Annotated in this window: 47 protein-coding genes, 1 other RNA gene and 1 riboswitch (2 of these 49 cut by a window edge); of the genes, 13 read left to right on the top strand and 35 right to left on the bottom strand. The window is 54.0% G+C overall.

Annotated features, from left to right (window positions below; all coding sequences use genetic code 11):
• The 5 genes from thiE to thiC all read right to left on the bottom strand — a co-directional run.
• Nucleotides 1-38, bottom strand: partial view of a thiamine phosphate synthase gene (gene thiE / locus NAI64_RS04490; RefSeq protein WP_269298210.1) — the 5' end (the start) only. It extends 574 nt beyond the left edge of the window; only the first 38 of its 612 coding nucleotides appear in the window; its start codon is at nt 36-38; the stop codon falls past the left edge of the window.
• 50 nt (nt 39-88) lie between these two features.
• Nucleotides 89-892: a bifunctional hydroxymethylpyrimidine kinase/phosphomethylpyrimidine kinase gene (gene thiD, locus NAI64_RS04485; protein WP_269298208.1), complete on the bottom strand. Its 804-nt coding sequence runs from the start codon at nt 890-892 to the stop codon at nt 89-91.
• An 88-nt stretch (nt 893-980) separates the two neighbouring features.
• Nucleotides 981-1769, bottom strand: a complete 789-nt coding sequence (locus NAI64_RS04480; RefSeq protein ID WP_269298207.1) for a thiazole synthase — start codon at nt 1767-1769, stop codon at nt 981-983.
• Nucleotides 1770-1846: 77 nt separating this feature from the next.
• Nucleotides 1847-2047: a sulfur carrier protein ThiS gene (thiS, locus tag NAI64_RS04475; protein ID WP_269298205.1), complete on the bottom strand. Its 201-nt coding sequence runs from the start codon at nt 2045-2047 to the stop codon at nt 1847-1849.
• Nucleotides 2048-2061: 14 nt separating this feature from the next.
• Nucleotides 2062-3951, bottom strand: coding sequence for a phosphomethylpyrimidine synthase ThiC (gene thiC, locus NAI64_RS04470; RefSeq protein WP_269298203.1), 1890 nt, complete (start codon nt 3949-3951; stop codon nt 2062-2064).
• Between the two features lie 70 nt (nt 3952-4021).
• Nucleotides 4022-4118, bottom strand: a riboswitch (TPP riboswitch).
• A gap of 109 nt (nt 4119-4227) precedes the next feature.
• On the opposite strand from thiC, the gene NAI64_RS04465 reads away from it, so the two are divergent.
• Nucleotides 4228-7023 (top strand): valine--tRNA ligase, encoded by a 2796-nt coding sequence (locus NAI64_RS04465; protein WP_269298201.1) that lies wholly within the window; start codon nt 4228-4230, stop codon nt 7021-7023.
• Between the two features lie 115 nt (nt 7024-7138).
• Here NAI64_RS04465 and NAI64_RS04460 read toward each other — a convergent pair whose 3' ends face one another.
• From NAI64_RS04460 to secA, 3 genes are read right to left on the bottom strand one after another with little or no spacing between them, the layout of a single operon-like run.
• A complete protein-coding gene (locus tag NAI64_RS04460; protein ID WP_269298183.1) occupies nt 7139-8008 on the bottom strand; it encodes an ATP-binding protein in 870 nt (289 codons plus the stop codon).
• Nucleotides 8008-9246, bottom strand: a complete 1239-nt coding sequence (gene argJ, locus NAI64_RS04455) for a bifunctional glutamate N-acetyltransferase/amino-acid acetyltransferase ArgJ (protein WP_269298181.1) — start codon at nt 9244-9246, stop codon at nt 8008-8010. The genes NAI64_RS04460 and argJ overlap by 1 nt, the downstream gene beginning before the upstream one ends.
• Nucleotides 9247-9298: 52 nt before the next feature.
• Nucleotides 9299-12061 carry a preprotein translocase subunit SecA gene (gene secA, locus NAI64_RS04450; RefSeq protein WP_269298180.1) on the bottom strand — a complete coding sequence of 921 codons (2763 nt, stop codon included), beginning with the start codon at nt 12059-12061 and terminating at the stop codon, nt 9299-9301.
• A 276-nt stretch (nt 12062-12337) separates the two neighbouring features.
• Here secA and NAI64_RS04445 point away from each other — a divergent pair, with 276 nt between their 5' ends.
• Nucleotides 12338-12796, top strand: a complete 459-nt coding sequence (locus tag NAI64_RS04445; protein WP_269298178.1) for a DUF721 domain-containing protein — start codon at nt 12338-12340, stop codon at nt 12794-12796.
• A gap of 24 nt (nt 12797-12820) precedes the next feature.
• Here NAI64_RS04445 and lpxC read toward each other — a convergent pair whose 3' ends face one another.
• The 19 genes from lpxC to NAI64_RS04350 all read right to left on the bottom strand — a co-directional run bounded on the left by lpxC (nt 12821) and on the right by NAI64_RS04350 (nt 33696).
• Nucleotides 12821-13756: a UDP-3-O-acyl-N-acetylglucosamine deacetylase gene (lpxC, locus tag NAI64_RS04440; RefSeq protein WP_269298176.1), complete on the bottom strand. Its 936-nt coding sequence runs from the start codon at nt 13754-13756 to the stop codon at nt 12821-12823.
• A 204-nt stretch (nt 13757-13960) separates the two neighbouring features.
• The gene (gene ftsZ, locus NAI64_RS04435) at nt 13961-15151 is read right to left on the bottom strand and encodes a cell division protein FtsZ (protein ID WP_269298173.1); all 1191 of its coding nucleotides are present in this window, start codon (nt 15149-15151) and stop codon (nt 13961-13963) included.
• 105 nt (nt 15152-15256) lie between these two features.
• On the bottom strand, nt 15257-16489 hold the full coding sequence (gene ftsA, locus NAI64_RS04430) for a cell division protein FtsA (RefSeq protein WP_269298172.1): 1233 nt from the start codon (nt 16487-16489) through the stop codon (nt 15257-15259).
• Nucleotides 16486-17265 carry a cell division protein FtsQ/DivIB gene (locus NAI64_RS04425; RefSeq protein WP_269298171.1) on the bottom strand — a complete coding sequence of 260 codons (780 nt, stop codon included), beginning with the start codon at nt 17263-17265 and terminating at the stop codon, nt 16486-16488. The genes ftsA and NAI64_RS04425 overlap by 4 nt, the downstream gene beginning before the upstream one ends.
• 7 nt (nt 17266-17272) lie before the next feature.
• Nucleotides 17273-18235, bottom strand: coding sequence for a D-alanine--D-alanine ligase (locus NAI64_RS04420; RefSeq protein ID WP_407946912.1), 963 nt, complete (start codon nt 18233-18235; stop codon nt 17273-17275).
• 15 nt (nt 18236-18250) lie between these two features.
• Nucleotides 18251-19657, bottom strand: coding sequence for a UDP-N-acetylmuramate--L-alanine ligase (gene murC / locus NAI64_RS04415; RefSeq protein WP_269298167.1), 1407 nt, complete (start codon nt 19655-19657; stop codon nt 18251-18253).
• 9 nt (nt 19658-19666) lie between these two features.
• Entirely contained in the window at nt 19667-20752 is a 1086-nt protein-coding gene (murG, locus tag NAI64_RS04410) for an undecaprenyldiphospho-muramoylpentapeptide beta-N-acetylglucosaminyltransferase (RefSeq protein WP_269298165.1), read from the bottom strand.
• Nucleotides 20749-21966 carry a putative lipid II flippase FtsW gene (ftsW, locus tag NAI64_RS04405; RefSeq protein ID WP_407946911.1) on the bottom strand — a complete coding sequence of 406 codons (1218 nt, stop codon included), beginning with the start codon at nt 21964-21966 and terminating at the stop codon, nt 20749-20751. Before ftsW ends, murG begins: the two co-directional genes overlap by 4 nt.
• Nucleotides 21963-23459: a UDP-N-acetylmuramoyl-L-alanine--D-glutamate ligase gene (murD, locus tag NAI64_RS04400; protein WP_269298164.1), complete on the bottom strand. Its 1497-nt coding sequence runs from the start codon at nt 23457-23459 to the stop codon at nt 21963-21965. Before murD ends, ftsW begins: the two co-directional genes overlap by 4 nt.
• A gap of 1 nt (nt 23460) precedes the next feature.
• Entirely contained in the window at nt 23461-24630 is a 1170-nt protein-coding gene (gene mraY, locus NAI64_RS04395) for a phospho-N-acetylmuramoyl-pentapeptide-transferase (RefSeq protein ID WP_269298162.1), read from the bottom strand.
• Nucleotide 24631: 1 nt separating this feature from the next.
• Nucleotides 24632-25993 (bottom strand): UDP-N-acetylmuramoyl-tripeptide--D-alanyl-D-alanine ligase, encoded by a 1362-nt coding sequence (locus NAI64_RS04390; RefSeq protein WP_269298160.1) that lies wholly within the window; start codon nt 25991-25993, stop codon nt 24632-24634.
• Nucleotides 25990-27510, bottom strand: coding sequence for a UDP-N-acetylmuramoyl-L-alanyl-D-glutamate--2,6-diaminopimelate ligase (locus NAI64_RS04385; protein ID WP_269298159.1), 1521 nt, complete (start codon nt 27508-27510; stop codon nt 25990-25992). Before NAI64_RS04385 ends, NAI64_RS04390 begins: the two co-directional genes overlap by 4 nt.
• Nucleotides 27510-29276 (bottom strand): peptidoglycan D,D-transpeptidase FtsI family protein, encoded by a 1767-nt coding sequence (locus NAI64_RS04380; RefSeq protein WP_407946910.1) that lies wholly within the window; start codon nt 29274-29276, stop codon nt 27510-27512. The genes NAI64_RS04385 and NAI64_RS04380 overlap by 1 nt, the downstream gene beginning before the upstream one ends.
• Nucleotides 29276-29548, bottom strand: coding sequence for a cell division protein FtsL (ftsL, locus tag NAI64_RS04375; RefSeq protein WP_269298153.1), 273 nt, complete (start codon nt 29546-29548; stop codon nt 29276-29278). Before ftsL ends, NAI64_RS04380 begins: the two co-directional genes overlap by 1 nt.
• A 2-nt stretch (nt 29549-29550) precedes the next feature.
• The gene (gene rsmH / locus NAI64_RS04370) at nt 29551-30498 is read right to left on the bottom strand and encodes a 16S rRNA (cytosine(1402)-N(4))-methyltransferase RsmH (RefSeq protein ID WP_269298152.1); all 948 of its coding nucleotides are present in this window, start codon (nt 30496-30498) and stop codon (nt 29551-29553) included.
• Between the two features lie 19 nt (nt 30499-30517).
• Nucleotides 30518-30946: a division/cell wall cluster transcriptional repressor MraZ gene (gene mraZ, locus NAI64_RS04365; RefSeq protein ID WP_269298151.1), complete on the bottom strand. Its 429-nt coding sequence runs from the start codon at nt 30944-30946 to the stop codon at nt 30518-30520.
• Nucleotides 30947-31350: 404 nt separating this feature from the next.
• Nucleotides 31351-31679, bottom strand: an RNA gene (gene rnpB, locus NAI64_RS04360) — RNase P RNA component class A.
• A 52-nt stretch (nt 31680-31731) separates the two neighbouring features.
• Complete coding sequence (gene clsB / locus NAI64_RS04355; RefSeq protein WP_269298149.1) at nt 31732-32898, bottom strand: cardiolipin synthase ClsB; 1167 nt, start codon at nt 32896-32898, stop codon at nt 31732-31734.
• 3 nt (nt 32899-32901) lie between these two features.
• On the bottom strand, nt 32902-33696 hold the full coding sequence (locus NAI64_RS04350) for an endonuclease/exonuclease/phosphatase family protein (protein WP_269298147.1): 795 nt from the start codon (nt 33694-33696) through the stop codon (nt 32902-32904).
• A 243-nt stretch (nt 33697-33939) separates the two neighbouring features.
• Between NAI64_RS04350 and waaA the strand changes: the two genes are divergently transcribed.
• Nucleotides 33940-35229, top strand: a complete 1290-nt coding sequence (gene waaA, locus NAI64_RS04345; RefSeq protein ID WP_269298145.1) for a lipid IV(A) 3-deoxy-D-manno-octulosonic acid transferase — start codon at nt 33940-33942, stop codon at nt 35227-35229.
• A 4-nt stretch (nt 35230-35233) separates the two neighbouring features.
• On the opposite strand, the gene NAI64_RS04340 is transcribed toward waaA, so the two are convergent.
• Together NAI64_RS04340 and orn are read right to left on the bottom strand one after the other, a co-directional pair.
• On the bottom strand, nt 35234-35941 hold the full coding sequence (locus NAI64_RS04340) for a sensor histidine kinase (RefSeq protein ID WP_269298143.1): 708 nt from the start codon (nt 35939-35941) through the stop codon (nt 35234-35236).
• An 8-nt stretch (nt 35942-35949) separates the two neighbouring features.
• Nucleotides 35950-36549: an oligoribonuclease gene (gene orn / locus NAI64_RS04335; protein WP_269298141.1), complete on the bottom strand. Its 600-nt coding sequence runs from the start codon at nt 36547-36549 to the stop codon at nt 35950-35952.
• A gap of 47 nt (nt 36550-36596) precedes the next feature.
• Between orn and NAI64_RS04330 the strand changes: the two genes are divergently transcribed.
• The 8 genes from NAI64_RS04330 to mtnA all read left to right on the top strand — a co-directional run bounded on the left by NAI64_RS04330 (nt 36597) and on the right by mtnA (nt 44519).
• Nucleotides 36597-37850: a M48 family metallopeptidase gene (locus NAI64_RS04330; protein WP_269298139.1), complete on the top strand. Its 1254-nt coding sequence runs from the start codon at nt 36597-36599 to the stop codon at nt 37848-37850.
• The gene (gene rsgA / locus NAI64_RS04325) at nt 37847-38743 is read left to right on the top strand and encodes a ribosome small subunit-dependent GTPase A (RefSeq protein ID WP_269298138.1); all 897 of its coding nucleotides are present in this window, start codon (nt 37847-37849) and stop codon (nt 38741-38743) included. The genes NAI64_RS04330 and rsgA overlap by 4 nt, the downstream gene beginning before the upstream one ends.
• 125 nt (nt 38744-38868) lie before the next feature.
• The gene (gene argF / locus NAI64_RS04320) at nt 38869-39780 is read left to right on the top strand and encodes an ornithine carbamoyltransferase (protein ID WP_269298137.1); all 912 of its coding nucleotides are present in this window, start codon (nt 38869-38871) and stop codon (nt 39778-39780) included.
• A gap of 180 nt (nt 39781-39960) precedes the next feature.
• Nucleotides 39961-41187: an argininosuccinate synthase gene (locus tag NAI64_RS04315; RefSeq protein ID WP_269298135.1), complete on the top strand. Its 1227-nt coding sequence runs from the start codon at nt 39961-39963 to the stop codon at nt 41185-41187.
• A gap of 150 nt (nt 41188-41337) precedes the next feature.
• Complete coding sequence (locus NAI64_RS04310) at nt 41338-42204, top strand: S-methyl-5'-thioadenosine phosphorylase (protein WP_269298133.1); 867 nt, start codon at nt 41338-41340, stop codon at nt 42202-42204.
• A 3-nt stretch (nt 42205-42207) separates the two neighbouring features.
• A complete protein-coding gene (locus tag NAI64_RS04305) occupies nt 42208-42891 on the top strand; it encodes a class II aldolase/adducin family protein (RefSeq protein ID WP_269298131.1) in 684 nt (227 codons plus the stop codon).
• Between the two features lie 24 nt (nt 42892-42915).
• Entirely contained in the window at nt 42916-43443 is a 528-nt protein-coding gene (locus NAI64_RS04300) for an adenine phosphoribosyltransferase (protein WP_269298129.1), read from the top strand.
• Complete coding sequence (gene mtnA / locus NAI64_RS04295) at nt 43440-44519, top strand: S-methyl-5-thioribose-1-phosphate isomerase (RefSeq protein WP_407946909.1); 1080 nt, start codon at nt 43440-43442, stop codon at nt 44517-44519. The genes NAI64_RS04300 and mtnA overlap by 4 nt, the downstream gene beginning before the upstream one ends.
• 3 nt (nt 44520-44522) lie before the next feature.
• On the opposite strand, the gene murB is transcribed toward mtnA, so the two are convergent.
• Entirely contained in the window at nt 44523-45551 is a 1029-nt protein-coding gene (gene murB, locus NAI64_RS04290; RefSeq protein ID WP_269298125.1) for a UDP-N-acetylmuramate dehydrogenase, read from the bottom strand.
• A 121-nt stretch (nt 45552-45672) separates the two neighbouring features.
• Here murB and NAI64_RS04285 point away from each other — a divergent pair, with 121 nt between their 5' ends.
• Nucleotides 45673-46158 (top strand): YajQ family cyclic di-GMP-binding protein, encoded by a 486-nt coding sequence (locus NAI64_RS04285; protein ID WP_269298123.1) that lies wholly within the window; start codon nt 45673-45675, stop codon nt 46156-46158.
• Nucleotides 46159-46189: 31 nt separating this feature from the next.
• Here NAI64_RS04285 and aroG read toward each other — a convergent pair whose 3' ends face one another.
• The 4 genes from aroG to NAI64_RS04265 form a co-directional block, all read right to left on the bottom strand.
• Nucleotides 46190-47251, bottom strand: coding sequence for a 3-deoxy-7-phosphoheptulonate synthase AroG (aroG, locus tag NAI64_RS04280; protein WP_269298121.1), 1062 nt, complete (start codon nt 47249-47251; stop codon nt 46190-46192).
• Between the two features lie 233 nt (nt 47252-47484).
• Nucleotides 47485-48945: a metalloprotease TldD gene (gene tldD / locus NAI64_RS04275; RefSeq protein WP_269298119.1), complete on the bottom strand. Its 1461-nt coding sequence runs from the start codon at nt 48943-48945 to the stop codon at nt 47485-47487.
• 164 nt (nt 48946-49109) lie between these two features.
• Nucleotides 49110-49907 (bottom strand): carbon-nitrogen hydrolase family protein, encoded by a 798-nt coding sequence (locus NAI64_RS04270; RefSeq protein WP_269298117.1) that lies wholly within the window; start codon nt 49905-49907, stop codon nt 49110-49112.
• A gap of 26 nt (nt 49908-49933) precedes the next feature.
• Nucleotides 49934-54034, bottom strand: a complete 4101-nt coding sequence (locus tag NAI64_RS04265) for a YhdP family protein (RefSeq protein WP_269298115.1) — start codon at nt 54032-54034, stop codon at nt 49934-49936.
• Between the two features lie 121 nt (nt 54035-54155).
• On the opposite strand from NAI64_RS04265, the gene glnE reads away from it, so the two are divergent.
• On the top strand, nt 54156-56882 hold the full coding sequence (gene glnE, locus NAI64_RS04260) for a bifunctional [glutamate--ammonia ligase]-adenylyl-L-tyrosine phosphorylase/[glutamate--ammonia-ligase] adenylyltransferase (protein WP_269298113.1): 2727 nt from the start codon (nt 54156-54158) through the stop codon (nt 56880-56882).
• A 43-nt stretch (nt 56883-56925) separates the two neighbouring features.
• Here glnE and NAI64_RS04255 read toward each other — a convergent pair whose 3' ends face one another.
• Nucleotides 56926-57671, bottom strand: the 3' portion of a protein-coding gene (locus NAI64_RS04255) for an NAD(P)H-dependent glycerol-3-phosphate dehydrogenase (RefSeq protein WP_269298111.1). Its footprint extends 286 nt past the window's final position; 746 of the gene's 1032 nt are visible here — the last part of the coding sequence; its start codon lies beyond the right edge, outside the window; the stop codon is at nt 56926-56928.

The raw sequence follows: 57671 nt of genomic DNA, 5'->3' as shown, positions 1-57671 counted from the left end.
TCGTCCCAATCGGGAGTCACTATATAAAGACCTTTCATCGATTTCCCTATTTTTTGTCTTCCTGTATTCCGTTTGACCTGAAAAGCGGTCACTTTCCCTGATCCATACCGACACGGCCGGGTATTCGCTGCCCTTTCGCAATAGAAAACGCATTCGCCAATGTCTGCTGGCACCATATCTGTCCATGCAGTATCGCTTCTTCCATCGAACGACCTTGTGCCAGATAACCGGCGATCGCCGAAGCGAGCGTACAGCCCGTACCATGAAACTCGCCTTCAAGCCGTGGCCATTGCCACTGTTTCACACCGTCCGCGCCATACCAGTCATTGAATACCAGATGCTCATCATCGCCATGACCGCCTTTTACCAGCACATTGGCCGCTCCCTGTTTCATCAGATTCGCGGCTTGCTTGCCGATATCATCGGAGAGCGGATAAAGGCGGCGCGCTTCCGGCAGATTGGGGGTGACCAGCGTCGCGATCCCGATCAACGGAGAAAGCGCATATTCCGGCACACCGTCGGCCAGCGAAAAACCATGCCCGCTTCCCAGCACCGTATCGAGAACCACCGGAAGATCAGGCTGTTTCCGACGCAACGTCATGATGGCATCGCGAATCGCCAGCGCATTTTCGCGATTTCCGACAATCCCGATCTTGACTGCGGCGACCGGAATCTTCTCGATCAGCACCTGCGCCTGATGCGCCAGTATGGAGGCATCCACGGGATTGACGGCATAGACACGATCGTTGTCTTGCACCGTCAGCGCGGTAATGACCGGAAGCGCGTGTGCACCGACTGCACCGATCGCCTCGATATCTGCCATGACACCGGCACCGCCACTGGGATCCAGCCCGGAAAAAACCATTACGCAGGGTTTGGTTCTCGTATTCATGTCTTACATCCATTCAGGCACGGAAACGATCCATTCCAGTCATGCGATGCATACGCTATCGTACCGACAGCGTATGCATGCGTTCCGTTCAGGCTACACGACCCGCCATCGGAGAAGAAGGCGAAGCGGCGAACTTCCTCGGAATACGTCCCGCCAGGAAAGCTTCGCGTCCTGCTTCGACCGCCAGCTTCATGGCGCGCGCCATACGAATCGGATCCTGAGCACCTGCAATCGCCGTATTCATCAGAATACCGTCGCAACCCAGCTCCATGGCAATGGCTGCATCCGAAGCCGTACCCACGCCTGCATCCACGATGACCGGCACTTTCGACTGTTCGATGATCAGCGACAGGTTCCACGGATTGAGAATCCCCATGCCGGAACCGATCAGTGATGCCAGAGGCATGATCGCGGCACAACCGATATCTTCCAGCATCTTGGCCTGCACCGGATCATCACTGCAATAGACCATGACATCAAAACCGTCTTTCACGAGAATTTCGGCGGCTTTCAGCGTTTCCGGCATATTCGGGAACAGGGTTTTTTCATTGCCCAGCACCTCGAGTTTGACCAGCTTGTGACCGTTCAACAATTCACGTGCCAGCTGAAGGGTATAAACAGCATCTTCCGCGTTATAACATCCGGCCGTATTCGGCAAAATGGTGTACTTCGTCGGCGGAACGACATCCAGCAGACTCGGTGCATTCGGGTCCTGTCCGATATTGACACGCCGAATGGCTACCGTAATGATTTCAGCACCACTGGCCTCCGTCGCTTCACGGGTCTGCTCCAGATCGCGGTATTTGCCGCTACCGACCAGCAAACGTGAACGATACGTCTTTCCTGCAATCGTCAGACCCTGTTCCTGCTTGTTCATTGTTTTTCCTTTTCTCCGGTTTCAACAATCCGGCAGGGTTCGCCCGAACCCTGCTATCCCTTTTCAGCGCAATACCATCAGCCGCCGCCGATCGCACGCACCAGTTCCACCCGATCACCGGGCTGCAGAACGACTTCCGGCCATTTCGCACGCGTGATCACCTTCCTGTTGACCGCGATGGCCAAGGCGCGATCCGGCAACTGCAACGTACCGACCAGGCCCTGCAACGTCGTCCCGTCCTCGACCAGGCGGGGTTCTCCATTCAAACTGATTTCCATAGGCACCGTCCGAATCAGCTGTCTGCACCGTTCTTGACGAAAGTGACGGGCTGTTCACCGGCCGTTCCGTCAATCGCAATACCTTCACGAGCCGCGTACTCCCGAACTTCCTGCGAAATCTTCATGGAGCAGAATTTCGGACCGCACATGGAACAGAAATGAGCGACCTTGGCCGAATCTTTCGGCAAGGTTTCGTCGTGATAGGCACGTGCCCGATCAGGGTCCAGACCGATATTGAACTGGTCTTCCCAGCGGAATTCGAAACGGGCCTTGGACATGGCATTGTCGCGGATCTGTGCGCCCGGATGTCCCTTGGCCAGATCGGCAGCATGGGCTGCCAGCTTGTACACGATAATACCTTCTTTCACATCGTTCTTGTCCGGCAAGCCCAGATGTTCTTTCGGCGTGACGTAACACAGCATCGACGTTCCATACCAGCCGATCATGGCGGCACCCATCGCCGACGTGATATGGTCATATCCCGGCGCGATATCGGTTACCAACGGCCCAAGGGTATAGAAAGGCGCTTCATGGCACTGTTCCAGCTCGACATCCATATTCCGCTTGATCATATGCATCGGAACATGTCCCGGTCCTTCGATCAGCACCTGTACGCCGTGCTTCCATGCCACTTCGGTCAGTTCGCCGAGCACTTTCAGTTCACCCAGCTGTGCATCGTCATTGGCATCATAAATCGAACCCGGACGCAACCCGTCACCCAGCGATACCGCAACGTCATACTGTGCCAGAATTTCGCAAATTTCATCGAAATGGGTATACAGGAAGTTTTCCGTATTGTGCGTCATGCACCATTTGGCGATGATGGAACCGCCACGGGATACGATACCCGTCATGCGTTCGGCCGTCATCGGGATATGGCGCAACAACAATCCCGCATGAATCGTGAAGTAATCGACACCCTGCTCGGCCTGCTCGATCAGGGTATCGCGATATACTTCCCAGGTCAGGTTTTCAGCGATACCGTCGACTTTTTCCAGCGCCTGGTACATCGGCACCGTACCGATCGGCACCGGTGAATTGCGGACAATCCATTCGCGTGTTTCATGGATATGCTTGCCGGTGGAAAGGTCCATGACGTTGTCGCCGCCCCAACGGATCGCCCATGTCATTTTTTCGACTTCTTCCGCAATACCCGACGTAATGGCCGAATTGCCGATATTGGCATTGATCTTGACCAGGAAATTGCGTCCGATGATCATCGGTTCGACTTCCGGGTGGTTGATGTTGGCAGGAATAATCGCCCTGCCGCGTGCGATTTCGTCACGTACGAATTCCGGCGTGATTTCTTCGGGAATGCTGGCGCCGAAGGCCTGTCCCGGATGCTGGCGCATCATCATTTTCGCCATCTTCTCGCCGGTCGGACCGGACGCTTTCAGGCTTTCCAGATATTCCTTTCTGCGCATGTTTTCGCGGATGGCGACGAATTCCATTTCAGGTGTGATGATGCCGCGACGTGCATATTCCATCTGGGTGATTTTCGCGCCCTTTTTGGCACGACGGGGTTTGCGGGTCAGATTGAAACGCAATTCGTCCAGACTTTTGTCGTTCAGGCGTGCACGGCCGTATTCGGAAGTCGGACCATCCAGTTCTTCCGTATCGTCACGTTCCAGAATCCAGTTCGCACGAATGGCCGGCAAACCGGAACGGATATCGATTTTCGCATCCGGATCGGTATAGGGGCCCGACGTATCGTAAACGTAAATCGGCGGATTTTTTTCATTGCCGAACAGGATCGAGGTGTCGGACAACGTGATTTCACGCATCGGGACACGAATATCAGGACGCGAACCCTGAACATAGACTTTTCGTGAATTCGGAAATGGCTGGACAGCTGCCTCATCGACCTTGGCGGTCGCGGACAGGAATTTTGGATTGGCGTTCATTTATCGGTTCCTCAAGCATTTACTTCATAAATCCAGCTCAAGGAACCTCAAGACAGTTCTGCGGCTATCGCATGCATTCTTTTCGCTTCCCTTCGCTGGCATTACCCAGATCAGGTTCAGAGGGTGTATCTCGCCCGGCCAATCGGCCAGAACCCCTAGCTTTCTGATGAAATTTACTACATTCGGGCCATTATAACGTCATCTTTCGAGTTCGTCCCCGTTATCGTCCATTATAATAGACGCTTTATTGGATTTTAGCAAAACTGACATCAGATCATGGAATTAGCCAAGTCTTTCGACCCAGCCGAAACTGAAAAACACTGGCGCGAAGAATGGGAAAAACGTGGATATTTCCGCGCTTCGCTCGACGAAAACAAACCCTCTTTCGCCATCCAGCTCCCGCCGCCCAATGTCACAGGCACCCTGCACATGGGACATGCTTTCAACCAGACCATCATGGACGGGCTGGTACGTTACCACCGCATGCGCGGGTTCAATACGGCCTGGATTCCCGGAACCGACCATGCAGGTATCGCCACCCAGATCGTCGTCGAACGCCAGCTTGATGCGCAGAAAATATCCCGGCACGATCTCGGCCGCGAAAAATTTCTGGAAAAAGTCTGGGAATGGAAAGAAAAATCCGGTTCGACCATCACGGGCCAGATGCGACGCATGGGTACCTCTCCGGACTGGGATCGCGAATACTTCACCATGGACGCGACCCGTTCGAAAACGGTCACCGAAGTTTTCGTCCGTCTGTATGAAGAAGGCCTGATCTACCGCGGCAAACGACTGGTCAACTGGGACCCTGTTTTGGGTACCGCCGTATCCGACCTGGAAGTCATTTCGGAAGAAGAAAACGGTTCGATGTGGCATATCCGCTACCCGTTCGCCGATGGTACAGGTTCACTGACAGTCGCCACCACACGACCGGAAACCATGCTCGGCGACGTGGCCGTTGCCGTCAATCCGCAAGATGAACGCTATGCGGCTCTTATCGGCAAAATGCTGCGTCTGCCACTGACCGACCGTCTGATTCCGGTCATCGCCGATGATTATGTCGATCGTGAATTCGGAACCGGTTGCGTCAAGATCACACCCGCACACGACTTCAATGACTATGCAGTCGGCAGCCGTCACCGTCTGGAACCGATCAATATTTTCACGCTCGACGCAAAAATCAATGACAACGCACCGGAAAAATACCGTGGCATGGACCGTTTCGTTGCCCGCAAAGCGATTGTCGCAGACCTTCAGGAACAAGGACTGCTCGAATCCATCCAGCCGCACAAGCTGATGGTACCGCGCGGCGACAGAACCGGCGTCGTGATCGAACCGATGCTCACCGACCAATGGTTCGTCGCCATGAGCAAACCGGCGCCGGAAAATACATTCTTCCCCGGCAAGTCACTGGCCGAAGTGGCGCTCGAAAAAGTCGCCAACGGTGAAATCCGTTTCATGCCGGAAAACTGGACCAATACCTACAACCAGTGGCTGAACAACATTCAGGACTGGTGTATTTCCCGGCAACTCTGGTGGGGCCACCAGATTCCGGCATGGTACGACGAGGACGGCAATATCTATGTCGCCCGTACGGAGGACGAGGCACGTGCCAAGGCCGGTGGCAAACCCATCCACCGCGACCCTGACGTACTCGACACCTGGTTCTCGTCGGCGCTCGTTCCTTTCTCGACCGTCGGCTGGCCTGAAAACACACCGGAATACCGGATGTTCCTGCCATCGTCCGTACTGGTCACCGGTTTCGATATCATTTTCTTCTGGGTCGCCAGAATGGTGATGATGACCCTGCACTTCACCGGCAAGGTTCCCTTCAGAACCGTCTATGTGCATGGTCTGGTCCGCGATGCCAACGGCCAGAAAATGTCCAAATCAAAAGGCAACACCCTGAACCCGATCGACCTGATCGACGGCATCGACGTGGATTCGCTCGTCAAACAGCGCACGTTCGGACTGATGAATCCGAAACAGGCCGACTCCATCGCCAAGGCGACCCGCAAGGAATTCGGGAAAGGCATTCCGGCCTTCGGTACCGACGCCCTCCGCTTCACCATGGCCAGCTATGCTTCGCTGGGCAGAAACATCAATTTCGATCTGAACCGTTGCGAAGGTTACCGCAATTTCTGCAACAAACTCTGGAACGCCACCCGTTTCGTCCTGATGAACACGGAAGGCTCGGATTGCGGATTTTCCGGCGGCGACATGAACTTCTCGCTGGCCGATCGCTGGATCGAATCCGAATTCCAGCGCGCTGCCGCCGAAGTGGAAAAAGGCTTTGCCGAATACCGTTTCGACAATATCGCCTCGGCCATTTACCGGTTTGTCTGGGACGAATATTGCGACTGGTATGTCGAAATGGCCAAAGTCCAGATTCAGGAAGGCGATGCCGCACAACAGCGTGCGACACGCCATACCCTTTTGTCCATTCTGGAAAAGACCTTGCGACTTGCTCATCCGGTCATCCCGTTCATTACCGAAGAGCTCTGGCAAAAAGTCGCACCGCTGGCAGGAATCGCCGTATCCGACGGCGATACCCTGATGTTGCAATCCTATCCTGTACCCGATACCGCGAAAATGGATGAAACAGCCGACCGGTGGATGGCGCAATGCAAGGCACTGGTCGATGCCTGTCGCAATCTGCGTGGCGAAATGCAACTGTCTCCCGCAAAACGGGTTCCACTTTTCATGGAATCAGCCAAACAGCATGCTGGCGAACTGGGCGCTTTCATCCCGCATCTGAAAGCGCTGGGCAAACTGTCGGAAGTTTCGATCGAAGACACATTGCCGAAATCACCTGCACCGGTATCCATCGTCGGTGACGTCCGCCTCATGCTGAAAGTCGAAATCGACGTGGCGGCGGAACGTGAACGACTCTCGAAAGAAATCGCCAAGGTCGAAAACGATATCGCCAAAATCAACGCCAAACTGTCCAATGAAAATTTCGTTGCGAAGGCACCTGAAAAGGTCGTTGCGACAGAACGCGAACGGCTTGCCGGTTTCTCGTCCGTTCTGGACAAACTCAAAGACCAGTTATCCAAACTGGATTCGCTTTGATCCGCACGACAAAAAACCCCTTGTCCCACAAAAGACAAGGGGTTTTTTGGTGATAGGAACCCGTTTTCAATCGAAGGCAAACGTTTCTGCCGTTTGCGAATTTCAACGATCCTTCCTACAACACCCGTCCGGCATAATCACGCGCGAACTGCCATGCCGTCCGCCCGGAACGCGAACCGCGATGCAGCGCCCATTGCAAAGCTTCCGGTTCGGCCTGCACGATCTGTTGTTCCGAACAACCGAAAGCACGCAACCAGTGCGCGGTGATGAACAGATATTCATCCTGACTGTACGGATAAAACGACAACCAGAGGCCGAACCGGTCGGAAAACGAGATTTTTTCCTCGACTGTTTCACTCGGATGCAAATCACCATCGTCATTGCGGCTGTACCCGTCATTGTCGGACATTTTTTCCGGCAGCAAATGCCGTCTGTTCGATGTAGCATAAATCAGGATATTGTCAGGCTGCGCCGCCACACTGCCATCGAGCGCCACTTTCAAAGCCTTGTAACTGCTGTCGCCTTCGTCGAACGACAAATCGTCGCAATACAGAATGAAATGCTCCGGACGTGACGCGATCAGATCGGAAATTTCATCCAGATCAATCAAATCGTTCTTGTCCACCTCGATCAGCCTCAGCCCCTGTTCCGAAAATTCATTCAGACATGCCTTGACCAGCGAAGATTTGCCCGTTCCTCTTGCGCCGGTCAACAAGACATTGTTGGCCGGTTTCCCTTGCAGGAACTGGCGGGTATTCTGTTCCAGCAATGCTTTCTGGCGTTCGACGAAAAACAGGTCGGGCAATGAAATGGGCGAAATATGGGCGATCGGCGTCAGCATGCCACGACCGTTCTTGCGACGCCAGCGGAAAGCGGCTGTCGGAGATTGCCAGTCGATCGCTGTCGTTCCTTGTGCGGGCAACAACTGCTCAATACGTGCCAGAAGCGATTCCGCACGTGTCAGAAATTGTTCGAGTGATGTCATCAGGATCGGTAATCGGCGTTGATGGAAACATAATCATGCGACAAATCGCACGTCCAGACGGTCGCGGAAGCATTGCCTCTTGCCAGCGTGATCCTGACCAGAATCTCTTTCTGCTTCATGACACGCTGCCCGTCTTCTTCCAGATAATCCGGATTTCTTCCACCGTTTCTGGCGACCCAGACATCATCCAGATACAGATTCAGCTTGCCGACATCCAGATCCTCAACACCGGCATAGCCGATAGCCGCGAGAATTCTGCCCAGATTCGGATCGGATGCGAAAAAGGCGGTTTTGACCAGTGGTGAATGGGCGACGGAATAAGCAATTTGCCGGCATTCTTCTTCCGTCTTGCCTTCCTCGACGGTAATCGTGATGAACTTGGAAGCGCCTTCGCCGTCACGGATGATCTTCTGCGACAATTCCTGCGCCAGATCGGTCACGGCTTCCAGCAGCGCGCCATAGGCAGCGGAATGCGTATCCGTAATACCGACATCCACCTGAGCTGTCGCCATCAGAATCAGCGAGTCGTTCGTCGAAGTATCGCCATCGACTGTAATGCAGTTGAACGACTTGTCAACCGCCGATTTGAGCATGGCTTCCAGAACATCCTGCGGAACGGCTGCATCGGTCGCCATAAATCCAAGCATCGTCGCCATATTCGGATGAATCATGCCGGCCCCCTTGCAAATACCGGTCAGTGTCACCCTCTTGCCGCCGATTTCGACGACACGAGACGCTGCTTTCGGAATCGTATCTGTCGTCATGATCGCTTCGGCGGCATTGAGCCAGTTATCCGATTTCAGGTCTTTCACTGCGGCAGGCAAACCTGCCAGAATCCGGTCCACGGGCAATGGCTCGAGAATGACACCGGTCGAAAACGGCAATACCTGTTCGGCATCGCACCCCATCAGTTCCGCCAGAGCGGCACTGGTTTGCAATGCATCGCGATAACCGGTTTCACCGGTACCGGCATTGGCATTACCCGTATTGACCATCAACGCACGGATTTTCTTGCCGGTTTTCCGCACGTTTTCCAGATTGGACTGGCAAATCCGGACAGGCGCGGCACAAAAACGGTTCTTGGTAAATACACCGGCCACCGTCGCCGAGTCGCACAACCGCATGACCAGCAGATCCTTGCGGTTTTCTTTCTTGATATTGGCACAGGTATAACCCAGTTCCAGTCCGGCAACAGGTTTCAGTTCCGAGGCGACCGGAACAGACAGATTGACAGCCATATTATCCTACCCACTTCAGGTTAACGATCCACTTTTCTTTCGCATGTTCCGTCTAGTCCAGACGGCCATGACAATGTTTGTATTTCTTGCCGCTACCGCACGGACAAGGCTCGTTACGGCCCACCTTGGGCACCGCATTGACCACTGTTTTCGGTGCCGCCGTATTGCCCGCACCGCTTTCATCATTCTCTTCGGAAGCCATGCCACCATCCGGTTCAGGACGATGATAATCCATATCCGTTACTTGCGATTCGGCCTGCTGCGCAGCGGCCATTTCCACTTCCTCACGAGTACGAATCCGCACCAGCACCAGCACCCTCGTCACGTCATTGCGGATCATGTCCAGCATCTGGCTGAACAACTGGAAAGCTTCACGCTTGTATTCCTGCTTCGGATTCTTCTGTGCGTAGCCACGCAAATGGATGCCCTGACGCAGATAATCCAGTGCCGCCAGATGTTCACGCCAGTAGGTATCCATGCTTTGCAACACGACACTGCGCTCGTATTCGGTAAACGCTTCCTTGCCGACCAGATCGATTTTCGCCTGATACATCGCATCGACCGTTTCGAGAATATGCGCCAGCATATCTTCGTCTGTGAGCGTCTTCGATTCTTCCAGCATCTGTTTCAGCGGAATATCCAGCTTCCACTGATTCTGCAATTCCTTTTCAAGTCCGTCGATATCCCATTGTTCCTCGACCGACTCTTCCGGAACATACGCCCTGAACAGATCGGTAAACGTACCATGACGCAACGACGTAATCAGTTCGGTCAAATCCTTCTGCTCCAGCAATTCGTTACGTTGCTGGTAAATCACCTTGCGCTGGTCGTTGGCGACATCGTCATATTCCAGAAGCTGTTTGCGCATATCGAAGTTGCGGCCCTCGACCTTGCGTTGCGCCGATTCGATGGAACGGGTCACGATACCGGATTCGATCGGTTCGCCTTCCGGCATTTTCAGACGTTCCATGATCGATCGCATCTTGTCGCCCGCGAAAATACGCAACAGCGGATCATCCAGCGACAAATAAAAGCGTGAAGAACCCGGATCGCCCTGACGTGCGGCACGACCACGCAACTGGTTATCGACACGACGGGATTCATGCCGTTCGGTACCGATAATATGCAAGCCGCCCTGTGCCACCACGAAGTCATGCAATGACTGCCATTCATTGCGCAATTTCGTGATCTGCGCCGTTTTCTGTTCTTCCGGCAATGATTCATCCGCCTCGATGAACTCGATCTGTTTCTCGACATTGCCACCCAGAACGATATCGGTACCGCGACCTGCCATATTGGTAGCGATGGTGATCATCTTCGGACGCCCGGCCTGCGCCACGATTTCCGCTTCACGTGCATGCTGCTTGGCGTTCAGGACATTGTGCGGCAAACCGGCCTTGGTCAGAATACCCGAGAGCAATTCCGAATTTTCGATGGAAGTCGTACCGACAAGCACCGGCTGGCCACGTTCATAACACTCCTTGATATCCTTGAGCATGGCGGCATATTTTTCGTTGGCCGTCTTGTACACCTGATCCTGCCTGTCCTGCCGCTGGTTCGGTTTGTTCGGTGGAATGACGACCGTTTCCAGGCCATAAATTTCCTGGAATTCGTAAGCTTCCGTATCTGCGGTACCTGTCATGCCGGACAGTTTTTCGTACATGCGGAAGTAGTTCTGGAAAGTAATCGACGCCAGCGTCTGGTTTTCATTCTGGATCTTGACGCCTTCCTTGGCTTCGACAGCCTGATGCAGACCATCCGACCAGCGGCGGCCTTCCATCAGCCGGCCAGTGAACTCGTCCACGATAATGACTTGTCCATCCTGCACCACGTAATGCTGATCGCGATGGAACAGGACATTGGCCCGCAATGCGGCATACAGATGATGCACCAGAATGATGTTGCCCGCGTCATAAAGCGATGCGCCTTCCGGCAACAGTCCCATGCTGGTCAGGATTTTTTCGGCTTTTTCGTACCCGGCATCCGTCAGATAAACCTGATTGGTTTTCTCATCCTTGGTATAGTCGCCGGGAACCTCGATCTTGCCTTTGCCGTCCCGCGTTTCCTCACCGATCTGCAGGGTCAGCATCTTCGGAATGGCATTGAGCTTGTAATACAGGTCGTTATTGTTTTCCGACTGGCCTGAAATGATCAGCGGTGTTCTGGCTTCGTCGATCAGAATGGAGTCCACTTCGTCCACGATGGCATATACCAGACCACGCTGCACACGATCCGCCACATCGTAAACCATATTGTCACGCAGATAATCGAAGCCGAATTCGTTATTGGTACCGTAGGTAATATCCGCAGCATAGGCAGCCTGCTTGGCGGCATGATCCATCGTCGCCAGATTGACCCCTGTGCTCAAACCCAGCCATCCATAAAGACGGGACATCCATTCCGCGTCACGTTGTGCCAGATAATCATTGACCGTCACGACATGCACGCCCTTGCCGGTCAGACCGTTCAGATAGGCCGGCAGCGTCGCGACCAGTGTCTTACCCTCACCGGTCGCCATTTCGGCGATCTTGCCGTAATGCAGCGCCATACCGCCGATCAGCTGCACATCATATGGCCGCATCCTGAGTACACGCTTGCTGGCCTCGCGGCAAACCGCAAATGCCTCCGGCAAAATGCTGTCGAGAGACTCGCCGCCTGCAAGGCGTTCCTTGAACTCCGGGGTTTTCGCTTTCAGTTCGGCATCGGTCATTTTTTCCAGAACCGGCTCGAACGCATTGATTTTGGCTACGGTTTTACCGTATTGCTTCAGCAGCCGCGAATTGCGGCTGCCAAAAAGAGTCGTCAATATGGACATGTTACATTCTTGAAATTAGGCAGTATCATCGACTGCATTGGCATAGGCCCTGATAATATATCAGCGCACACTTGGTTACGGCACATTTTAGCACGCCATTTTCCGTCAATCGCGGAACTTGCGTATCTTGGCCCCGTTTTGGACAAAGCCTGTCCGGATTGGCCGTCGCCGTCATTCACACTGTTGTTTTGCCATGCCTATTCAGGCTGCACGGTCTGTACGATCCGTTATACTGGCAACTGAAATACGTCGTACAGCCCCTTTCGATCAGACCGCATGAAAACAAAAAAACAGCCTGCGACTGCAATGGACTATCTCGGTTCGCACGGCAAAATAGCATCATTGATGCAAACGGCACAGGAACTTTCCGCCATACAGAAAGACTGTGCACGCATCCTTCCTGCTTTCTTTTACGGATGCCAGGTCATGCGGCTGGAAAACGGTACATTGCATATCGGAGTGCCCAATCAGGCTATCGCCGCCAGATTGCGGCAACAGATACCCGTACTGAAAAACGGACTCGGCGCAAAAAATTGGCCAGTCAGCGCCATCCGCCTGAAAATCCTGTTGCCTCACCACACGCCTGCCGCTCCGCAATCTTTCCGGAAGAACGACATGCCGGAAACAGCCTATTCTTCTTTTCTTGAACTGTATGGCAAACTGGAAGCCGACGGCGACCGCTCGCCGCTGTACCAGTCGTTAAGACAACTGCTTGAACGTCACCGCCCGGCATAGCGTGAAATACCTGCCGCCATTCCCTCAGGCGGGCATCCACTCCAGTGTCGACTGTTCGAACAATGAATTCGGCGCTTCTTCCTGTGTGGTAAAAGTCACGATCTCATAGGCATCGGGTTGTGCCAGCAAAGCGCGTATCAGCTGGTTGTTCAGTGCATGTCCCGATTTGTGCGCCGTATAGGAAGCCAGCAGCGGATAACCGATGTTGTACAAATCGCCGATGGCATCGAGAATCTTGTGCCTTACGAATTCATCATCGTAACGGAGCGCCTGTGCATTCAGAATCCGGTATTCATCCATAACGATCGCGTTCTCGAGCGATCCGCCTCTGGCCAACCCCATTCCGCGCAACGTTTCGACATCCCTGACGAAACCGAATGTACGGGCACGCGAGACATCGCGCACATAGGAAACGCGACTGAGATCCACCACAGCATGCTGGTGTGTCGAATCGATGGCAGGGTGATTGAATTCAATGAAAAAATCCAGCTTGAAACCGTTATAAGGTTCGAGCCGCGCCCATTTCAGGGCAGCGCCTTCTCCTTCCCGGATTTCCACTTTTTTCTTGACACGGATATATTTTTTGGGTGCTTCCTGTTCCTGCAATCCTGCCTGTTGCAGCAAAAAAACGAACGAAGAGGCAGAACCGTCCATGATGGGAATTTCTTCCGCATTCACTTCGACATGCAAATTGTCGATACCCAGTCCCGCGCACGCCGACATCAGGTGTTCGATCGTGGAAATACGTACCCCGTCTTTCACCAGCGTGGAGGCCAGCATGGTTTCGCCGATCGCCTGCGCACTGACCGGAATCGACACTTCAGGATTCAGGTCGGTACGATGGAATACGATACCCGTATCCGGTGCTGCGGGGCGCAACACCAGTTCGACCTTGTATCCCGAATGCAGTCCGATTCCGACGGTACGAGTCGGACGTTGAATGGTACGTTGTTTCAGCATGATTTACACTACCTGCTTGTCAATGGTCGTCTGCCAGTCCGGATTATTGTAACCCGACATGAAAATTCGTGTCGGCACAGGAAAATTTATACATCCTGTTGCTAGGATATCCACTTTCAGAATCGCGCCACAGTCTTTTTACATTTGTAACAATTCGGAAAAGCAGGCGCAGCCCGTCACAGGGTGCACCTGCTTTTTTACGAATCAGTCGGCCTGACGACGCAAAAAGGCCGGAATGTCGTATGTTTCCATTCCGTTCTTTTCAAGTGCCTTGACCGTATCGCTGGCCGATTCACGGCCGTGGCGCCATACGGCAGGCGTCTGCAGGGTTTCGAAAGACTGCGATACATCCTGTCCTCCGACGGCATCGCCGCCTGCCTGCATCACCACTTCGTTATTGGTACCGGTTCTCAGCTGCGGCGGCTGTACCAGACGAACCGGCCGTTTGTTTCTGCCCAGACCGGTTGCAACAACCGTCACACGGATATCTTCGCCCATGGCATCGTCATAGGCGATACCCAGTGCAATCGTGGCATCCGGTGCAGCGAATGCACGAACGGCCGCCATCACTTCCTTGGTTTCCTTGCCCTTGAGCGAACGGCTTGCCGTTACATTGACCAGAACACCACGGGCACCGGACAGGTCGATACCGTCAAGCAACGGAGAAGCAACCGCCTGTTCAGCAGCGATTCTTGCGCGATCCACACCAGACGCGACAGCGGTACCCATCATGGCCTTGCCCTGTTCGCCCATGATCGTTTTCACGTCATTGAAGTCGACGTTGATATGGCCGCTGACATTGATGATTTCCGCAATACCGGCAACGGCATTGTTCAGCACATCGTCGGCATGCTGCAACCATTCGACCATGCTGTCGTCTTCATAAATTTCTTCCAGTTTTTCATTCAGAATGACGATCAGGGAATCGACGTGTTCGGACAATGCTTCCAGCCCCTCTTCCGCGATTTCCATACACTTCTGGCCTTCATAGGAAAACGGCTTGGATACAACGGCAACGGTCAATGCACCGAGCGATTTGGCGATTTCCGCCACAATCGGAGCGGCTCCCGTTCCCGTACCGCCCCCCATGCCGGCCGCGATAAACACCATATGCGCACCGCGCAGGGCATCCTCGATCCGGTCGCGCGACTGTTCTGCCAGCTGACGCCCGATATCCGGACGCATACCCGCTCCCAGACCGGAGTCACCGATCTGGATGATATTGTCCGCATCCGAACGTGCCAGCGCCTGCGCATCCGTATTGGCTGCAATGAATTCAACACCGGTTACGCCATTGTTGATCATATGCTGAACGGCATTACCGCCTGCCCCACCTACACCGACTACCTTGATAATCGTACCCGGCGTAGCTTTGTCGACCATATCAAATTCCATTTTCCACTCCTGTCAAAATGCCGTTCTTATCTGTCCACTCCCACACCATGTGTGACAGCTCCACCTAAAAACTGCTTGCAATCAAACCATCAATTTCTGTAACGATCAGAAATTCCCCATAAACCATTCTTTCATCCGCTGCAGGATCGCCTTGGTCGATCCCTGCTGGCGATTCACCACATTACCTCGCAGATACTGCTTTTTGGCCTCCGCCAGAAGACCGTGTGCCGTCGAATACCGCGGACTTTTCACCACATCGGCCAGTTGACCGTTATATTGCGGCACCCCTATCCTGACCGGTTTCAGGAAAATCTCCTCGGCCAGTTCTGCAATACCCGGCATCAGTGCGGTACCGCCAGTCAATACGACACCCGAAGACAGCACTTCCTCGAATTCGGATTCGCGCACGACCTGCAAGGCCAGTGCAAACAATTCTTCCACACGCGGCTCGATCACGGCCGCCAGCATCTGGCGCGACAGGGTGCGCGGACCACGATCGCCCAGCCCGGGCACCTCGATCGTTTCCGACGAATCGACCAATATCTGTTTGGCCACACCATGACGTATCTTGATTTCTTCCGCTTCCAGCGTCGGCGTGCGCAAGGCCATGGCAATATCGTTGGTGATCTGGTCGCCGGCAATCGGAATCACTGCCGTATGCCGTATCGCCCCTTCGGTGAATACGGCGATATCCGTCGTACCACCTCCGATATCGATCAAAACGACACCGAGTTCTTTTTCATCCTCGGTCAGAACCGCATCGGCCGATGCCAGCGGCTGCAATATCAGATCGGACACTTCAAGACCGCATCGCCGGATACACTTGACGATATTCTGGACAGCGGAAACCGCACCGGTCACGATATGTACCTTGACTTCCAGCCGGATACCGCTCATACCGATCGGTTCACGAACCCCTTCCTGGTTGTCCACCACAAATTCCTGCGAAACCGTATGCAGGAATTGCTGATCCGTCGGGATATTGACTGCACGTGCCGTTTCAATGACGCGCGCCACATCGGCAGCGGTTACTTCCTTGTCCTTGATCGCCACCATACCGCGTGAATTGAAACTGCGGATATGACTTCCTGCGATACCGGTATAGACCGTGCGTATCTTGCAATCGGCCATCAGTTCGGCTTCTTCCAGCGCGGCCTGAATCGATGCGATAGTCGCTTCGATATTGACCACCACCCCTTTTTTCAGACCTTTCGATTCATGCTGTCCCAGTCCGATCACCTCATGTCTTCCGTCAGGCAATACCTCGGCAACGACAGCGACCACTTTCGAGGTCCCGATATCCAGTCCGACAATCAAATTTTTCAAATCTTTCGTCATAGCGCCACACTACTTCTTTGAGTATTCGATGCAGGAAGTGCATTCCTGACTTTCAATGCCAAACCATTCGGATAACGCATATCGATATTCTCGATATGATCATCCGTCATATCCGCCAGTTGCGGATACACATGCAACAGCCGGTCCATCAACACATCCATCGTGTCCTGTCCTTCTTCACGGCCGAATTCGACCCGCATACCATTATCCAGTCTGACCGACCATGCATAACGATCCGAAAGCCTGACCTCCTTGGGCGACAGATCGATAGCGGCGAACCGCTGGCAAAATTCCATATAATGCGCCAGCACTTCCTTTTCACTGCCTTCCGGTCCGGAAAACTGCAGCAGGTCGTAATCTTCTTCCGCTTCGGCCATATTGACGGTAAACAGATCTCCTTTCGTCGAAAGCAGCCTGCCTTCGCTTCCCCAGACGCCGAGCGGCTGGTATTCCTCCAGTGACACGACCAGCTTGTCCGGCCATTCCCTCCGGACACTGGCCTTTCTTACCCATGGCACCGCCTCGAAGGCACCACGGACCTCATCGAGATCGACCGTAAAGAAATTGCCCCGTATATTGGGTAACGCGATATTTCTGACCGTAAGCGCATTGACATGCCGCAATGTCTCGCCACCGGCAGACTGAACCCTGATCGTCTGAAGCGCATAGACCGGCTTTTGTATCAGCCAGCCGATCGCCCCCGTGACCACCGCCAATATGAAGATGGCCATACAGGTATTCGATATCGCATTCAATATCCGGACGTTATGCCACATAGCGTGTTCAATTTCCCTCGTGTTCTCTATGGTCCAGCGTCGCCGAACGCAGCAGCGTCAGACACAAATCCTCATATCCCAGTCCGGCCTGACGTGCCGCCATCGGTACCAGCGAATGTCCTGTCATGCCGGGCGACGAATTCAGTTCCAGCAAAAACGGGGCATTGTCACCATTCCGCAAAATCACATCGATACGCCCCCATCCGCGACAGCCCAGCGCCTTGTAACTTTGCAAGGCATATTGCTGTATTTGCCGCTCGATCTTTTCATCCAGTCCGCACGGACACAGATACTGTGTTTCGTCACTGAAATACTTGTTGTGATAGTCGTAATTGGCACCGGGTGCGACGATCCGGATCAGCGGCAGCGCTTCGGCCTTGCCATCCAGTTCCAGAACCGTGCATGTCAGTTCCATACCACTGATAAATTCCTCGGCCAGTACCGAACGATCATATTTCGCTGCCTGCGCGTAGGCATCCGCCATTTGTGCCGCATCGGTGACTTTCGTCAGTCCCAGTGTCGATCCTTCGTGTGCCGGTTTGACGATCAGCGGCAATCCCAGATAACTGACTACCGCATCGAAATCGGTATCGGCATCCAGTACCCTGTAACGTGGCGTCGGCAATCCCTGCGCCAGCCACAACCGCTTCGTCATGATCTTGTCCATGGCAATGGCGGACGCCATCACACCGGAACCGGTGTACGGAATCCGCATTTCTTCCAGCATGCCTTGCATGCACCCATCTTCGCCATAACGGCCATGCAGCGCGATGAACACACGGTCGAAATTTTCCTTTTGCAATTCGGCCGGACTGCGGACCCCCGTGTCGAAAAGATGGGCGTCAACACCACGGCTTGCCAGTGCCTCGCAAACCGCTTTGCCGGAAACCAGCGAAACATCCCTTTCGGCCGACTTTCCGCCATACAAAACTCCCACTTTGCCCAATTGCTCCGGTGCCTCTGTTTTCATCACTTTATCCATACGTCAAATCTGAACCTTTTCCACAAGTTTTCCCGGAACGCCACTGATCGAACCGGCGCCCATCGTCATCACGACATCCCCCTCCTCGACGACATTGAGAATAACGGCCGGCATATCGGCGATATCCGCCACGAATACCGGATCGACCTTGCCGGCGACCCGGATCGTACGTGCCAGTGTCCTGCCGTCGGCAGCCACAATCGGCTGTTCGCCGGCCGGATACACCTCGGCCAGCAACAACACATCGACACTGGAAAGCACTTTCACGAAATCCTCGAACAAATCCCGCGTTCTGGTATAGCGGTGCGGCTGAAAAGCCAGCACCAGCCGTCTCCCGGGATAGGCGGCTCTGGCCGCCGCGATCGTAGCCGCCATCTCGGCCGGATGATGCCCGTAATCATCGACCAGTTCCACTTCGACCGTCGCGCCCGTATTCTTCTTGGGCAACCTGACTTTTCCCAGTCGGGTAAAGCGCCGGTTGACCCCGGTAAACTGTTCCATCGCACGCTGCGTGGCGGCATCGTCGATACCCAGTTCACGTGCGATGGCGATCACGGCACATGCATTCTGGACATTGTGCATACCCGGCTGGTTCAGTCTGATGGCGACAGGCGGGTGTCCTTGCTGGAGTGCGGTAAACGTCATCATGGTACCTTCGGCACGCGCGTCGATCGCACGCACATCCGCCTCTTCATGAAACCCGTATGTCGTCACCGGTTTGGAAATGAACGGCCTGATCTCGCGTACATTCTTGTCATCGATGCACAACATGACACGCCCGTAAAACGGCAGGCGCTGCGTAAACGCGATGAAAGCCTGCTTGAGCTTGGCGAAATCATGATCATAGGTATCCATATGATCGGCATCGATATTGGTAATCACCTCGATCACCGGATTCAGATTCAGGAACGACGCATCCGATTCGTCCGCTTCCGCGACAATATAGTCACCCGCTCCCAGCCCTGCATTGGCACCGGCACTGTTCAAACGTCCGCCGATCACGAACGTCGGATCGAAACCACCTTCGGCCAGCACGCTGGCCACCAGACTGGTCGTCGTGGTTTTTCCGTGCGTTCCGGCAATGGCGATACCTCGCTTGAGTCTCATCAGTTCGGCGAGCATAACCGCTCTCGGAACGATCGGAATATTCCGCTTGCGTGCCGCCAGCACTTCCGGATTGTCATCCTTGATCGCACTGGAAACGACAACGGCATCGGCATTTTCGATATTTTCCGCAGCGTGCCCCTGCATGACACGCGCCCCCAATGCAGCCAGATGCCGCGTCGATGCATTGCTTGCCAGATCGGAACCGGTAATTTCGTACCCCAGATTGAGCAGTACCTCGGCAATTCCGCTCATGCCACTGCCGCCGATTCCGATGAAATGTATCCGTTTGACTTTATGTTTCATACCATCCGTCTATTTACCGTTAGCTGTCCTGACCAGCACATCCGCAATCCGTTCGTTGGCGTCCCGTTTGCCCAGTGCATACGCTTTTTTCGCCATTTCCAGACATTTTTCCCGCGTCATTTCACCGATAATCCGCGCCAGCGATTCTGGCGTCATATCCGCCTGCGGAAGATGGATCGCCGCACCTTCACCACTCATGAACAAGGCATTGTCCCGCTGGTGCGACGTCGTCGAAGCAATCAGGGGAACCAGAACGCTTGCCACACCGGCCGCCGTCAGTTCCGTTACCGTAATCGCTCCCGCACGGCAGATCACCAGATCGGCATCGGCATACCGCGCCGCCATATCATCGATAAAATCGACCACTTCCGCATGTACCTGTGCCTTTCGATACTGTTGCCTGACCGAAGCCACATGCTGTCTGCCCGTCTGGTGAACCAGCTGCGGCCGTGATTCAAACGGCAACAAGGCCATGGCCGCGGGAATACAATCGTTCAACGCCTTCGCTCCCAGACTGCCCCCCACAACCAGTATTTTCAGTGCACCTTCACGCTGTCCGTAACGATGTTCCGGCGCAGGCAATGTCTTGATCTCCTGACGAACCGGATTGCCGGTGCATACCGACTTCGAAGCCAGTTCCCCATAATTCCCTGGAAAACCGAAAAGAATCCGTTTCGCCGAAGACGCCAGTGTCTTGTTGGACAACAGCAATCTGGCATCCGCATTGACCAGCACGACGGGAATCCCCAGCATTCTGGCCGCCATTCCGCCCGGCACGGTGACATATCCCCCCATACCGACCACCAGATCCGGCTTGCGCTGTTTCATGATGCCAAGACATGCCAGAAAACCCGTCATCAGATGTACACCACCCTTGAGCATGTGCATCAGTCCCTTGCCCCTCAATCCGGCAAAATCGATACGATCCATCTCGATACCATGTGCCGGTACGATATTGCCTTCCATCCCGTGCAGCGTTCCAAGCCATGTCACATCCCAGCCTTGTGCCTGCATGGTTTGCGCAATCGCCAGTCCCGGAAAAATATGCCCTCCGGTACCGGCCGCCATAATCATGAGTTTGCGGCGCTCGCTCATATCCTGCCCCCTCTCATGATCTTTCTGTTTTCATAATCGACACGCAACAGAATCGCCATCGCCATACAGTTGATGACAACCCCGGAGCCGCCATAACTCATCAACGGCAAGGTCAACCCTTTCGTCGGCAACAAACCGAGATTGACGCCCATATTGATAAACGTCTGCACACCGATCCAGATACCGATACCCTGTGCCAGCAATCCCGCGAAAATCCTGTCCATGGCGATAGACTGGCGTCCGATTTCAAAGGCACGTTTGACAATCCAGTAAAAGATGGCGACAACAACAACCACACCGACGAATCCCAGTTCCTCGCCCACGACCGCCATCAAAAAGTCGGTATGCGCTTCCGGCAGGTAATGCAGTTTTTCCACGCTTCCGCCCAGACCGACACCGAAAATCTCCCCACGACCGAAAGCGATCAGCGAATGGGAAAGCTGGTACCCCTTGCCCAGTGCATTGGCTTCATCCCATGGGTTGAGATACGCGAAAATACGTTCCCTTCGCCATGGCGACATCACGATGACCATACTGAATATCCCCACCAGTGTCGCGGCGATGCCTCCGAACCAGATACCGTTGAACCCACCCAGAAACAAAATACCCATCGCAATGCAGATAATGACGCCAAGCGCCCCCAGATCGGGTTCCAGCAGCAACAGCAAGCCGATCAGCCCCAAAGCAAGCGCCATCGGGAAAAAACCCTTGGTCAGCTTGTGCATGAAATTCTGTTTTCTGACCGTATAATCCGCCGCATACATGACGATAAACAGCTTCATCAACTCGGAAGGCTGCAAATTGAACACACGGAAAGACAACCAGCGTCTTGCACCGTTGACGCCCTTGCCGATACCGGGTATCAGCACCAGCACCAGCAATACCAGTGTGATCAAAAACAGTATCGGCGCATATTTCTGCCAGGTATCTATCCGGACGCGGAACACCATCAATCCGGCAAACAGTCCCAGTGCAATGAAAATCGACTGCCGTATAAAGAAATGCTCATTCAGGTAATTGGCATATTTCGGCGAATCCGGCAGCGCGATGGACGCTGAATACACCATGGTCAGCCCGAGAAACAACAACGCCAGCACCGCGAAAATGAGATACTGGTCGATCTTCATCATACGGGCGCTCTTGGCTTCACCCGCACGATTTTCCTGCGGCCGTATCACGCCATCGAAAAAACGTTTCACCGACTGGAAGTTCATGACCGTACCTCCCCGGCGGCGTCACGCAATCTGTACACTTCCGAGACAAACACCTCGGAACGGTGTGCATAATCACGAAACATATCCATGCTGGCGCAAGCCGGCGACAACAGGACGATATCCCCGTTTCCGGCATGTTCGGCACCACGTGAAACCGCCTGTTCCAGCGAATCGCAATCAATGAGTTCCACACCGGTACCGGCCAGTGCCTCGCGTATATGCGAGGCGTCCTTGCCGATCAGCATGACGGCACCGACATAACGGCTAACGACCGGTGCCAGCGGAGAAAAATCCTGATCCTTGCCGAGACCGCCCGCAATCAGGATGATTTTCCGGCCATCGGAAATATTGCTTTCGCCCAATCCTTTCACGGCCGCCACCGTCGCACCGACATTGGTTCCCTTGCTGTCGTCGATATAGGTCACCCCTTTTACCGTGGCCACCGTTTCGACACGGTGCGGTTCGCCAGGATAATCGCGCAACGCCTGCAGCAGAGGCGCGAACGGCAAATGGATCGCGCGACACAAGGCCAGCGCAGCCAGCGCATTGCTTGCATTGTGTTGTCCGCGAATCAGCAAATCATCGACCGGCATCAGATGCTGGATGACATATTCGGGCGACACCGCTTTTTTCCTGCCTTTGCCGGCGATGTTTTCATCAAGCGCCGTTTTCACTGACAGCCACTGTATACCGCGATCCGTATGCAAACCGAAAGCGCCCGGCTCCGTCGGCTCGTCGGTTCCGAAAGTCACGACCGGCGCTGACGGCGCCGTCATACCCATGACCGCTTCATCCTGGCGATTAAGCACACGAACGGTTTTTCGACCGAAAATCCGTTCCTTGGCCGCACCATATGCTTGCATACTGCCATGCCAGTCCAGATGATCCTGCGTCAAATTCAGCACCGTTGCCGCATCCGGCTCCAGACTGTATGTCGTAAACAGCTGGAAACTCGACAACTCAAGCACCCATACATCCGGCAACTGGTCTTTTAAGATCACTTCCAGCAATACATCCAGTGCAGCCGGACTGATATTGCCTGCCAGACGTACCGTTTTTCCGGCACGGCGGCACATATGTCCCGTCAGGCTCGTCACCGTCGTTTTTCCGTTCGTTCCGGTCACAGCGATCAGCGCAGGCCTGTATTGACGTTCCTTTTCCAGTCCACGCAAAGCCTGCGCGAACATCTCGATTTCGCTCCACACCGGAATGCCGTGCTCGCGTGCAAAAGGCAATATTTCCTTCAGTTCGACATCCGGACGCAAACCCGGACTGACGGCAATGATATCGAATGTATCGACACCGGCAGTGCCGAACGGGCCGGCCACAAATCGCGCATCGGGAACATCCCGACGCAGACTGGCCAGTCTGCCGGGATTTTCGCGTGTATCGGCAACGCAAACACCCGCCCCGCAATACGCGCTCCAGCGCGCCATCGCCAGACCGGACTCACCCAGTCCCAAAACGAGTATTTTTTTACCTTCCCAGTTCATATCATCTAATCTTCAATGTCGACAAACCGATCAAAACCAGAATCATGGTGATGATCCAGAAACGGACCACGACCTGTGTTTCCTTCCACCCTTTTTGTTCAAAATGATGGTGCAACGGCGCCATCAGAAATATGCGCTTGCCGACCCCGTATTTCTTTTTGGTATATTTGAAATACGTGACCTGCAACATGACCGAAATGGTTTCGGCCACAAAAATACCCCCCATCACGAACAAAACGATTTCCTGCCGCACGATCACGGCAATGGTTCCGAGTGCGCCACCCAACGCAAGTGCACCGACATCGCCCATGAACATCTGGGCCGGGTAGGCGTTGAACCACAAAAACGCCAGCCCCGCTCCCGCCATCGCACCGCAGAAAACCAGCAATTCTCCCGTACCCGGAATATAGGGAATGAACAAGTAACGCGAATACACGGTATGCCCGGTCAGATAAGCGAACACGCCGAGGGCCGTCCCGACCATGATCGTCGGCATGATCGTCAGACCATCCAGACCGTCCGTCAGATTGACGGCATTGCTCGTACCGACTATGACGAAATACGTCAACGCAATAAATCCCCAGACACCCAGCGGATAGCTGATCGTCTTGAAAAACGGAATGATGAAATCCGCTTTCGGCGGAAGATCCATACTGAAGCCTGATGAAACCCATTCAATGAACAAATGCCAGACTTCATAGTTGGATTGTCCCGATACGGCAAACGCCAGATAAACGGCAGCCGACATCCCGATCATCGATTGCCAGAAATATTTTTCACGCGAAGACATGCCGTTCGGATTCTTGTACACCACCTTCCGGTAATCATCGACCCAGCCGATGACCCCGAACCCCATCGTCACCACCATCACGATCCAGACGAACCGGTTGGAAAGATCGCACCACAACAGCATCGCGATCGCAATCGCGATCAGAATCAGCAAACCGCCCATGGTCGGCGTACCCGACTTGACCAGATGCGTCTGTGGGCCATCCGTACGGACAGCTTGCCCGACCTTCAGACGGGTCAGCAGACGAATTACCGATGGACCGGCAGCCAGACCGATCGCAAGCGCTGTCAGGGTCGCTGCGACGGCACGAAAAGAGATATAGCTGACGATTCGCAGCCATCCTGCATCCTGTTGAAAAAATTGTGCCAGCCAAAGCAGCATGTCAACGACCTTCCTTTTCCATCAACTGTTCCACCACTCTTTCCATTTTCATGAAACGCGACCCCTTGACCAGCACAGTCATTTCCGGAGCGAGCATCTCTCTCAGCACATGATTCATCGCATCGATCTCCGTAAAGTGCCGTGCGGCTTTTCCGTATGCTTCGGCAGCCGAACGTGCCATATTCCCGAACGTGAAAAAATGCCCGATACCGCGCGTCCTGGCATACTCCCCGATTTCGGCATGAAACCGCGTGCCGTTATCTCCGACCTCACCCATGTCGCCCAGCACGAGAACACTTTTGCCTGACATATCCGAAAGCACATCGATAGCCGCACGCACCGAATCCGGATTGGCGTTGTATGTATCGTCGATCAGCTGCGCGCCATTGAACGCCGTTTTCCTTTCAAGCCGGCCATGCACCGGAACAAATGCTTCCAGCCCACGTACGATCGCTGATCTGTCGATACCTGCCGCCAGACAGCAGGCCGCGGCAGCTGTGGCATTCAAGACATTGTGCCGCCCGCTTGTCGCCAGCTTCACATCCACGGTTTCGCCGGCAAGCTGCATCGCCACCCGAGTCTTGTCACATGTTGCGACGACTCGCGCCGATACATCGGCACCATCACCGAACCCGAACGTGATGATGGCGCGCTCTCCGGCCAGCGAAGTCCACAATGCCGAATAAGTATCGCCCACCGGGAAAACCGCCACACCTTCAGGCGGCAACGTTTGTATCACCGTTCCGTTTTCCCGCGCCACCGCTTCGACACTTTGCATGAATTCCTGATGTTCACGCTGTGCGTTATTGACCAGGCCGACGGTCGGCTGCGCGATAGCCGCCAGCACAGCGATCTCGCCGACATGATTCATGCCCAGTTCGATCACTGCGGCACGATGCGAACGTGCCAGCCGGAAAACCGTCAGCGGCACGCCGATATCGTTGTTGAAATTGCCAGCCGTCGCCAGATAGCCATCTTCTCCGAAAGCACTGCGCAAAATGGACGCGATCATTTCCTTGACCGTCGTTTTGCCATTGCTTCCAGTCACCCCGATCACGGGAATATCGAACTGCCGTCTCCAGCAAGCGGCCATCTCGCCCATGGCTTGCCGGGTATCGTGCACGACCAGCGCAGGCAACGGATAACCTTCCGGTACCTGTTCAACCATCACAGCCGCAACCTTGCCTGCCGCCGCAACATCGCCAAGAAAACGGTGCGCATCAAAACGCTCCCCTTTCAGGGCGACGAAAAGACTTCCTGGCGCCACCTGGCGGCTGTCCGTCGATACACCATCGATCACGGCATCAGCCGTGATATGGCTGTCCGATATCCACTGTCCGATTTGCGACAACGTCGCTTTCATACCGCCACCTTCATGTTCTGAATCCGTGAAGCCAGCGCCAGCGCCACATGATCGGCATCTGCAAAAGGCAATTTCACTCCCCTGATTTCCTGATAGGCTTCATGCCCTTTGCCGGCGAGAAAGATCACATCGTTTTTCGATGCCTGTCGTACCGCCTGCAAAATGGCTGTCGCCCTGTCTTCATAAATTTGCGGCCTTTTTTTCATGCCGGCCACAATCTCTTCGATAATCCGTCCGGGCTCCTCGCTCCGCGGATTGTCACTGGTCACGATGACGAAATCCGCCGATTCGGACACACTGCCCATTTGCGGACGTTTGCCATGATCCCTGTCACCGCCGCAACCGAACACACACCACAGTTTTCCGTGACGATCGTCTGCGACCCGACGCAAAGTTTCCAGTCCCTTGGCCATGGCGTCCGGTGTATGCGCAAAATCGATCACAACCAGCGGTCTTTCCTTTCCGCCCATCTGTTGCATTCTTCCGGGAGGCGGCAACAACTGGCCGAGAGCGCGTATTGCCGTATCCCATGGAATATCCGCAGCCAGCAAAACGCCGAGTACACCCAGCACATTGCTGACATTGAACAGCCCGATCAACTGTGTTTTGACCCGTGCCGATCCCATCGGAGACTCCACCCTGAACTCGGTTCCCTGCGCACGGTTTCTGATATCGGTCGCCACGATCAAGGGGACTTCTGCACCAGTATCACGTACGCGTGAATAGGCGGTCACCGCCATCTTCCCTTTGAGCGAATCCGCCAGTTCCGCCCCCATCGGGTCATCCAGGTTCACGACGGCATGACGCAATCCCGGCCAGTCGAACAACCTGCGTTTGGCGGCCTTGTACGATGCCATATCATGGTGATAATCAAGATGGTCACGCGTGAAATTCGTAAACAGCGCAATATCGATACCCAATCCGTTGAGCCGCCCCTGATCAATACCGATGGAAGACGCTTCCATGGCGACACAGGCAACCCCCTGATCACGGAGCACGGCCAGATTGCGCTGCAACTGTACCTGATCCGGTGTCGTATACCCCGTAGCCCTGGGCTGACCGCCGTTGCCGTTTTCAAAAACCGTAATCCCCAATGTACCGACCACAGCCGTTTTCTTTCCAGTTGCAGAAATGGACTGTCCGATCCACTGGGTACAGGACGTTTTTCCATTCGTACCGGTTGCCGCGATCACCAGCATGGACTTCGCCGGAAAACCGTAATAAGCCGCAGCGATCGGCCCTGCATTGTCCTTGAGACCGGCAACCGCCAGATGCGGTACCTGCCATTGGGAATTCCATTCAAAACCGGATTGTTCGTACACGACGGCCGACGCACCCTTTTCAATAGCGGATGCGATGTAATGGCGACCGTCTGCCGAATCACCTTCATAAGCGAAAAACACGGCACTGCCGGCATCACGCCCGATCTCGCGTGAATCGGAATAGAGCTGGCCATCCGGACATGTCGTACGGAGCCATTCCACAATATGCATCATTTCCGGCGATGTATTTTTCATCAGTCAACCCTCGCCACTTTATCCGTCGACAACAGTGCATCCACCTGCGCATCGGGTGAAATATTCATCGCACGCAATACATCTGCCGCCACCGACGAAAAAACCGGCGCGGCTGCGGAACCGCCGTAATGACCCACAGTCGGTTCATCGATCATGACGGCGATGATGACGCGCGGATCAGAAGCCGGCGCAAATCCGACAAACGAACCGACATACTTGCGGACATACCGTCCGTTTTCGATCTTGTAGGCCGTGCCGGTTTTACCTGCCACGCGATACCCTGCAACCTGTGCACGGCGTGCAGTTCCTTCGTTTCCCGTCACCATTTCCAGCATCTGGCGCATTTCACGCGCCGTTTTTTCCGAAATGATCTGACGGCCGGCCGGCATATCGTCTCGCTTGAAGAACGTGAGCGGAATCATGTCGCCGTCCCGTGCGAAAATCATGTAGGACTGCGCCATCTGGAAAAGCGAAACCGAAATACCGTGCCCGTAACTCATGGTCGCCTGTTCGATCGGACGCCACGACTTGTAAGGACGTACCCGACCGGCCACCGCCCCCGGGAAACCGTATCTCGGCTGCTGTCCGAAACCGACGGAAGTGAACATCTCCCACATTTCCTGCGGCTGCATCTGCAAGGCGATCTTGGCCGTACCGATATTGGATGACTTTTCGATAACCTGCGCGACGGAAATCGTCCCGTTGGAATGTGTATCCCCGATCGTCGCCGTCCCGATCGTCATTCGTCCCGTCCCCGTCGGAATCATCGTCGTCGGTCTGACTTTTCCTTTTTCCAGCGCCAGTGCGACCGTAAACGGTTTCATGATGGAACCCGGTTCGAATGTATCCGTCATGACACGATTTCTGAGCTGCGACCCTGTCAGGTGCCGACGATCGTTCGGATTGAAACTGGGCATGTTGACCATCGCCAGCACCTCCCCTGTCCGGGTATCGAGCACCAGCACGCTACCGGCCTTTGCCTTGTGTTTTTCGATCGCTTCGCTCAGGTATTTGTATGCGATATATTGCAATTTGCTGTCGATGGACAGCACCAGATCCTTGCCGTCGACAGGTTCGCGTACCGCACGAATGTCTTCCACGATATGGCCCAGGCGATCCTTGATGACCCGTCGACTGCCATTGACCCCGGCCAGTACGTTCTGGGAAGCCAGCTCGATACCTTCCTGACCGGCATCCTCGACATTGGTAAAACCGACGACGTGAGCCATCACTTCGCCCTCAGGGTAAAAGCGCTTGTATTCTTTCCTTGTCTGGATACCTGTGATTCCGAGTTTGATGATTTCATCGGCCACTTCGTTGTCCACCTGACGTTTCAGGTAAACGAAACTGCGGTCGGAATCCAGTCTGGCATACAAGGCCTTCTCACTCATGCCCAGCAACGACGCCAGTCTGGAAATCTTTTCTTTCGGCTGTGTCAGCACATCTTCCGGAATGGCCCATATCGCCTTGACCGGTACGCTGGAAGCCAGCACATGACCGTTCCTGTCCAGAATTTTCCCGCGGGTGGCCGGCAATTCCAGTGTTCGCGCATATCTTGATTCACCCTGACGCTGCAGAAAATCGGTCGATATCCCCTGCAACCACAAGGCACGGGCGATCAGACCGACAAACGCCAGAAACAGCAGAAAAAGAACCAGACGAGAACGGAAAGGCGACAGACTGACCTTCAATTCCGGATTCGCGGAAAACGATACCCCCTTGGCAGCGGCCACACGCGGATTTTTCAGAAATTTCATCTTGCTCATCATGGCGCCGTCACCTTCAGAAAATGCGTGTTGGCCGGCGTAACCCGGGTCATGTTCAATTCGTTGACAGCCTTTTCCTCGATTCTTGCATGCTTGCTCAGGGTGGACTGTTTCAGCTGCAATTGCGACCATTCGATTTCCAGCTGGCGTGTCTGCATCTGCGCGAATTCCAGCTCGATAAAGAGCTTGCGTGCCTGATACTGTGAATTGACCAGTGCCAGCGCGGACAATCCCAGCAACAACGCCAGTACAAAGGGCAGCCTAATACGCATGTTCATTCCCCCCTTGCCCGTGCAATACGCGATGCGATACGCAAAATGGCGGAACGCGCCCTGGCATTGTCATGTATCTCTGCCACGGAAGGCTTCACCTTGCCGAGCCGTTTCATTTCCGGCTGTGGCAATTCACTGGCACGCACCGGCACACGCCGATCCGGCATCTGCACCACCGACTTCTCCGCGAAAAATCTTTTGACGATCCTGTCTTCCAGCGAATGGAAACTGATCACCGCCATTCTTCCGCCCGTCGCCAGATGCTGCCAAGCCTTTTCCAGTCCTATTTCCAGCTCCTCAAGCTCTCGGTTGATGTAAATCCGTATAGCCTGAAAGGTACGGGTTGCCGGATTTTTGCCCTTTTCAAAAGTCTTGACTGCCCTTGCCACGATCTCTGCAAGTTGCTTCGTACGATCAATGGGCTGCCTGGCCCGGCCAGCAACAATCTCCTTTGCAATCTGAAAAGCAAACCGTTCTTCCCCATACTGATGAATCACCTCCGCAATTTTTTCCTCACGCTCGACAGCGAGCCATTCCCGCGCCGACATGCCTCGTGACGGATCCATTCGCATATCCAGCGGACCGTCATGCAAAAAGCTGAACCCTCGCCCGGCATCTTCAACCTGAGGCGACGAAATACCCAGATCCAGCAAGACACCGTCTATCGTGTCGATTCCCTTTTCCGCCAGGACGATATCCAGTCCGGCAAAGCTGCCGTGTACGATCTCGAACCTCGGGTCATCGATACGCCTTGCAACGGCAACGGCTTCCGGATCCTTGTCGAATGCGATCAGTTTTCCTTTTCGTCCCAGTTTTTCCAGAATCAGCCTGCTGTGTCCGCCTCTTCCGAATGTACCGTCCAGATAAATGCCATCCGCACGATTTCCGCGAATATCGAGTGCATCGACAGCCTCGTTGAGCAATACCGGATCATGAGTCAGTTCAGGCAATTCCGTTCACTCCGACATATCAAAACGAAAAATCCTGCAAGGCTTCCGGCATACCGGCCGCAATCGCCTCGGCTTCGTTTTCCTGCAACTTCACGGCATCCCATACCTCAAAATGGCTGCCCATTCCCAGCAACATCACATCGCGGGACAAACCGGCCGCTTTTCGCAATTCCGGCGGAATCAGAATACGTCCGGCGGAATCCATTTCCACGTCCGATGCACTGCCAAGGAAAATACGCTGCCACACACGTGCCGACATCGGCCATGCCGCGATTTTTTCACGATGACTTTCCCAAACCGGCCGGGGAAACAGCAACAGGCAGCCATGAGGATGGCGCGTCAGCGTCATCCGTCCCTCGCACTGAAGTGCGAGTACGTCACGATGCTTTACCGGGACAACCATCCTTCCCTTGGCATCCAGACTGACAGATGAAGACCCCTGAAACACTGCAATATCCTTCTTGCCGGTTTGAAATATTTATCGGAAATTCGAAAATTTATCCCACAAACAAACACAATTCCACACTTTTACCCACTTTATTAGATGCTCCATGCATGGTCAAGTGATTTTTTGTTAACAAATCCCGGTTTTTTCAATGAAGTCAACGACTTAGAGAAGCGAACAAATCACGCAACACAAATAAATTTTCAAATAAATTAACGACTTATCGCGCATATTGAATGCGCAACATGATACAAATACATGTATTTATACAAAATCAAACGCTTTGCACTTGCACATCGACAGATACAACGCAAAAGCGTTTTGCACTTTACAGGGGATAAAAACAGGAAAATCATGAAAAACGGTCAGATGGCATTCTGACCATTTTGAAAGGAAGAAAAAGAAATGGAAAAAGCAGGCCGATAGGCCGGATTCTGTTACGGTGCCGAGGCACTATGACAGTCATTCATCTAGGCGCCGGATTACTCCGGCGCTCAAGCTTCCTACCCACACGCTCCGCGGACCACATCAATGCGTGCCTATTTGGAATTGCACCAGGTGGAGGTTGCCGCGTTTCACCGTAACCTAATACGCTCGTCTCTGTGGCCCTGTTCCTCGTCTTATGCCTTGCGGTTTTCGACGGACGGCCGTTAACCGTCACCCTGTCCTGTGGTGTCCGGACCTTCCTCCCGTTCCCGGCATGAATCCGGAAACCGGCGACTGTCTGGCCTGCTTCTTCACGGCGCATTTTACAGGGAACATCCGAAACAGGATAGCCTTTGTCCGGATCAGTTGTAATCTCCCCAGGTAATCACCCGCATGACAAAACGATAAATCAGAAAGGCTGTCCCGTACCAGAAGCGCCGGTACCATGGACGATTCATGAAGCTGCGCTCGCCCACAGGTTCGGCTTCCATAATTGCTGTCTCTATCCGTCTTTTCAGTTCGCCGGCAAACTCCTCGTCACGAACGACGATATTGGCTTCATGATTGAGAAACAGACTCAGGCCGTCACAGTTGCTCGATCCTACGGTAGCCCACCGGTCATCAATGACCGCCACCTTGCCATGCAACTGGGTTTTCCTGTACTCATACACCTTGACTCCGCTGGAAAGCAGCTTTGGATAAAAAGCCTGCGCCACCGAATCCTGCACCCAGAATTCCCCGCTTCCGATCAACAGAATCACTTCCACACCACGCGATGCCGCGGAAGCCAGCGCATTCCTGAAACGCCGCCCGGGTGCGAAATAGGGCGTAACCAGCAAAATCTGCCGTCGGGCCATTCCCATGGCCTTGAGATAGGCTTTCTGGATGGTTCGTCTGTTTCTGAAATTGTCCCGTACGATAAAGCTGGACAACACCATGCGCGTGCGGACATGCCTGTGCCGCCGGTAAAACGTGCGATACCGGTCGAAACGCTCCCACAAGGTCAGTTTTCCGGTTTGCTCCCACAACCGGATCGCTTCCTGGTAAATCAGCATCGACAGCATACCGTCCACCCGTACAGCAAAGTCCTGTCTTGGCGACGATAACATCTGTTTCCGGTTATAGTCGTAACGCCAGTCGCTCAGAATATTGATGCCACCGACAAATGCGATGTCCCGATCGACAACACACAGTTTCCGGTGCAACCGGACGAACCCGCGCCTGAACCAGCTGTTGAAGATGTGATACTGGATACCGGACTGACTGAACTCCCTTGTCAGCAGCCGGCACACTCGCGGCCCTGTACCCAGCCAGTCGATGATGACATGTACCTGAACACCTCTGGATACCGCACGTTTCATGGCGTCGATGACGCGCCTGCCGACTTCATCGGGAAAAAAGATGTACGTTTCAAGATAAATTTCGGAAACCGCATCATTGATCGCACCGACCAGTGACGGGAAAAAATCATCCCCGTTCTGCAACAGAACCAGATGATTGCGTGATGTATTGTAATGGACGCCGTCCATCCTTCATTCTGTCCGCAAAGACGCGACCAGCGGCGCATGATCCGACAGTGCCGTCCATGGCGCGCCCTGCATGACACGTGCCGAATCGACCCTGAATCCACGGACATAAATCCTGTCCAGACGAAAAAAGGGAAACAATGCCGGAAAGGTTCTTGCCGGCAACGGTTTGGGTACCTTGCCGGTGAGACGCGGAAAAAACGTTTTCTTCCCTTCTTCCTGCTCGCCCATTTCGTCGAAGACTTCCTTGACACGCAAGGCTTTTCGCAACAAGTCGGACAAATTGTTGTTCCAGTCGTTGAAATCACCGGCGATGATGACCGGTGCATCTTCCGGTGCGGAACGCCGAACCGTGTCGATCAGCGCATGTGTCTGTCTGATCCGGCTGCCGTTAAACAATCCCAGATGAATGACATAGCAATATACTTTCGTCTCCGGCGTCTGCAAAACGCAATGCAGAATACCCCTCGACTCCAGTGCGTGATCCGATACATCGGTATTGAACTGCGAGACGATCGGATAGGCGCTCAACAATGCATTGCCATGATGCCCATGCTCATAGACGGCATTCTTGCCATAGGCGCAATACAGGGAGTTGCCCGCCAGATACGCATGTTGCCCCCGATCCTGCCATAACAGGGCATAGCGGTTTGTCATCAGATCGTGGCGTCCCTGTACCTCTTGCAGGAAAATGACATCCGCGCTCAACGAGCGGATGGACCGTTTCAGTTCCTGAATGATTGGCCGGTGATCGATCGATGCCCCTTTGTGAATATTGTAAGTTGCAATACGAAGTTCCATAGCGACCCCGATAAACTTGCCCGTCGTCAGGTATGCAGACAGCCGCCTTCCGGCGTTCTGTCCGGCCAGCCCCGTACGATATCCGGCCGCCTGTTTCCCGCCGGATACCGACCATAGCCATATTGTACTTTGTAAAAATCAATCGGGTAACCGGTGAAAATTTTTTGTATGCCATCCTCGCCGCATACCATACCTTCTCCGATTTCAAGGATAATACTGCCTGTCCAATTCCGAAATGATGCCATGAGACTTCTGTATTCCATCCTGTGGTGGCTGATCCTGCCGCTTGCCCTGTTCAGGCTTTACTGGCGCGGGCGCAAGGAACCGGGTTACCGGCATCATATCGCCGAGCGTCTCGGTTTCTATCCACCGGTACCTGCCGCGTCACAACGGATCTGGGTACATGCTGTATCGGTCGGCGAAACACGTGCGGCCGAACCGCTCGTCAAGGCACTGATGACCCGTTTTCCGGCATCGGATATCCTGTTGACGCACATGACACCGGCAGGCCGTGCCACCGGAGAAGAACTGTTTTGCGCCGAAAAACAGGCAGGCCGTCTGATTCAGGCATATCTGCCTTACGATACCAACACCATGATGCGTCGTATCATCGAGCATTACCGTCCATGCATGTGTATTTTGCTTGAAACCGAAATATGGCCCAATCTCATCCGGCAATGTGTCAGGCATCATGTCCCGCTGGCACTGGTCAATGCCAGATTGTCGGAACGTTCCCTGAAAAAGGGCATGAAACTCCGTTCCATCATGCAGGAAGCGGCAAACGGATTTTCCGTTGTCGCCGCACAGACACAAACCGACGCTAACCGGCTGGCCCAATTCGGCAGCACGCATATCGCAGTGACCGGCAGCGTCAAGTTCGACATCACACCACCTCCCGGCACACTGGAAAAAGGACTCCGCCTGCGTCGTTCGATCGGCAACCGGCCCGTACTGATGTGCGCCAGTACACGTGACGGAGAAGAAATACAGATTCTCGACGCAATCGAAGAACTGGCCGGAAATGCCCTACTGCTGCTGGTTCCGCGACATCCACAGCGTTTCGACGATGTCGCGCGCATGATCGAAAACCGCGGCATCGCCATGACCAGACGATCGGCACTGGGCAATATGTCGCAATGCACCGTTTCTTCGGACGTGCGTATCCTGCTGGGCGATTCCATGGGAGAAATGTTCATGTACTATGCAGCTTGCGATCTCGCCTTCATCGGAGGAAGTCTCGAAAAACTGGGAGGTCAAAACCTGATCGAAGCCTGCGCTGTCGGCAAACCGGTACTGGTTGGCCCGCACACCTTCAATTTCGAGGCGATAACGGCCGATGCCATCACAGACAACGCAGCCATCCGCATCCATTCGGCACATGAAATGATGCAACAAGCCAATGCATTACTCCTGGACGACATCCGACGGCAAGACATGGGAGAATGCGCACGCGCATTCGCACAAAGACAGCATGGTGCAACAAGACGTACTCTCGAATTGCTGGCACCGCTGATCGACGATACCGGACCATGAAACACTACGTCGTCCTGACGTTTTTATCCCGGTATGGAATGACGAACACCAGTGTCGTACCGGTATCGCCGGTCCTGATCCTGAATTCGCCGCCCAGCATGCCGATCCGTTCCCGGATACCGGCCAATCCGTAAGACTTGACCTTGCGATTGCGCACCTTCGGCATGCCGACTCCATTGTCAGCAACCGTCAGTTCCAGATTGTCACCGACACGTCGCAATCCGATTTCCACCCTGTCGGCTCTGGCATGTTTGACGATATTGGTCAACGCTTCCTGCAACACCCTGAACAATACAGTGGCATGTCTGTCATCCAGCTCAAGCTTGTCATCATCCGTATGAAAAATGCAGGTCACTCCGTTGGCACGTGAAAAATCCCGTGCCTGCCACTCCAGTGAAGCGACCAGTCCCAGATCCAGTACAGCAGGTCGCAAATCGTTGATCAGCGTCCGGACACTTTTGACCGTCAAGTCGATATGCGCCAGTATCTCATCTATGCGTTTTGCGCGTTCTCCGGCATCGTTGAAAACATCCTGTTTCAGCAAGGATACCTCGATACGCAGGGCCAGCAAATGCTGTCCCAGTTCATCATGAATTTCGCGTGCGATACGTTTTCGTTCGTTTTCGCGTATCTTTTCCTGATGACTGATCAGCTCACGCAATTCATCCCCATCAACAGGGGACACACCAGTTTTTTCAGTCAAACAGTTCATGATACGTATCAAATCCGGATAAAGTGTTCCCGGTAATAACGCAATTCCTCAATGGATTCCAGAATATCGGCCAAAGCGGTATGTTTCTGCATTTTTTTGAAGCCGTCCACCAGTTCGGGTTTCCAGCGCCTTGCGATTTCTTTCAGTGTGGAGACATCCAGATTGCGATAGTGGAAATAAGATTCCAGTTTCGGCATTGTCTTTGCCATGAAACGGCGATCCTGACAAATCGTGTTACCGCACATCGGAGACTTTCCTTTCGGCACGTATTGCCTCAGAAATTCGATCAACGCATCTTCGGCCATGGCTTCCGTCACATTCGACGCCCTGACGCGATCGATCAGTCCGGAACGGCCATGCGTTCCCTTGTTCCACGCGTCCATCCCGTTGAGGATTTCGTCAGACTGGTGAATGGCGAATACAGGCGCTTCTCCCAGCACATTCAAATCGGGATCCGTCACAACCATCGCGACTTCGATAATCCGGTCCGTCTCCGGGTCAAGTCCGGTCATTTCAAGATCGACCCAAATCAGATTCAGTTCATCCGGCCGTCTTTTCATGCCGTTATTTTGAGACCGTTCCGGTTGCGTTTCCTGAGCTTGTGACATAATTCCTTCCTTATCGACATAATCGGTCATTTTCTCACAAGGACAAAATGTCAGCACTCGCGTTTTCGCAATTATTTCTTTTTTTCCTGTTTTCGACCCTGCTCACCCGTTTCTGGCTCGCTGCCAGACAATGGCGCAGCGTCAGCAAACACCGCGACAAGGTCCCCGAACAATTCGCCGGCAACATCACTCCGGACGCACACCGCAAGGCAGCTGACTATACCCTCGCAAAAATCCGCTTCAGTCTGACGGCACTCGTCGTCGATACAATCGTTCTGACCGGTTTTACGTTCGGTGGTGGACTGCAGTATCTTGCCAGCCACATTTTCCCCGTCACCGGCAACACCATGACGGGACAAATCGCACTGATTGCCGCTACCATCGTCATTTCCGGTGCGATCGATCTGCCTTTCGATTATTATCGCCAGTTCGTCATCGAGCAAAAATTCGGTTTCAATCACATGACCCGATCGCTTTATCTGGGCGATCTCGCCCGACAAACAGCGCTCGGCGTCGCCATCGGCCTGCCTGTACTGTGGATCTTGCTCACCGTCATGAAAAAAACGGGGACATGGTGGTGGTTCTATGCCTGGATTCTCTGGTGCCTTTTCCAGTTCCTGATGCTTTTTCTTTACCCGACATGGATCGCCCCGTTGTTCAACCGGTTCACACCATTGACCGATGAAACCCTGAAAATCCGTATCGAGCGGCTGATGCAGCGGACGGGATTCCGTTCCAGCGGGTTATTCGTCATGGATGGTTCAAAACGCAGTGCACACGGAAACGCCTACTTTACCGGAATGGGCTCTGCCAAACGGGTCGTTTTCTTCGATACGTTGCTGGCACGTCTGACACCCGACGAAATCGAGGCGGTACTCGCCCACGAGCTGGGGCACTTTCACCTGAAACATGTATTCAAACGCATTGTATTCTCTTGTTTGTCTTCACTGGTTCTGCTGGCGCTTCTGGGGTTTTTGCGTCATGAGGCATGGTTTTATGCAGGACTTGGCATCGATCCGTCACTGGCATCGGATGCACTCGCACTGATTCTGTTTGCGTTGATCCTGCCCGTTTTCACCTTTTTCCTCTTCCCGCTCATCTCGGGAAACGCCAGAAAACATGAATTCGAGGCAGACGCTTTCTCGGCAAAATATACGCAGGCACGCCATCTGGTCAGTGCGCTGGTCAAACTCTATGAGGACAATGCGGCGACCCTGACACCCGATCCGTTGCATTCCGCTTTTTACGATTCACACCCGCCGGCCAGTATCCGGATCCAACATTTGCTGGGGCATTCATGACAAAAGAACTATTCACCGCACAAATCGTTGCCGCACATGGGCGGCATTACCTGGCCGATGCCGGTGGCAAAATGCTGCATTGTTTCACCCGTGGCAAAAAAAGCGACGTCGCTGTTGGCGATTGCGTTCATATCTTGTCCACGGCAAAAGGACAAGCCGTTATCGAATCCGTCGATGAACGCCGTTCGTTGCTTTACCGTTCCGACCAGTACAAATCGAAACTGCTCGCGGCCAATATCGACAGATTGTTCATCGTAGTCGCGACCGAACCGGGATTTTCCGACGATCTGGTTTCCCGCGCGCTCGTCGCGGCAGAAGCGGCGGAAATCGAGGCCCATCTTATCCTGAACAAAACCGACATCACCGACCGTCTGGAAACGGCGCGCAAACGGGCCGGTTTCTATGCAGCACTGGGATATCCGGTTCACGAAGTCTCGGCAATCGCCTGTCCCGACGAAACGCTCGCGACTCTGATGCCGCTCGTCAGGGGACGGACATCCATCCTGATCGGCCAGTCCGGCATGGGAAAATCCTCGCTGATCAATCTGCTGGTACCCGGGGCCGACATCGCGACCCGTGAAATTTCGACCGTTCTCAATTCCGGCAAACATACGACCACCTACACACGCATGTACCGAATCGACGACAGTACTGCCCTGATCGATTCTCCGGGATTTCAGGAGTTCGGCCTGTATCATCTGTCAGAGGGCATGCTCGAACGCGCGTTCCGTGAATTCAGACCCTATCTCGGTCACTGCCGTTTCTACAATTGCCATCATCTGAGTGAACCGGGATGCGCCATTCTGGAAGCGGTTTCCGAAGGACATATTTCCGTTATGCGACACGATCTCTACCGCCAGCTGGTCCATGAATCGGAACAGAAAGTCTATTGAAAAACGCCCTGTTTTCATCGCACACCATACCGACAGAACACGCCGCTTTTTTAAAATTTTCAAAAATCCTCTATAATCAAATATTAAACTGTTTCAGCTGCGCCTCATGAGCGCCCCGCTAGTCTATGACAATCAAACACTATCTCCAATTTTCCGACCTGACCCTGTCCGAGTACGAATATCTGATCGAACGTGCCCGCATCATCAAACAAAAATTCAAGAACTATGAGCCGTACCATCCCCTGCTGGACCGTACGCTGGTCATGGTTTTCGAAAAAAGTTCCACACGCACCCGCCTCTCTTTCGAGGCCGGTATGCATCAGCTGGGCGGCACCGCCATCTATCTCAACACCCGCGACAGCCAGCTCGGTCGCGGCGAACCGATCGAGGACGCCGCACAAGTCATGTCGCGCATGTCCGACATCATCATGGTTCGAACTTTCGGCCATGACATCATCGAACGGTTCGCAGCCTATTCGCGCGTTCCGGTCATCAACGGCCTGACCAACGAACACCACCCTTGTCAGGTATTCGCGGACGTATTCACCTTTATCGAACACCGCGGTTCGATAAAGGGCAAAACCGTCACCTGGATCGGCGACGCCAACAACATGCTGTATTCCTGGTTGCAGGCCGCAGAAGTATTCGGCTTCCATGTTAATGTCTCCACGCCGAAGGGTTATGACATCGACCTGCGTCTGGTATCGCCGGATCACAGCCACTTTACCCGTTTCGATAACCCTGCCGACGCCTGTGAAGGCGCACATCTGGTCACCACTGATGTCTGGACCAGTATGGGTTTCGAACAGGAAAACGCAGCCCGCAAGAAAGCATTCGCCAACTGGAACGTGGATACCGACAAGATGCGCCGTGCCGCACCGGATGCCTTGTTCATGCACTGTCTGCCGGCACACCGCGGAGAAGAAGTCACCGCCGAAGTGATCGACGGCCCGCAATCGGTCGTCTGGGACGAAGCGGAAAACCGCCTGCACGTCCAGAAAGCATTGCTTGAATATCTGGTCAAGGGTACCGTTTGATACGATCGGGCATTTCCGCGTCATCCGGCATGATGGGGAAATGCCTTGCAGCGGCCTGCATGCCGGTTTCCGTTTCACGAGAAACGGCATAAAATGTGCCTGTTGACAACAGGGGTATCGTCTCCGTAAACACATTCCACCCCATCTTTGCATTCCAACTGAAACAAACGAAAGACACTTATGAGCGACGTAAAAAAAGTTGTTCTCGCCTATTCCGGCGGTCTGGACACCTCGGTCATCCTGAAATGGCTGCAAGACACCTACCAGTGTGAAGTCGTCACCTTTACTGCCGATCTCGGCCAGGGTGAAGAACTGGAACCGGCACGCCAGAAAGCACTGAAATTCGGTATCAAACCGGAAAACATTTTCATCGACGACCTGCGTGAAGAATTCGTCCGTGACTTCGTATTCCCGATGTTCAGGGCCAATACCATTTATGAAGGCGAATACCTGCTCGGCACCAGTATCGCACGCCCGCTGATCGCCAAACGCCTGATCGAAATCGCACGCCAGACCGGCGCCGATGCCATCGCACACGGCGCTACCGGCAAAGGCAACGATCAGGTCCGTTTCGAACTGGGTGCCTATGCCCTGATGCCGAACATCAAGATCATCGCTCCGTGGCGTGAATGGGATCTGCTTTCCCGTGAAAAACTGCTGAAATATGCCGAAGATGCCGGTATCGAAATCGAAATGAAACACAGACAGGGCGGCGCTCCCTATTCCATGGACGCCAACCTGCTGCATATCAGCTACGAAGGCCGCCATCTCGAAGACCCGAATGCAGAACCGGAAGCCACCATGTGGCGCTGGACCGTCAGCCCGGAAGAAGCACCGGATCAGGCCGAATACCTGGATGTTGCATTCGAAAAAGGCGATATTGTCGCTCTCAACGGCAAACGGATGACACCGGCCGCCGTTCTGACCGAACTGAACCGTCTGGGCAGCAAGCATGGCATCGGCCGTCTGGATCTGGTCGAAAACCGTTATGTCGGCATGAAATCCCGCGGCTGCTATGAAACGCCGGGAGGCACCATCATGCTCAAGGCACACCGCGCCATGGAATCGCTGACGCTCGACCGTGAAGTCGCCCATCTGAAAGACGACCTCATGCCGCGTTATGCTTCCATGATCTACAACGGTTACTGGTGGGCCCCGGAACGCATCGCGCTCCAGCAACTGATTGACCATACACAGGAACACGTCAACGGTACGGTTCGCCTCAAGCTGTACAAAGGCAACGTCATCGTCGTCGGTCGCGAATCCCGCAACGATTCCCTGTTCGACACCAATATCGCCACTTTCGAAGACGATGCCGGTGCTTACGACCAGAAAGACGCAAACGGTTTCATCAAACTGAACGCCCTGCGTCTGCGTATCGCTGCCAATGCACGCAACCGCAAATAAAACGCCATGCAGTCCTTCCGGGCGGTTTGCCTCATGGGCAAACCGCCCTTTTCTTTTGTGTGCCCCCCATTTCTTTCCGTCGCAGTTGCATAATCACGCATGTCCATCAATAATGTGTGCTGGAATTGCCATGAGGAAAGGAAGACTTGCATGATCGGCATTATCGGCGGAAGCGGCGTTTACCACCTGGACGGACTGACCGATACACACTGGGAAAAGGTGTCATCCCCTTTCGGATCGCCGTCGGATGATTTGCTCTTCGGCCGCTTCAATGGACATCCCATCGTTTTTTTGCCACGGCATGGACGCGATCATCGTCTTTCACCGGACAGTATCAATTACCGCGCCAATATCGACGCACTCAAAAGAGCGGGTGTCACCGATATCCTGTCGATCAGTGCAGTCGGCTCGCTCAACGAACGGCTCGCTCCCGGCACTTTTGTCCTGATCGATCAATACATCGACCGTACCGTTACACGGGACCGTTCTTTCTTCGGAAAGGGACTGGTCGCACATGTCTCGATGGCACATCCCACTTGCCGCCGCTTGTCCGGCATCATCCATCGTGCCGCCGGCGAAGCGGGGATCCAGACGGTGCTGGGAGGCACCTATCTGGCGATGGAAGGTCCGCAATTTTCGACACTGGCGGAATCCGAACTGTACCGGAGCTGGCATTGCGATGTTATCGGCATGACCAATATGCCGGAAGCGAAACTGGCACGTGAAGCCGAGATGTGTTACGCCAGCATCGCGATGGTCACCGACTACGACTGCTGGCATCCCGATCATGAACAGGTCACGATCGAACAAGTCATCAAAACGGTTCAGGCGAACGCAGAAACGGCACGCCAACTGGTCAAGGCGATTATCCCGCATATCCAGAATGACGCATCCGCTTCAGCTTGCTCATGCCGTTTCGCACTGGAAAACGCCATCATCACCCCACCGGAACACCGTGATCCGGAAATCATCCGGCAACTCGACGCGGTCGCGGGACGCATTTTCGGAAAGCGCTGAATCATGTCCTGTAACGAGCACCGCATTGATGGTACAGCGGAAGAAACAACGGCCGAACGGATCGTCATCGCCGCACGGCAACTTGTCGCCAACGGCATGAACCGTGGTTCTTCCGGCAATATCAGTATCCGCCGTGAAAGAACCGACGACATACCGGATGGTTTTTTCATCACACCCAGCGGCATCGATCCGGACCGTATGGCACCGGACGCCATTTGTACGATGCGCATGACCGGTGAAAATGAAAACGACGGAAAACCCAGCAGCGAATGGCGTATCCACCGTGATATTTATGCCGCCAGACCTGATGTCCACGCTATCGTGCACACCCACTCGCCGTTTGCCACGACGCTGGCATGCATGCAACTGGAAGTCCCGCCTTTTCACTACATGATCGCCGTCACCGGCGACAACACGATTCCTTGTGCGCCGTATGCCTTGTTCGGCAGCCAGGAATTGTCGGATACGGTGCTGGCGACGCTGGGAGAACGGTACGCTTGCCTGATGGCGCATCACGGCATGATCGCGCTGGGTCACAGTCTTGAACATGCCATGGCGATCGCCATCGAAGTCGAATCGCTGTGCGAGCAATATTGGCGCATTCTGCAAACCGGACATATCAAACTGCTTTCCGTCGAACAAATGACACAAGTACACGAAAAGTTCAAAGACTATTTCAGAAAATAACGTTCTTTTTACCACCATCAGCCTATGTCACTCACTTCATACATCCGCACCATTCCGGACTATCCCCAAAAAGGCGTGCAATTCAGGGACATCACCACGCTGTTGCATAACCCCGATGGTCTGAAACTGGCTATTGACCAACTGGTCGACCATTACCACGATATACCGATCGACCGCATTGCCGTCATCGAATCGCGCGGTTTCCTGCTGGGCGCTCCACTGGCCTATCACCTGAACAAGGGACTTGTCCTCATCCGCAAAAAGGGCAAACTGCCTGCCGCCACGATCAGTGAAAATTACGATATGGAATACGGCACCAACACTATCGAGGTACATACGGATGCCATTTCTCCGGGAGAGCGGATTTTATTGATCGATGACCTGATCGCGACAGGCGGAACGGCCGAAGCCGCTGTCCGCCTGATCCGCAAGTGCGGCGGTAAAGTCGTCGAATGTGCATTCCTGATTGATCTTCCCGAACTGGGCGGTGCGCGACGTCTTAATGACGCCGGTTGTCCGACTTTCGCCTTGTGTGCCTTTGACGGAGAATGAATCACGTGAACAGACAAGCCGACTCCGTCCGGACATTGCGCTGGAACGGCAAAGCCATTGAAATGATCGACCAGCGGCTATTGCCGCATCATATCGAATACGTCGCTTGCGATTCGGCCAGAAGTGTTGCGGATGCCATCCGCAATATGGTCGTCCGCGGCGCACCGGCCATCGGGGTGGCCGCCGCCTATGGCGTCGCACTGGAAGCTGTCCGGCTACGGAATGCCGACCGTGAAACTTTTGCAACCAACATGCAAGCGGGATTTGCCGCTCTGTCGGCAAGCCGGCCGACCGCAGTCAATCTTTTTTGGGCGCTCGACAAAATGAAAGCCCTGTTGCAAGCCAACGGGAACAAATCACCGGCAGAACTGGCCAGTCTTTTGCTTCGGCAGGCACATGTCATGCTGGAAGAAGACATCCGGATCAACCGCGACATGGGACGCCATGGCGCCGCGCTTTTACCGGATGGCGCACGTGTCCTGACACACTGCAATGCCGGTGCGCTGGCGACCGCAGGACACGGCACGGCACTGGGCGTTTTTCGTTCCGCTGTGGAAGCGGGCAAGCATATCGCCGTCTTCGCCGATGAAACCCGCCCTTTCTTGCAAGGGGCCCGGCTGACCGCATGGGAAATGGTGCAGGAACATATCCCTGTCACCCTGATTACGGACAACATGTCGGGTTACCTGATGAGCCGCGGCGAAATCGATGCCGTTGTCGTAGGTGCCGACCGCGTCGCCGCCAACGGAGACGTCGCCAACAAGATCGGCACCTATATGGTGGCCGTACTGGCGCAACGGCACCATATTCCTTTCTACGTCGCCTGCCCGCTCTCGACGATCGACCTTTCGCTGTCTTCCGGAAAAGACATCCCTATTGAAGAACGTCCTGCTGATGAAGTGAAAGGATTTCGCGATTGTCAATGGGCGCCTGAAGGCGTCGCCATCCGCAATCCCGCTTTCGATGTCACCCCCGTGGAACTGGTGACCGCACTGATTACGGAAAAAGGCGTCGTCGACAATGCCGCACTGATCAGAAACGGACTCGGAGATTTTGTCCGGAAACACCAGCCCTGATTTTCAGACGAATACCGGTTCCGGCTCCAGCCGGATACCGAAACGGGCCATCACATCCTGTTCGATCGCACCGGCCAACTCAACCATCTCCGCGCCTGTGGCGCGGCCATGGTTGACCAATACCAGCGCCTGCGTTTCGCAAACCCCGGCATCACCGATACGACGCCCTTTCCATCCGCACCTGTCGATCAGCCAGCCGGCAGCGATACGATAGCGTCCATCCGCCTGTTCGTATGCCGGGATATCAGGATGCAGTCGTTTCAGAGAGGCCATTTCTTCGGCCGTTACCGTAGGATTCTTGAAAAAACTGCCTGCATTTCCCAGAACAGCGGGGTTCGGCAATTTGCTTCGACGGATTTTGACGATGACTCCGCCGATATCGGCCGGAGATGGTCTGGAAATCCCGGACTTTTCCAGCTCGCGCGCCACGTCGCCATAGGCAATATTGGGCGTCCAGCGTTTGGGCAATGCAAACGTCACGTCCACGATCACCAACCGATCTTTCATTTCATGTTTGAAAATACTGTCACGATAGGAAAAACGGCAATCATTCCGGTTCATTTCGACAAGTTTTCCACTCGCGAAATCAAAAGCACGCAACGAAAAGAAACAGTCTTTCAGCTCCGCTCCATAGGCACCGATATTCTGTACGGGCGCTGCACCCACCGTACCGGGGATACCGGCAAGATTTTCCAGGCCTCCCAGTCCGTTTGCCAGACACCGGTCCACCAGATCCTGCCACCGTTCTCCTGCAGCGGCACGCAGATAAACATATTCGTCATCTTCCCCTTCACGGAAAATCCCTTTCATCTGCATGTGCAAGACCAGCTTGTCGACATATCCGGTCAACAACAGGTTGCTGCCGCCGCCGATCACCAGTTTTGGCATGTGTGCCAATGTTTCATGCCTGCAAATCCCCTCAAGCTCGTCGATGCCGGTTACCGCTATATATGCTCTGGCGGATACATCCATGTGAAACGTATTCAGTTCACACAGCGGAAAATCATGCATGACGTTATCGGGGAAAATCATGGTCGTTACTGTTGGAAACGGATACCGGGTGGCATACCGGAATTTTGTTCGTTACAATGCAGACTGCAATCTTAATGACTATTGATGTCCTCTGTCGAGGAATTTGCAAGAAAGGTGATCTATGCCCTCTTTTGACGTCGTATCCGAAGCCAACATGGTCGAAGTCCGAAACGCTGTCGACCAGACGAACAAGGAAATCGGCACCCGTTTCGACTTTCGCGGCAGCGATGCACGCGTGGAACAGAAAGAACACGAACTGACGGTCTTCGCCGATTCCGAATTCCAGCTGGGACAAGTCAAGGATGTGCTGACCGGCAAGATGGCCAAACGGAAAGTCGATATCCGCTTTCTCGATGAAGGCAAAATCGAAAAAATCAGCGGCGACAAGGTCAAACAGCTTGTAACCGTCAAAAACGGTATCGCCAGCGATCAGGCGAAAAAAATCGTCAAGCTGGTCAAGGACAACAAGCTGAAAGTACAGGCCAGCATCCAGGGCGATGCTGTTCGTGTCACCGGTGCGAAAAAAGACGATCTGCAAGCCACCATGGCCATGCTTCGCAAGGAAGTCTCAGACATCCCGCTTGAATTCAACAACTTCCGCAACTGAAAAAAGCCGCCTCAAAGGCGGCTTTTCTGTTTCACTTCTTCAGCACATCACGACGTCTCTTGACGGAATCCGCCAGATCTTTCAGGAGTTTGCTGCTGTCATCCCAGCCGATACAGGCATCGGTTACAGACTGACCATAAACCAGCGGTTTGCCAGGAACATGATCCTGACGACCTCCGACCAGATTCGACTCGATCATGACACCAATGATCTTGTTGTTGCCGCTGGCGATATTCCGCCCGACTTCCGCACAGACCGGAACCTGATTTTCCGCCTTCTTGGAGCTGTTGCCATGCGAGGCGTCGATCATGATTCTCGGCGACAGGCCGGCCGCTTCGACAGCCTGACAAGCTGCCTCGACACTCGCAGCATCGTAATTTGGCTTGTAACCGCCACGCAAAATGATATGACAGTCGTGATTGCCCTGCGTTTCGAAAATGGCGGTATGACCGCCTTTGGTAACCGACAGGAAATGGTGCGGATGTGAAGCAGCCTTGATGGCATCGATCGCGATCTTGATGTTGCCGTCCGTACCGTTTTTGAATCCGACCGGGCACGACAGGCCTGACGACAATTCACGATGAACCTGCGATTCCGTCGTTCGCGCACCGATCGCTCCCCAGCTGATCATGTCAGCCACATATTGCGGGCTGATCATATCCAGATATTCGGTTGCGGCCGGCAGCCCCAGTTCGTTGACGTCACGCAACAGTTCACGTGCGATGTGCAAACCTTCGTTGATACGGTAGCTGTGATCCATGAACGGGTCGTTGATCAGGCCTTTCCAGCCGATCGTCGTACGTGGTTTTTCGAAATATACCCGCATGACGACGATCAGATCGTTGGCATAACGCTGCTGTTCCTCTGCCAGACGATGGGCATATTCCATTGCGGCTTTCGGATCGTGAATCGAACAGGGGCCGATAATCACGACGAGACGATCATCCTGATCGTGCAGGACACGATGGATGGACTCTCTGCAGGTTGAAACCGTTTCGGCTGCCTTCTCGAGGCAGGGAAACTCGCGTATCAAATGAGAAGGTGGTGTCAGTTCTTTCATCGCGAGAATTCTTAAATCATCGGTGGGTTTCATTGTTTTTCCAGTCTTGATAAACGAAAAAACCGCCAATTCTGGCGGTTTTCGGGAATTTCGGTATTCTCTTTACTCGAGCGCTTGCCGCTTCTCCACCGCCAACGGGCTGGAATAGCTAAAGTAAAAATAATAAAAGTGAGCGAAGTTCAACATTTTACAAAACAGGCGCTTGATACTATATGTTCATTCATTGTAAACCAGTTTTTCCGGTCTGACAAAAATTTCTTTTTATTTTACACGGTTCCGCCGACAGTGACGTCCTCGATACGCAATGTCGGCTGTCCGACGCCGACCGGCACACTTTGTCCTTCCTTTCCACAGACACCGATACCGGAATCCAGCCGCATATCGTTGCCGATCATGGAAACCCGCTTCAGAATATCCGGGCCGTTTCCGATCAGGGTCGCTCCCTTCACCGGATACGTCAGCTTGCCGTTTTCGATCATATACGCTTCGCTGGCGGAAAACACGAATTTGCCGTTCGTGATGTCCACCTGCCCGCCACCGAAATTCGCCGCATACAATCCTTTTTTGACCGACGCGATGATTTCATCCGGTTCCCGATTGCCTGCCAGCATGAATGTATTGGTCATGCGCGGCATCGGCAAATGAGCAAACGATTCACGCCGTGCATTTCCCGTTACCGGCATATTCATCAGACGCGCATTCAGGGTATCCTGCAAATACCCTTTGAGTATCCCGTTCTCGATCAGCACCGTACATTGTGTCTGATTGCCTTCGTCATCCATGTTCAGCGAACCGCGCCGGTTGGCGATGGAGCCGTCATCGACTACGGTAATACCGTCAGCCGCCACTTTCTCGCCCAGTCTTCCGGAAAAGGCACTGGAGCCTTTCCGGTTGAAATCGCCTTCCAGACCATGCCCGACCGCTTCATGCAGTAGAACACCGGGCCAGCCGGAGCCCAGTACGACCGTCATGGGCCCCGCCGGAGCGGGACGCGCTTCGAGATTGACCAGCGCCGAACGTGTGGCTTCATCGACATATTGCCGGATCAGCTCGTCAGTGAAATAGGTATAGCCATAACGGCCACCGCCACCGGCCGTTCCCATTTCACGCCGTCCGTTTTCTTCGGCAATGACGGTCACGGACAAACGGATCAGCGGTCTGACATCGGCTGCCAATGTACCGTCGCTGCGCACGACCATCACGATATCGAACTCGCCTGCAAGACCTGCCATGACTTGCACGATGCGCGGATCGGTTGCCTTGGCAAGTTTTTCGACCTTTTCCAGGATGGCCACTTTTTCCGCCGCACTGATCGTCTGGAGGGGATCATTCGGGATATACAGCGAATGCACTGCCGACGACCTCAGCGAGGTAGCGACTTTCGCTTGTCCGGCGCCCTGCCTGCCGATCGTCCGGGTCGCTTTGGCCGCTTCCTCAAGCGAAGCCATCGAAATATCGTCCGAATAGGAAAATGCCGTTTTGTCACCCGATACCGCGCGGACACCGACACCTTTGTCGATCGAAAAACTGCCCGTCTTGACGATACTTTCCTCCAGACTCCAGCTTTCGTTTTTCGTGAACTGGAAATACAGATCGGCATAATCGACCTGATGCGTGAAAATACCACCGATTGCACGAACCAGCGCCAGTTCATCCAGACCGAAAGGTTCCAGCAAAACGGATTTGGCCAATCCAAGGGCGTCTTTTGTCAAATGGGTGGAGGACATCAGTAACAATCCTTTGAGTGAAAGTACATGGCGATTGTAGTGTATTGTGCGAAAAATTGCAGACATGCGCAGACATACCGGCCAGATGCACGATATGCATGGAATGGGCGAAACACCATTTGCACCGGCAAACAGCATTTCGTCACCTTACCGTGAAATGGATATCAGAGCTTGCGATGTCTTAAGGCAGGCAACTTTTCACGAATGGACGCCATTCTCCCGAAATCCAGTTCGCCGGCAACCACACCTTCGCCTTCCGGCAATACCGCTTTCACCTCGCCCCATGGATCGATCAGCATGGTATGTCCCCATGTCCGGCGTCCCGTGACATGCCTGCCACCTTGTGCGGCTGCAAGCACATAAGCCTGATTCTCGATCGCACGTGCACGCAAGAGGATTTCCCAGTGAACCTTGCCCGTCGTATAAGTAAATGCTGACGGCACCACGATCAGCGCACAGTCGCCGAATGCGCGGTACAGTTCCGGAAATCGCAGATCGTAGCAGACCGACAACCCCACTTTGCCGAATGGCGCCTGAAACGTCACGACATCATGCCCGCCGGTAATCGCCAGCGACTCGTCATACGATTCGCGCTCCGTCGAAAATCCGAACAGGTGAATCTTGTCGTAACGAGCGACGTTTTTGCCAGCTGCATCGTAAACCAGCGAACTATTCAACACTTTTCCGGGTTCATCCGATACCAGCGAAAGTGTCCCGCCGATCAGCCAGATACCGTTTTCACGCGCCATTTCCGCCATGAAATCCTGGATCACGCCCTTTCCGAACACTTCGGCATGTTGCAATTTTTCCGTATCGTTATAACCGATACCCGGCCAGTACTCCGGCAACAAAACCAGATCGGCACCCTGACTGGCCGCCTCTCCGATCAAACGTCTTGCCGTCGCGATATTTTCCTCGACAACCGGCGTGGAAACCATCTGGATGGCAGCCACTTTCGTCATGCTCACTCCTTTCACTGACTGTTTGTCTAGCCTGTTTTCTTTCCCGTATCGCCCTTGACTTCACGGATAACCGGCTCTTTCCATGTCCCCGTGATACTGTATTCGTGCGTAAACTGTTTCATCAACGGTTCTCTCAGGAACATCTGCGCAAGAAACGTGCCGATTCCGATAGCCGGATTGATGAAACCATAGGCAATGGATGCGGCCGCCGCGTTGATTTCCGGAATGATGACCACATGCAGGTTCTGCGACTCTCTGGCGATATTGACGCTGCCATTCATCAGGACTGTCGCATTGACCCCGTTCATTTTCAGATTTTCCGTATGCATGATGCCATTGGCGATCGTGGCATTCGCCGTAATTTCGTCAAAGGCGAATCCTTTGGAGAAGATGTCGCGGAAATCCAGATTCAAACGGCGCGGCAACGACTGCAGACTGATGACGCTGAGCAACTTGGCGGCCCCCGGATCAGCCTTCAGAAACTGTCCTGCCTGCACCTTGAGCGACATCTTGCCCGATAACGACGGCAAATCCAGTGCGAAAGGCAACCCTTCCCAGCTGAGATCGCCTTTCATTTCCCCATTTCCGCGTTTGATCAGATCGTCATATCCGAGACGTCCCAGCAATTTCCCGGCATTCTTGATATTCAATATGTAGTGCAACCGGGTTTGCTGCCTGTTGCCGGCAACCGAAATCCAGCTGCCCGATGCCTCGAGTACCGCATCGGGATTGGTGATTTTCAGCCGGTTGATCCGCCACTCGCGTCCTCCCTTGAAAGACACATTGTTGGCCACGATTTCCGTTTTGCCCAGACGTTTTTCAAAAAGCGTCAGCTCGTCCGTCACAATATCCAGCGACGGAATCCAGTAAGTATTTTCCTTGCCGGCAGTACTGGATGCCTGTTTGAGCGAAGATTGCAGGATATTGAGCGATTTCAGCCGTGCGATGAGCTTGCCGGTAACGTCTTTTCCCGTCGCTTCCTGCCATTTCAGTTGTCCGTTGATCTGGTTCGACCCGATACGGAAATCCCAGTTTCCTCCCTGACGCGATCCGTTAAGACGGACATCGGTCAACCACATATCCAGCGCCATGATTTCATCGGCATCAACCGAGAAATATCGCGGATAAACATATTGCACCAGCGTACTTTCCTCGGAAGATGCGCCGCCTTTCTCGCCTGAAGGCGAGTAAAAATCCTTGAGAAATCCGCTCCACGTATTGAAATCGACACTGTGCAAGCTGATACCCAGCGACAGTCCGTCCTGCAATACCGGTTTCGTGTTGATACCGATTCCGCCTTGCATGACACGCCATGCCGAACGTTTTTCTTTCTGTCGCAAGTATCTTGCCGTCATGTTTTCCCCATAAACGACAGACAGTTCATCCCGCATACTATGCCCGGCGGAAGGCAAATCTTTCAGAATGACACTTAAAGGCAGCACACTGCCTGCCGGTTTGCCCAACGGAGTCGGCAAACCGATTTTCAGGCCTTTCAGTGACGAGTCGACCCGTATCATGCCATCCCTGATGCTGACGGTATACGGTGTATTGCCCGAAAGATTTTGTACCAGCTTGCCCATCGCACCCGTATGATAGGTACGTTGCAATCCCCTTGCACTCAACACGCCGTCGGCACGTACCAGAAAATGTCCGTCCGGCTGCGTCCCGCCTGATACCGTAACCGGTTCATGCAGAAAATCCCCACGGACTTTTTCCAGCCGGAAACCTTTTTCGGAAAACAGCAACTGCCCTTGCGTTTTCGTGATAACCGGCAAATCTTCCAGCAAAACAATATCGTTATTGTCGAACTGCAATGTCCCCTTGACCGTGGAAGCCGCCATTTTTTCAAGCGGCAAATGCATTTCGAGTGCCAGTTTCGCGTTGCCGGTCGCTGTGGTTTTTTCCGTCAGGTGTCCGATCCAGTCCGTAACAGGTGACAAATTCACATATCCGACCAAATGCTGCAAGGTTCCTGCCGCCTTTCCCTTGATATCGAGCTGCGGATTGTCCGACAGGACATCGGCGATAATGACATCCACATTTTCCAGTACCGCATGGTTGGTCTCCGCGCTGTCGGCATGGATAGCCAGATAACTGCCGTTCATGCGAAATTCACCCTGGATTTTTTCGATAACCGGCCATAACGGACGTTTGCCCCCATCGGCAAACGTATCAGGAGTGAAATTCAGCAAACCGTCGGCCAACCGGGCACGAACCGAGAAAATGCCATTTCCGCTCTGCCCTGCATACGGAAAATCGGCAAGCGCCCCTTTAAGGTGAATTTCCGCCTCACTGACTTTCCCGCCTTTCAGGGCACCGCTCAACCATTCTTTGAGTGAAACGGGAGTCTGAAGCGGGATGTATTTTCTGACACGCGCGATTTCCAGATTTTCGATTTTCGCCTTCAAATCCGCACTGCCATACCGGTTCGCCGTATCTTTCAGATCGTTCGTATATTGCCCGGAAATATTCATCCGCATACCATCCTGCAACAGTGACAATTGTCCGATATCGACCGACAGGACGTTGTCTGCCGAACGTTTCCATCCGATTTTCGCCATCAGCCCATCGGCCTTTTGCGGAACATTCGCAGCATAAAACGGCAGCGCCAGCACGGCATTCTTCGAGTCCAACACCAATTCACCGCCATATTCATTGGCGGAAACCGAGCCGCTCAAATTCGCGAATCCCGGATGCGCGGGCAACTGCGCAATTTGTCCTGAAGAAACTTCGGCATGACCGGTTCCGTTCTTTTCCAAAACGGTCAACCCCTCAAACCGTCCCTGAACCAGATAAACGGGATCGGTGCCGGCGGCCTGCTTCCATTGGACGGTGACACCGGACAGTTTGCCCGCCAGATGTCGCGATTCCACCTGGCTGCGCATCTCCTTTTCGATCGGCAAATAGGGCAAAAACGCCGTCAGTTCACTGATATCAAGCTTGCCGATTTCGACTTTCAGCTCTTCAGGCACACGGTCCTGTCCGGGCACATACATGACGGAGAATGTGGTATCGTGCAGCGCTTTGCCTTCTGCCGTTTCCATCGAGAAATGGTTGGCAGCATACGTGTACACCGGCTTTTTCTGCGGATTGTCTGCCGCCGTGCGGTATTTTGGCGTTTCCATCGAAAAACGCCCCGACACGCGGCTTACATCCAGTACCGGCAACGTCGTATCAGGCGTAAACCGGATATTCTTGCCTTCGATATCGGCTGTCACGCCGGACAATCTGAGCCCATCCAGGGCCAACCAGGCCCGGACAGAGCCGGAACCGCCTTGTACATCCAGAGGGAAATCGACAAACCGCTTCCACTCATCCAGCCGGACACCCGGCATATCCGCATAGAGTTCACCTTTCCATTTCGAAAAGTCCGAAATACGTTCGGCGAATCTTGGATGCGACAAATCGCCCCGAATATCGATTGAATTCGCCAGCGGCACATCCGGAACAGCCGCCAGACGGAACCGATGGCGGCGTCCACGATTTTTCATGACGAAGCCAACCTGCTCCAGATTCAGTTCCTGATCGTTGCGCAACGCATCTTTCCAGCGCACCTTTCCGTCACGTATGATGATTTCGTGCTGTTTCAGCACCCAGTCCCCTACATTGGGCTTTTTCCCGTCATCGTTTTCCAGACGGATGCCCGCCAGATAAAAATACCCTTGTCTGTCGCGCATGACCTGTATATCCGGCTTGTCGATCTGCAACGATTCCAGACGAACTTCCATCAGCGGCAACGACCACCATGAAACGACCGCACCGACATGCTCAAGCCGCACGACTTCATGTCCCTCATTGTCCGACACCACGACATCTTCCAGATCGACCCGTGGCTGCAATCCATACCACGACGCCTCGATCTCCGCAAAAGAAACGGGACACCCAAGCGATTCACTCGCCATACGTTCGATTTCGGTCTTGTAGGCACTGACCTGTGGCAAAACGATGTATCGTATACCGAGAATGATTACGGCAATAACAAGATAAATCGCGAAAAAAATGCCGAAAGCCACTCTGAAGAAAAAGCGGTAGCGGTAAGCGACATCGGCAAGCGCATCCGCAGAGCGCGTCCAGAACGTACCCTGTTGCTTGCCGTTTTCCTGATTTTCCTGCGGTTGCGATTGCATCACATATGAGAAAGCATTCAATAAACGTAAAATACCACAGTGTCATCCCGATTTTTAATCCATTGCCCAGAATAACGATTGTCCGTTTTGCGCAAAACGACATTTACGCAGTATTACAAATATGAAACCCTCTCTCATTCCTGCCGAAGAAGCCTCCCGTTTTTATCTGCACTGGCTGAATGCCGACCGCGAAAAACGTCAGATGCAAATACAGGCACTCATTCAGTCACCTCTTGACCGCGCCGATCTGCCAACCTTACTGAAACGGGAACTCGACAACGGTTATCCGCTTCCCAGGGCAATGCGCCGGCTCAGGAATCTGCTGATTTGCGCCATTATCGAACGCGATCTGTCGGGACTTGCCGATCTTTCGGAAGTCGTCGGTGCCATGACGCATTTCGCCGAATTCGCCATCCGCACCCATCTGGACGCGCTTTATCAGGAACTGGCCGATACACACGGCATTCCGGTCGGCGCGCATTCCGGCAAGAAGCAGGAAATGATCGTCCTGGGCATGGGCAAACTGGGGGGTTGTGAACTGAATGTCTCATCGGATATCGATCTGATTTTCGTGTATCCGGAAAACGGGGATACGGTCAGCACACGTCCCGGACAACGTCTGCTTTCCAACCAGGAATTTTTCACACGACTCGGCAAACGTTTTATCGGCGCACTTTCCGAAATCGCCGAAGACGGTTTCACATTCAGGGTGGATATGGCATTGCGTCCCAATGGGGCATCCGGTCCGCTCGTGGCCAGTTTCGGTATGGTCGAACAATATCTGATCGTACAGGGACGCGAATGGGAACGCTATGCATGGATCAAGGCACGCGCCATTACCGGCAACCCCGAAGATATCGAAACACTGCGACGCATCGTGCATCCTTTCATCTACCGCCGCTACCTTGACTTCAGTGTTATCGACGCGATCCGCAACCTGCACCAGCAAATCCGTGCCGATGTGATCCGTCAGGAAAGATTGCACCCTGAACGCAGCAACAACATCAAACTGGGGCGCGGCGGTATTCGGGAAATCGAATTTCTGGCACAAATGTTCCAACTCATTCGTGGCGGCCGTGATCCTGCGCTCCAGGACAAGTCAACACGCAACATATTGCGCATTCTCGCCGAAAAAAGGCAGCTTGACGAACCGACAGCCAACGCGCTGCTGGATTCATATACTTTCCTGCGAAACCTCGAACACCGTATCCAGTATCTGGACGATGCACAAACGCATTCGCTGCCATCCAGCGAAAACGACCTTCGTATCATTGCCAACACGATGGGCATGAGCGATTCGGCACAACTGCTCGATACCTTGCAAAAACATCGTGATTTCGTATCCGGCCAGTTCGATGCCGTATTCAGCGACAAATCATCCGCACATGACCAGTCCCGACCGGTCATTCCGCAACCGCTTTTGTCCAGCCAGACTGAAGAAGAACAACTCCAGTTTCTGCAGACGAAACTGGAAACTCTCGGTTTTCCCGATCCTGCAAACGGTGCGCGAAGACTGTTGTCATTCTGGAAAACAAATCGTATCCGCTCCCTGTCGGATGCAAACCGTACCAAACTGATCGCACTGGTCAATTCGCTGTTGCCCGAACTGCTGGAAAGCGCCCATGAACCTTTGGCGACACTTGGACGTTTGCTGGACTTTTTCGAATCCATCGCACGACGCACCGCCTACCTGTCGCTTTTGACCGAATATCCTGCCGCGGCACAACGACTGATGCGCATGCTCGATGCCAGCGAATGGGCGGCACGTTACCTGACGAAGCATCCCATCCTTCTCGATGAACTGCTGGATGCTCGCACCTTGCTTGCTCCTCCTGACTGGGAAACTTTTACATCGGAACTCGATACCCAGCTCGAAAACCAGCGTGGCGATACCGAACTGCTGATGGATACCCTGCGTGAAACACATCATGCACAGCTGTTCCGACTGCTGGCGCAGGATCTCGCCGGTGCGCTGACGGTCGAACGGCTGGCCGATCATCTTTCCAAACTGGCCGACATCATGGTGGAAGCCACGCTGCGCGAAGTCTGGCAAGCCATGCCGAAACGCCACAGGGAAGTCCCCCGTTTTGCCGTGATCGCCTACGGAAAACTGGGGGGCAAGGAACTGGGTTATGCGTCCGATCTTGATCTGATTTTCCTGTATGAAGACGACCATCCGGACGCACCGATGCTTTATACACGTCTGGCGCAGCGTTTCATTACCTGGATGACCAGCCCGACTTCGGCCGGCGTACTGTTCGATATCGATATCGCCTTGCGTCCGGACGGTGCCAGCGGTCTGATGGTGTCGAGTTTCGACTCGTTCGAACGTTACCAGAACGAATCGGCCTGGGCATGGGAACATCAGGCATTGACACGTGCCCGTTTCTGCGCCGGCGATACATCTATCGGAAGCCGTTTCGAAGACTTGCGCAACCGTATTCTCCGCCGTTCACGCGATCCGGCCTGGCTGAAAGCCGAAATTCTCAAAATGCGCCAGCGTATCCATGATGCGCATCCGAACCGTTCGAACCAGTTCGATCTGAAACACGATGCCGGTGGCATGATCGACATCGAATTCATCGTGCAATATCTGGTGCTGGAATATTCGCTGCAATATCCGGAACTGACCAACAATTTCGGCAATATCGCGCTGCTGAAAACAGGCGCCGAACTGGGACTGATCCCGAAAGATGCCGGTGAAACGGTATCTTCCATTTATCGGGAATTCAGGAAACTGCAACACCAGATCAGAATGCAGGGAGCAGAACAGGCGCGTGTCGCTCCGGAAAGTGTCAAAACACAAAGCGATGCCGTCAAGGCATTGTGGCAACGTATATTCGGTTGAAACCGACCTGCCGCGCCATATTCACACAGACGTGAAAAGCGCGTCAGGATTGCCCGCCAGCCTGTTTGCCGTACAACGTATCGGTTTCGTCACGTACATGACGCGAAAGCAGCTGCGACACGGTACTTCTGATGGAAACCTGATCGAACAAAATACCGGCCACCGCGTTGGCAATTGGCATTTCCACACCGGCTCTGGCTGATATGAACCGGACCGTTTGCGCACAGCGCACACCTTCCGCAACATGACCCAGTTCGGCAATGACCGTTTCCAGTGTCTTGCCCTTGGCAAGTCCCAGACCGACCCTGCGATTGCGTGACAAATCGCCCGTACAGGTCAGAATGAGATCCCCCATACCGGTCAGTCCCATGAAAGTTTCCAGTCGTCCGCCCAAAGCGACTCCCAGACGGGTAATTTCGGCAAGTCCCCGCGTAATCAGCGCTGCACGGGCATTCATGCCCAGTTCCAGACCATCGGACATGCCGGTCGCGATCGCCAGAATATTCTTGACGGCACCGCCGACTTCCACACCGACGACATCGTCGCTTGAATAAATGCGCATATTGCCGCCATTGATCGCGCCAAGTGCCATTTTCCGCAATACCGGCGACTTCGATGCAATCGTCAGCGCACACGGCAAACCGGCTGCCACTTCCTGCGCAAACGAGGGGCCCGACAATACGCCGGTATTGACATGTTCGGAAACCAGTCCTGCGACTACCTGACTGGGCAACAATCCGGTATTTTCTTCAAACCCCTTGCACAACCAGATCAGGTTGCTGACCGAAG

The organism is Oxalobacter paeniformigenes, assembly GCF_027158465.1.
In the GTDB taxonomy this organism is placed as follows: domain Bacteria; phylum Pseudomonadota; class Gammaproteobacteria; order Burkholderiales; family Burkholderiaceae_D; genus Oxalobacter; species Oxalobacter paeniformigenes.
The sequence above is the reverse complement of the archived record's forward strand: the minus strand, read 5'-3'. Positions and strand labels throughout refer to the sequence as shown.

Excerpts from the sequence above, each read along its gene's own strand:
- thiD (WP_269298208.1), bottom strand. The coding sequence starts at position 892 with ATGAATACGAGAACCAAACCCTGCGTAATGGTTTTTTCCGGGCTGGAT.
- NAI64_RS04480 (WP_269298207.1), bottom strand. The coding sequence starts at position 1,769 with ATGAACAAGCAGGAACAGGGTCTGACGATTGCAGGAAAGACGTATCGT.
- thiS (WP_269298205.1), bottom strand. The coding sequence starts at position 2,047 with ATGGAAATCAGTTTGAATGGAGAACCCCGCCTGGTCGAGGACGGGACG.
- thiC (WP_269298203.1), bottom strand. The coding sequence starts at position 3,951 with ATGAACGCCAATCCAAAATTCCTGTCCGCGACCGCCAAGGTCGATGAG.
- NAI64_RS04465 (WP_269298201.1), top strand. The coding sequence starts at position 4,228 with ATGGAATTAGCCAAGTCTTTCGACCCAGCCGAAACTGAAAAACACTGG.
- NAI64_RS04460 (WP_269298183.1), bottom strand. The coding sequence starts at position 8,008 with ATGACATCACTCGAACAATTTCTGACACGTGCGGAATCGCTTCTGGCA.
- argJ (WP_269298181.1), bottom strand. The coding sequence starts at position 9,246 with ATGGCTGTCAATCTGTCTGTTCCGGTCGCCTCGGAACTGAAACCTGTT.
- secA (WP_269298180.1), bottom strand. The coding sequence starts at position 12,061 with ATGTCCATATTGACGACTCTTTTTGGCAGCCGCAATTCGCGGCTGCTG.
- NAI64_RS04445 (WP_269298178.1), top strand. The coding sequence starts at position 12,338 with ATGAAAACAAAAAAACAGCCTGCGACTGCAATGGACTATCTCGGTTCG.
- lpxC (WP_269298176.1), bottom strand. The coding sequence starts at position 13,756 with ATGCTGAAACAACGTACCATTCAACGTCCGACTCGTACCGTCGGAATC.
- ftsZ (WP_269298173.1), bottom strand. The coding sequence starts at position 15,151 with ATGGAATTTGATATGGTCGACAAAGCTACGCCGGGTACGATTATCAAG.
- ftsA (WP_269298172.1), bottom strand. The coding sequence starts at position 16,489 with ATGACGAAAGATTTGAAAAATTTGATTGTCGGACTGGATATCGGGACC.
- NAI64_RS04425 (WP_269298171.1), bottom strand. The coding sequence starts at position 17,265 with ATGTGGCATAACGTCCGGATATTGAATGCGATATCGAATACCTGTATG.
- NAI64_RS04420 (WP_407946912.1), bottom strand. The coding sequence starts at position 18,235 with ATGAAAACAGAGGCACCGGAGCAATTGGGCAAAGTGGGAGTTTTGTAT.
- murC (WP_269298167.1), bottom strand. The coding sequence starts at position 19,657 with ATGAAACATAAAGTCAAACGGATACATTTCATCGGAATCGGCGGCAGT.
- murG (WP_269298165.1), bottom strand. The coding sequence starts at position 20,752 with ATGAGCGAGCGCCGCAAACTCATGATTATGGCGGCCGGTACCGGAGGG.
- ftsW (WP_407946911.1), bottom strand. The coding sequence starts at position 21,966 with ATGAACTTCCAGTCGGTGAAACGTTTTTTCGATGGCGTGATACGGCCG.
- murD (WP_269298164.1), bottom strand. The coding sequence starts at position 23,459 with ATGAACTGGGAAGGTAAAAAAATACTCGTTTTGGGACTGGGTGAGTCC.
- mraY (WP_269298162.1), bottom strand. The coding sequence starts at position 24,630 with ATGCTGCTTTGGCTGGCACAATTTTTTCAACAGGATGCAGGATGGCTG.
- NAI64_RS04390 (WP_269298160.1), bottom strand. The coding sequence starts at position 25,993 with ATGAAAGCGACGTTGTCGCAAATCGGACAGTGGATATCGGACAGCCAT.
- NAI64_RS04385 (WP_269298159.1), bottom strand. The coding sequence starts at position 27,510 with ATGAAAAATACATCGCCGGAAATGATGCATATTGTGGAATGGCTCCGT.
- NAI64_RS04380 (WP_407946910.1), bottom strand. The coding sequence starts at position 29,276 with ATGAGCAAGATGAAATTTCTGAAAAATCCGCGTGTGGCCGCTGCCAAG.
- ftsL (WP_269298153.1), bottom strand. The coding sequence starts at position 29,548 with ATGCGTATTAGGCTGCCCTTTGTACTGGCGTTGTTGCTGGGATTGTCC.
- clsB (WP_269298149.1), bottom strand. The coding sequence starts at position 32,898 with ATGGACGGCGTCCATTACAATACATCACGCAATCATCTGGTTCTGTTG.
- NAI64_RS04350 (WP_269298147.1), bottom strand. The coding sequence starts at position 33,696 with ATGGAACTTCGTATTGCAACTTACAATATTCACAAAGGGGCATCGATC.
- waaA (WP_269298145.1), top strand. The coding sequence starts at position 33,940 with ATGAGACTTCTGTATTCCATCCTGTGGTGGCTGATCCTGCCGCTTGCC.
- NAI64_RS04340 (WP_269298143.1), bottom strand. The coding sequence starts at position 35,941 with ATGAACTGTTTGACTGAAAAAACTGGTGTGTCCCCTGTTGATGGGGAT.
- orn (WP_269298141.1), bottom strand. The coding sequence starts at position 36,549 with ATGTCACAAGCTCAGGAAACGCAACCGGAACGGTCTCAAAATAACGGC.
- NAI64_RS04330 (WP_269298139.1), top strand. The coding sequence starts at position 36,597 with ATGTCAGCACTCGCGTTTTCGCAATTATTTCTTTTTTTCCTGTTTTCG.
- rsgA (WP_269298138.1), top strand. The coding sequence starts at position 37,847 with ATGACAAAAGAACTATTCACCGCACAAATCGTTGCCGCACATGGGCGG.
- argF (WP_269298137.1), top strand. The coding sequence starts at position 38,869 with ATGACAATCAAACACTATCTCCAATTTTCCGACCTGACCCTGTCCGAG.
- NAI64_RS04315 (WP_269298135.1), top strand. The coding sequence starts at position 39,961 with ATGAGCGACGTAAAAAAAGTTGTTCTCGCCTATTCCGGCGGTCTGGAC.
- NAI64_RS04310 (WP_269298133.1), top strand. The coding sequence starts at position 41,338 with ATGATCGGCATTATCGGCGGAAGCGGCGTTTACCACCTGGACGGACTG.
- NAI64_RS04305 (WP_269298131.1), top strand. The coding sequence starts at position 42,208 with ATGTCCTGTAACGAGCACCGCATTGATGGTACAGCGGAAGAAACAACG.
- NAI64_RS04300 (WP_269298129.1), top strand. The coding sequence starts at position 42,916 with ATGTCACTCACTTCATACATCCGCACCATTCCGGACTATCCCCAAAAA.
- mtnA (WP_407946909.1), top strand. The coding sequence starts at position 43,440 with ATGAATCACGTGAACAGACAAGCCGACTCCGTCCGGACATTGCGCTGG.
- murB (WP_269298125.1), bottom strand. The coding sequence starts at position 45,551 with ATGATTTTCCCCGATAACGTCATGCATGATTTTCCGCTGTGTGAACTG.
- NAI64_RS04285 (WP_269298123.1), top strand. The coding sequence starts at position 45,673 with ATGCCCTCTTTTGACGTCGTATCCGAAGCCAACATGGTCGAAGTCCGA.
- aroG (WP_269298121.1), bottom strand. The coding sequence starts at position 47,251 with ATGAAACCCACCGATGATTTAAGAATTCTCGCGATGAAAGAACTGACA.
- tldD (WP_269298119.1), bottom strand. The coding sequence starts at position 48,945 with ATGTCCTCCACCCATTTGACAAAAGACGCCCTTGGATTGGCCAAATCC.
- NAI64_RS04270 (WP_269298117.1), bottom strand. The coding sequence starts at position 49,907 with ATGACGAAAGTGGCTGCCATCCAGATGGTTTCCACGCCGGTTGTCGAG.
- NAI64_RS04265 (WP_269298115.1), bottom strand. The coding sequence starts at position 54,034 with ATGCAATCGCAACCGCAGGAAAATCAGGAAAACGGCAAGCAACAGGGT.
- glnE (WP_269298113.1), top strand. The coding sequence starts at position 54,156 with ATGAAACCCTCTCTCATTCCTGCCGAAGAAGCCTCCCGTTTTTATCTG.